Origin of the sequence: Planktothrix serta PCC 8927 (assembly GCF_900010725.2) — a bacterium.
GTDB lineage: Bacteria > Cyanobacteriota > Cyanobacteriia > Cyanobacteriales > Microcoleaceae > Planktothrix > Planktothrix serta.
Window position 1 is genome coordinate 10,295 of the sequence record NZ_LR734886.1, and the last position, 57,671, is coordinate 67,965.

Annotated in this window: 51 protein-coding genes, 1 tRNA gene and 1 pseudogene (1 of these 53 cut by a window edge); 41 read left to right on the top strand and 12 right to left on the bottom strand. The window is 39.2% G+C overall.

Annotated elements, in window-relative coordinates; translation table 11 throughout:
• The first annotated feature begins 305 nt into the window (after nucleotides 1-305).
• From PL8927_RS26050 to PL8927_RS26070, 5 genes are all read left to right on the top strand, one after another.
• Complete coding sequence (locus tag PL8927_RS26050; RefSeq protein ID WP_083626784.1) at nucleotides 306-2,405, top strand: single-stranded-DNA-specific exonuclease RecJ; 2,100 nt, start codon at nucleotides 306-308, stop codon at nucleotides 2,403-2,405.
• 282 nt (nucleotides 2,406-2,687) lie between these two features.
• Complete coding sequence (locus tag PL8927_RS26055; RefSeq protein ID WP_083626786.1) at nucleotides 2,688-3,185, top strand: hypothetical protein; 498 nt, start codon at nucleotides 2,688-2,690, stop codon at nucleotides 3,183-3,185.
• A 153-nt stretch (nucleotides 3,186-3,338) separates the two neighbouring features.
• Nucleotides 3,339-3,623, top strand: a complete 285-nt coding sequence (locus PL8927_RS26060) for a UPF0175 family protein (protein ID WP_083626788.1) — start codon at nucleotides 3,339-3,341, stop codon at nucleotides 3,621-3,623.
• Nucleotides 3,624-4,115, top strand: a complete 492-nt coding sequence (locus PL8927_RS26065) for a DUF3368 domain-containing protein (RefSeq protein ID WP_083626791.1) — start codon at nucleotides 3,624-3,626, stop codon at nucleotides 4,113-4,115. It abuts the gene before it with no gap.
• A gap of 113 nt (nucleotides 4,116-4,228) precedes the next feature.
• The gene (locus PL8927_RS26070; protein ID WP_083626794.1) at nucleotides 4,229-4,564 is read left to right on the top strand and encodes a DUF433 domain-containing protein; all 336 of its coding nucleotides are present in this window, start codon (nucleotides 4,229-4,231) and stop codon (nucleotides 4,562-4,564) included.
• A 68-nt stretch (nucleotides 4,565-4,632) separates the two neighbouring features.
• On the opposite strand, the gene PL8927_RS26075 is transcribed toward PL8927_RS26070, so the two are convergent.
• The 3 genes from PL8927_RS26075 to PL8927_RS26085 form a co-directional block, all read right to left on the bottom strand.
• The gene (locus PL8927_RS26075) at nucleotides 4,633-5,988 is read right to left on the bottom strand and encodes a DUF3370 domain-containing protein (protein WP_083626886.1); all 1,356 of its coding nucleotides are present in this window, start codon (nucleotides 5,986-5,988) and stop codon (nucleotides 4,633-4,635) included.
• A 123-nt stretch (nucleotides 5,989-6,111) separates the two neighbouring features.
• A tRNA-Asn gene (locus PL8927_RS26080) sits at nucleotides 6,112-6,183 on the bottom strand.
• Nucleotides 6,184-6,305: 122 nt separating this feature from the next.
• The gene (locus PL8927_RS26085; protein ID WP_083626887.1) at nucleotides 6,306-6,854 is read right to left on the bottom strand and encodes an NYN domain-containing protein; all 549 of its coding nucleotides are present in this window, start codon (nucleotides 6,852-6,854) and stop codon (nucleotides 6,306-6,308) included.
• Between the two features lie 175 nt (nucleotides 6,855-7,029).
• Here PL8927_RS26085 and PL8927_RS26090 point away from each other — a divergent pair, with 175 nt between their 5' ends.
• The 9 genes from PL8927_RS26090 (at nucleotide 7,030) to PL8927_RS26130 (ending at nucleotide 14,892) form a co-directional block, all read left to right on the top strand.
• Entirely contained in the window at nucleotides 7,030-7,881 is an 852-nt protein-coding gene (locus PL8927_RS26090) for an alpha/beta fold hydrolase (RefSeq protein WP_083626797.1), read from the top strand.
• A gap of 77 nt (nucleotides 7,882-7,958) precedes the next feature.
• A complete protein-coding gene (locus PL8927_RS26095) occupies nucleotides 7,959-9,275 on the top strand; it encodes a folate/biopterin family MFS transporter (protein ID WP_083626799.1) in 1,317 nt (438 codons plus the stop codon).
• Nucleotides 9,276-9,531: 256 nt separating this feature from the next.
• Nucleotides 9,532-10,560, top strand: a complete 1,029-nt coding sequence (locus PL8927_RS26100) for a glycosyltransferase family 2 protein (protein ID WP_083626801.1) — start codon at nucleotides 9,532-9,534, stop codon at nucleotides 10,558-10,560.
• Nucleotides 10,561-10,564: 4 nt separating this feature from the next.
• Nucleotides 10,565-11,353: an ABC transporter permease gene (locus PL8927_RS26105; protein WP_083626803.1), complete on the top strand. Its 789-nt coding sequence runs from the start codon at nucleotides 10,565-10,567 to the stop codon at nucleotides 11,351-11,353.
• Between the two features lie 111 nt (nucleotides 11,354-11,464).
• Complete coding sequence (gene gloA / locus PL8927_RS26110; protein ID WP_083626805.1) at nucleotides 11,465-11,905, top strand: lactoylglutathione lyase; 441 nt, start codon at nucleotides 11,465-11,467, stop codon at nucleotides 11,903-11,905.
• A 125-nt stretch (nucleotides 11,906-12,030) separates the two neighbouring features.
• On the top strand, nucleotides 12,031-13,128 hold the full coding sequence (locus PL8927_RS26115; protein WP_083626807.1) for a patatin-like phospholipase family protein: 1,098 nt from the start codon (nucleotides 12,031-12,033) through the stop codon (nucleotides 13,126-13,128).
• 18 nt (nucleotides 13,129-13,146) lie between these two features.
• Nucleotides 13,147-13,545 carry a heavy metal-responsive transcriptional regulator gene (locus PL8927_RS26120; protein ID WP_083626809.1) on the top strand — a complete coding sequence of 133 codons (399 nt, stop codon included), beginning with the start codon at nucleotides 13,147-13,149 and terminating at the stop codon, nucleotides 13,543-13,545.
• Nucleotides 13,546-13,639: 94 nt separating this feature from the next.
• A complete protein-coding gene (locus tag PL8927_RS26125) occupies nucleotides 13,640-13,882 on the top strand; it encodes a thioredoxin family protein (RefSeq protein ID WP_083626811.1) in 243 nt (80 codons plus the stop codon).
• Nucleotides 13,883-13,899: 17 nt separating this feature from the next.
• Nucleotides 13,900-14,892: a permease gene (locus PL8927_RS26130; protein ID WP_083626813.1), complete on the top strand. Its 993-nt coding sequence runs from the start codon at nucleotides 13,900-13,902 to the stop codon at nucleotides 14,890-14,892.
• A 232-nt stretch (nucleotides 14,893-15,124) separates the two neighbouring features.
• Here the strand turns inward: PL8927_RS26130 and cspE are convergent, their stop codons facing one another.
• The gene (cspE, locus tag PL8927_RS26135) at nucleotides 15,125-15,334 is read right to left on the bottom strand and encodes a transcription antiterminator/RNA stability regulator CspE (protein WP_083626815.1); all 210 of its coding nucleotides are present in this window, start codon (nucleotides 15,332-15,334) and stop codon (nucleotides 15,125-15,127) included.
• Between the two features lie 411 nt (nucleotides 15,335-15,745).
• Nucleotides 15,746-16,855 (bottom strand): AAA family ATPase, encoded by a 1,110-nt coding sequence (locus PL8927_RS26145; RefSeq protein ID WP_083626817.1) that lies wholly within the window; start codon nucleotides 16,853-16,855, stop codon nucleotides 15,746-15,748.
• Between the two features lie 220 nt (nucleotides 16,856-17,075).
• Between PL8927_RS26145 and clpB the strand changes: the two genes are divergently transcribed.
• The 3 genes from clpB (at nucleotide 17,076) to hpsE (PL8927_RS26160) (ending at nucleotide 22,022) form a co-directional block, all read left to right on the top strand.
• Nucleotides 17,076-19,928: an ATP-dependent chaperone ClpB gene (gene clpB, locus PL8927_RS26150; RefSeq protein ID WP_083626819.1), complete on the top strand. Its 2,853-nt coding sequence runs from the start codon at nucleotides 17,076-17,078 to the stop codon at nucleotides 19,926-19,928.
• Nucleotides 19,929-20,066: 138 nt separating this feature from the next.
• Entirely contained in the window at nucleotides 20,067-21,050 is a 984-nt protein-coding gene (gene hpsE, locus PL8927_RS26155; protein ID WP_083626821.1) for a hormogonium polysaccharide biosynthesis glycosyltransferase HpsE, read from the top strand.
• A 33-nt stretch (nucleotides 21,051-21,083) separates the two neighbouring features.
• Nucleotides 21,084-22,022: a hormogonium polysaccharide biosynthesis glycosyltransferase HpsE gene (gene hpsE, locus PL8927_RS26160; RefSeq protein ID WP_083626823.1), complete on the top strand. Its 939-nt coding sequence runs from the start codon at nucleotides 21,084-21,086 to the stop codon at nucleotides 22,020-22,022.
• 13 nt (nucleotides 22,023-22,035) lie between these two features.
• Here hpsE (PL8927_RS26160) and PL8927_RS26165 read toward each other — a convergent pair whose 3' ends face one another.
• Nucleotides 22,036-22,983 (bottom strand): glycosyltransferase, encoded by a 948-nt coding sequence (locus PL8927_RS26165; protein WP_083626825.1) that lies wholly within the window; start codon nucleotides 22,981-22,983, stop codon nucleotides 22,036-22,038.
• Between the two features lie 276 nt (nucleotides 22,984-23,259).
• On the opposite strand from PL8927_RS26165, the gene PL8927_RS26170 reads away from it, so the two are divergent.
• On the top strand, nucleotides 23,260-24,369 hold the full coding sequence (locus PL8927_RS26170) for a glycosyltransferase family 4 protein (protein WP_083626827.1): 1,110 nt from the start codon (nucleotides 23,260-23,262) through the stop codon (nucleotides 24,367-24,369).
• Here the strand turns inward: PL8927_RS26170 and PL8927_RS26175 are convergent.
• A complete protein-coding gene (locus PL8927_RS26175) occupies nucleotides 24,342-25,589 on the bottom strand; it encodes a glycosyltransferase family 4 protein (RefSeq protein ID WP_083626829.1) in 1,248 nt (415 codons plus the stop codon). The two genes, PL8927_RS26170 and PL8927_RS26175, sit on opposite strands and share 28 nt — an antisense overlap.
• An 88-nt stretch (nucleotides 25,590-25,677) precedes the next feature.
• Between PL8927_RS26175 and PL8927_RS26180 the strand changes: the two genes are divergently transcribed.
• From PL8927_RS26180 to PL8927_RS26230, 11 genes are all read left to right on the top strand, one after another.
• Complete coding sequence (locus PL8927_RS26180) at nucleotides 25,678-26,577, top strand: sulfotransferase family protein (RefSeq protein ID WP_083626832.1); 900 nt, start codon at nucleotides 25,678-25,680, stop codon at nucleotides 26,575-26,577.
• Nucleotides 26,578-26,582: 5 nt separating this feature from the next.
• A complete protein-coding gene (locus PL8927_RS26185) occupies nucleotides 26,583-27,341 on the top strand; it encodes a sulfotransferase (protein WP_231506153.1) in 759 nt (252 codons plus the stop codon).
• A 128-nt stretch (nucleotides 27,342-27,469) separates the two neighbouring features.
• Entirely contained in the window at nucleotides 27,470-29,449 is a 1,980-nt protein-coding gene (gene htpG / locus PL8927_RS26190) for a molecular chaperone HtpG (protein ID WP_083626834.1), read from the top strand.
• A 562-nt stretch (nucleotides 29,450-30,011) separates the two neighbouring features.
• The gene (gene rpmB, locus PL8927_RS26195; RefSeq protein ID WP_083626837.1) at nucleotides 30,012-30,248 is read left to right on the top strand and encodes a 50S ribosomal protein L28; all 237 of its coding nucleotides are present in this window, start codon (nucleotides 30,012-30,014) and stop codon (nucleotides 30,246-30,248) included.
• A 490-nt stretch (nucleotides 30,249-30,738) separates the two neighbouring features.
• Entirely contained in the window at nucleotides 30,739-35,715 is a 4,977-nt protein-coding gene (gene hpsA / locus PL8927_RS26200) for a hormogonium polysaccharide biosynthesis protein HpsA (RefSeq protein WP_156093344.1), read from the top strand.
• Nucleotides 35,716-35,732: 17 nt separating this feature from the next.
• The gene (hpsB, locus tag PL8927_RS26205) at nucleotides 35,733-36,395 is read left to right on the top strand and encodes a hormogonium polysaccharide secretion pseudopilin HpsB (RefSeq protein ID WP_083626841.1); all 663 of its coding nucleotides are present in this window, start codon (nucleotides 35,733-35,735) and stop codon (nucleotides 36,393-36,395) included.
• 73 nt (nucleotides 36,396-36,468) lie between these two features.
• A complete protein-coding gene (gene hpsC, locus PL8927_RS26210) occupies nucleotides 36,469-37,551 on the top strand; it encodes a hormogonium polysaccharide secretion pseudopilin HpsC (RefSeq protein ID WP_083626843.1) in 1,083 nt (360 codons plus the stop codon).
• 69 nt (nucleotides 37,552-37,620) lie between these two features.
• A complete protein-coding gene (locus PL8927_RS26215) occupies nucleotides 37,621-38,247 on the top strand; it encodes a pilus assembly FimT family protein (RefSeq protein ID WP_083626845.1) in 627 nt (208 codons plus the stop codon).
• Nucleotides 38,248-38,451: 204 nt separating this feature from the next.
• Nucleotides 38,452-39,111: a pilus assembly FimT family protein gene (locus tag PL8927_RS26220; protein WP_156093345.1), complete on the top strand. Its 660-nt coding sequence runs from the start codon at nucleotides 38,452-38,454 to the stop codon at nucleotides 39,109-39,111.
• A 65-nt stretch (nucleotides 39,112-39,176) separates the two neighbouring features.
• Nucleotides 39,177-39,401, top strand: coding sequence for a type II toxin-antitoxin system HicA family toxin (locus tag PL8927_RS26225; protein WP_083626848.1), 225 nt, complete (start codon nucleotides 39,177-39,179; stop codon nucleotides 39,399-39,401).
• A complete protein-coding gene (locus tag PL8927_RS26230; RefSeq protein ID WP_083626849.1) occupies nucleotides 39,398-39,604 on the top strand; it encodes a type II toxin-antitoxin system HicB family antitoxin in 207 nt (68 codons plus the stop codon). The genes PL8927_RS26225 and PL8927_RS26230 overlap by 4 nt, the downstream gene beginning before the upstream one ends.
• Before the next feature lie 111 nt (nucleotides 39,605-39,715).
• Here the strand turns inward: PL8927_RS26230 and PL8927_RS26235 are convergent, their stop codons facing one another.
• Entirely contained in the window at nucleotides 39,716-40,024 is a 309-nt protein-coding gene (locus PL8927_RS26235) for a nucleotidyltransferase family protein (RefSeq protein ID WP_331281864.1), read from the bottom strand.
• Nucleotides 40,025-40,183: 159 nt separating this feature from the next.
• Between PL8927_RS26235 and eno the strand changes: the two genes are divergently transcribed.
• Together eno and PL8927_RS26245 are read left to right on the top strand one after the other, a co-directional pair.
• Entirely contained in the window at nucleotides 40,184-41,473 is a 1,290-nt protein-coding gene (gene eno, locus PL8927_RS26240; protein ID WP_083626850.1) for a phosphopyruvate hydratase, read from the top strand.
• Between the two features lie 230 nt (nucleotides 41,474-41,703).
• Entirely contained in the window at nucleotides 41,704-43,443 is a 1,740-nt protein-coding gene (locus tag PL8927_RS26245) for a potassium channel family protein (protein ID WP_083626851.1), read from the top strand.
• Between the two features lie 102 nt (nucleotides 43,444-43,545).
• Here the strand turns inward: PL8927_RS26245 and rpsU are convergent, their stop codons facing one another.
• From rpsU to lipB, 3 genes are all read right to left on the bottom strand, one after another.
• A complete protein-coding gene (rpsU, locus tag PL8927_RS26250) occupies nucleotides 43,546-43,761 on the bottom strand; it encodes a 30S ribosomal protein S21 (RefSeq protein ID WP_026788585.1) in 216 nt (71 codons plus the stop codon).
• Between the two features lie 136 nt (nucleotides 43,762-43,897).
• Entirely contained in the window at nucleotides 43,898-44,209 is a 312-nt protein-coding gene (locus PL8927_RS26255; protein ID WP_083626852.1) for an RNA recognition motif domain-containing protein, read from the bottom strand.
• Between the two features lie 196 nt (nucleotides 44,210-44,405).
• Nucleotides 44,406-45,077 (bottom strand): lipoyl(octanoyl) transferase LipB, encoded by a 672-nt coding sequence (lipB, locus tag PL8927_RS26260; RefSeq protein ID WP_083626853.1) that lies wholly within the window; start codon nucleotides 45,075-45,077, stop codon nucleotides 44,406-44,408.
• A gap of 259 nt (nucleotides 45,078-45,336) precedes the next feature.
• On the opposite strand from lipB, the gene hpf reads away from it, so the two are divergent.
• The 4 genes and pseudogenes from hpf to PL8927_RS26285 all read left to right on the top strand — a co-directional run bounded on the left by hpf (nucleotide 45,337) and on the right by PL8927_RS26285 (nucleotide 49,354).
• Entirely contained in the window at nucleotides 45,337-45,984 is a 648-nt protein-coding gene (gene hpf, locus PL8927_RS26265; RefSeq protein ID WP_083626855.1) for a ribosome hibernation-promoting factor, HPF/YfiA family, read from the top strand.
• Between the two features lie 195 nt (nucleotides 45,985-46,179).
• Nucleotides 46,180-46,302: pseudogene (locus PL8927_RS26270) on the top strand (RNA-guided endonuclease TnpB family protein); the annotation flags it as partial.
• A gap of 322 nt (nucleotides 46,303-46,624) precedes the next feature.
• Nucleotides 46,625-47,668, top strand: coding sequence for a GGDEF domain-containing response regulator (locus PL8927_RS26280; protein WP_083626859.1), 1,044 nt, complete (start codon nucleotides 46,625-46,627; stop codon nucleotides 47,666-47,668).
• A 75-nt stretch (nucleotides 47,669-47,743) separates the two neighbouring features.
• Entirely contained in the window at nucleotides 47,744-49,354 is a 1,611-nt protein-coding gene (locus tag PL8927_RS26285; RefSeq protein ID WP_231506154.1) for a mechanosensitive ion channel family protein, read from the top strand.
• Here PL8927_RS26285 and PL8927_RS26290 read toward each other — a convergent pair.
• Nucleotides 49,351-50,064 (bottom strand): DUF4079 domain-containing protein, encoded by a 714-nt coding sequence (locus tag PL8927_RS26290; protein WP_083626863.1) that lies wholly within the window; start codon nucleotides 50,062-50,064, stop codon nucleotides 49,351-49,353. The two genes, PL8927_RS26285 and PL8927_RS26290, sit on opposite strands and share 4 nt — an antisense overlap.
• 141 nt (nucleotides 50,065-50,205) lie before the next feature.
• On the opposite strand from PL8927_RS26290, the gene PL8927_RS26295 reads away from it, so the two are divergent.
• The 6 genes from PL8927_RS26295 to PL8927_RS26320 all read left to right on the top strand — a co-directional run.
• Complete coding sequence (locus PL8927_RS26295) at nucleotides 50,206-51,516, top strand: FAD-binding oxidoreductase (RefSeq protein WP_083626865.1); 1,311 nt, start codon at nucleotides 50,206-50,208, stop codon at nucleotides 51,514-51,516.
• A 32-nt stretch (nucleotides 51,517-51,548) separates the two neighbouring features.
• Entirely contained in the window at nucleotides 51,549-52,949 is a 1,401-nt protein-coding gene (locus PL8927_RS26300) for a (Fe-S)-binding protein (protein ID WP_083626868.1), read from the top strand.
• A gap of 258 nt (nucleotides 52,950-53,207) precedes the next feature.
• On the top strand, nucleotides 53,208-54,248 hold the full coding sequence (locus tag PL8927_RS26305) for a WG repeat-containing protein (protein WP_083626870.1): 1,041 nt from the start codon (nucleotides 53,208-53,210) through the stop codon (nucleotides 54,246-54,248).
• Nucleotides 54,205-54,405 carry a hypothetical protein gene (locus PL8927_RS26310; RefSeq protein ID WP_083626872.1) on the top strand — a complete coding sequence of 67 codons (201 nt, stop codon included), beginning with the start codon at nucleotides 54,205-54,207 and terminating at the stop codon, nucleotides 54,403-54,405. Before PL8927_RS26305 ends, PL8927_RS26310 begins: the two co-directional genes overlap by 44 nt.
• A 41-nt stretch (nucleotides 54,406-54,446) precedes the next feature.
• Entirely contained in the window at nucleotides 54,447-56,027 is a 1,581-nt protein-coding gene (locus PL8927_RS26315; protein ID WP_083626874.1) for a glycosyltransferase family 39 protein, read from the top strand.
• 224 nt (nucleotides 56,028-56,251) lie between these two features.
• Nucleotides 56,252-57,671, top strand: the 5' portion of a protein-coding gene (locus tag PL8927_RS26320; RefSeq protein WP_083626876.1) for an EAL domain-containing protein. The gene runs 287 nt beyond the window's last position; the window shows 1,420 of its 1,707 coding nt (coding positions 1-1,420); it begins with the start codon at nucleotides 56,252-56,254; its stop codon lies off the right edge, out of view.

Genomic DNA, 57,671 nt, shown 5'->3' on the forward strand with positions numbered 1-57,671 from the left:
AAGGGGGACTTGAATCTCCTGTTTCCCCCTTGTTAAGATCAGAAAATTATTCTAATATGAAATCCTTTAATGTTTGCTACAAATACTTGATCGGGTGGGTAATAACTTTTTTCTATTCCCTCCTATTCCCTATTCCCTATTCCCTATTCCCTATTCCCTATTCCCTGTTCCCTGTTCCCTGTTCCCTGTTCCCTTGCCATCTGTAGCACTAATTTAAGGATTTCATATAATATTAATCATGATTTTGATAAAAATATTCCCCTTTTGAGTACAATTAAACTATTATCGATTAATCCTAATTCACTGTGCAACCTTCTCCCCCAGAGTCTTTTAATTCTCCCCGACTTCCGAATCAACGGTGGTATATTTTTCCCCAACAACCCGACCTGGCGCAACAATTAGCGGATGAGACGGGAATTATCCCTTTAGTGACTCAAGTTTTAATCAATCGAGGAATTGAAACCCCGGAACAGATAGAAGCATTTTTAACCCCTGAATCGCAAATTTTACCTTCTCCTTTGGAGGAATTTCAGGATTTATTAAAAAGTGTAGAATTGTTAGAAACTGCTATTAATCAAGGGGATAAAATCGCAATTTGTGGGGATTATGATGCGGATGGAATGACGAGTACCGCTTTATTAATGCGATCGCTTTCTCTATTAGGAGCTAATGTTAATTATGCCATCCCTAGCCGCATGACTGAAGGTTATGGGATTAATACCCGTATTGTTGAAGAATTCCATCAGGAAGACGTTAAAATTATCCTCACCGTTGACAATGGAATTGCTGCCTATCAACCCATTGTTAGAGCCAAAGAATTAGACTTAATCGTTATTATTACGGATCACCATGATCTTCCCGAAAAATTACCCCCAGCCGATGCTATTCTCAATCCTAAATTATTACCTGCATTCTCTCTCTATCGAGGATTAGCCGGGGTGGGAGTGGCTTATGTTTTAGCGATTTGTTTAGCTCAAAAAATAGGTAAAGTTCAAGGATTAGTCAATCCTTTGTTAGAATTATTTACATTAGGAACGATTGCCGATTTAGCACCCTTAAATGGCGTTAACCGACGATGGGTTAAACGGGGTTTAAAGTTATTACCTTATTCTCAAATAACCGGAATTCAAGCGTTAATTCAAGTGGCGGGAGTCTCCACCGGATATCAAGTTAAATCAGAAGAACAGCCAGAAAATCCTATCATTCCTCCGGCTTCTAAAACCCTAAAACCTGATGATATTGGCTTTCGTTTAGGGCCGAGAATTAATGCCATTGGACGGTTAGCAGACCCTCAAATAGTGATAGAATTATTAACAACAGACAATATGGGAATTGCTTTAGAAAGGGCAATGCAATGTGAACAAATTAATCAAAAACGGCAACAGTTATGTGAAGAAATTGAACAAGAAGCGATCGCTTGGGTAGAAGAACAACAAATTGATTTTAAACAAGAACGGGTGTTAGTCGTTGTACAACCTGAATGGCATCATGGCGTGATTGGAATTGTCGCCTCTCGATTAGTTGAAAGATATGGCGTTCCCGTGTTTGTTGGAACTTACGAACAGGAAGAAGATGCAACGCAATCTCCCCAAATGATTCGAGGTTCAGCCAGGGGAATTTTAGAATTTGATGTGTTTAAAGCCTTAGAATATTGTCACGATTTACTACATAAATTTGGAGGACATAAAGCCGCCGGAGGGTTTTCTTTCCCTGCGGAAAATTTAGATCAATTTCGACTACAGTTAAGTGAATTTGCCCATCAATGTTTAGAAGTAGAACATCTCAAACCCTTAATTAAAATTGATGCTCTAGCAAATTTAAGTGAAATTAATTTTAATCTCTATGATCAAATGCAGCAATTGCATCCCTGCGGAATAGAAAATAACGCCCCGACCTTTTGGACTCCGAATGTGAGAATTGTGCAACAACGAGTTGTCGGAAAAGGTCATATTAAACTGACCTTAACTCAAGATAAATTTTCCCATACTCAACTCACAGCTTTACCTACAATTAATGCAATGGCTTGGCGTTGGGGGGACTATTACCCCCTACCTCAATGTTTAGATATTGCCTATCATTTAAAAGAAAATACTTGGAACGGTCAAACCAATATTGAGTTAGAATTAGTTGGGGCAAGATTACCCGAATCTCCCGAAAATTATCAACCTCAATTGACAAAAAGTGCGGAATTTTATTATAATAATAAACAATATTATTGCAGTTTATCTGCTATTGGTGAAACCCAAGAATTGAGAATTAAGAATCAGAAAGGAGAAGTATTAGCCATCCAAAAAGGTCAACGCTTTGGACTGTTAGGAAAAAGTCGTCAAGATGCTCAAACCGTTGATGTGTCTCAACCTGTTTTTTATGATTTAATTCAAGCGGCAGTTAGAGCGTTAGAATGATATAAAGGAGGCAAGAGGGAATGGGCAATGAGAAAGATATATAGTAAGAAACGAAAAAAGTGTAGGGGTGAAGTCACTTCACTCCTAAAGGGGAATCTCGATAATTGGAAACTATAATCATTGCAATAAGCTGTTAAGCATCTAAATAGGGGATTCGGAAATAGGGAAACCCTTGTAGTACCAGCGAGGACGCTGGCTAGGATATAAAGTTTAAATGCGGAACAGCTTACCCCTGATGAAAAAACATTATAATAGTAAAAATAATTAATTTTAGTTTTTGCAATGGATAAAATAACAAAATCTAATATAGCTAATGTCATTAAAAATAATGATGTTAATGAGGAAGGTATTTTTGACGCACTTACTAATTTTATTTTAGATTATTTTAGTAATTATGGTACAGAAATAAAAGAAGAACCTGCAACAATTAAAATTTTTCTAAGAGTTGATGGTACTTGGTGTTTTAAAAAAAATATCATATCTAAAACTTTTCACCAAGAAGGAATAATCTATGAAATACCTACAATATCTCAGATGATTGAAGACTTCGATTTGAGTAGATTGTGGACATACTATGACCAAGAGAAAATTTTATTTGCTATCGGATTTTACTACATTGAATTTTTAGATAAAATAATAGCAGAAGCCTTAAATCGTGAAAAAGTAGACTGTTCAGAATCTTACAGGGAATTAGAAAAATTATCAGATATAGATTTATATATATCTGATAATTATTGGGATTGTTGGGATGAATGGGCATGGAGAGATGAAATTTATTAGTTAAAGCCAATGTTTATTTATTAATAGGGGTAAAGACAAAGTTCTCAAGGTTTTTTTGACTAATATAAAGGTGCTAGAGTCGGATATTAGGGCGATTTTAGGGGATGGAGTTTAAGGACTAAAATAAAAATATAGAGTTAGGAGATTTTAGTAATGGCTTTGACAATTTTAGATGAGCAGTTAGAAAGTATTCAACTTTCGGATGAAGTTCGACAAAAGGCTTTACAAAAAGCGAAGGAAGGTTATGTGATGACATTATTAGAGGTAGGAGAAATCAGCAGTGGACGGGCGGGTAAAATTCTGGGTGTTTCTCGTTTAGAGGTAGTAGAAATGATGAAAAAATGGGGTATTTCTCTTTTTGATGATTCCCAGACTTTGGAGGAATTACGTCAAGAAGTTGAACAAGCAGAGTTAATTTTAAATCAGTCTATTTCTTAAATGATTATTATTTCTGATACTACCCCAATTAGCGAGTTAGCAAAGGTGAATCATCTTGATTTGTTGCCGAAACTTTTTGGTAAAGTTATGATTCCCCAGGGTGTATTTGATGAATTACAAGTAGGTCAACATCCAGCCGCAAAAATTGTACAAAATTTGTCTTGGTTAGAGATTGTAAAAGTAGATAATCAGCAATTGGTTAACGAGTTACAACAGTCGTTTAAGTTGGATTTAGGAGAGTCGGAAGCTATTGCTTTAGCGGAGGAGATTGGGGCTTCTCAGTTGTTAATTGATGAAAAGGCGGCGCGGAAAGTTGCTATGGGTCGAAAGTTACCTTTAATTGGGACTGTGGGGGTTTTATTATTGGCAAAGCGTCGGGGTCTGTTGGATAGTGTTAAGGATGTTTTAGATGAGATGCAAGCACAGGGAATGAGAATTTCAGATCGGCTTTATTTGCAGGTTTTAATTTTAGCACAAGAAAAGGAGATTTGAGGCTAATCCATTAGTTAGTAATTAAGATATCCCTGGTATCTGGTTATTAGCTCTCCATATAGGACTATAAAAGTCTGCTACTATTGAGATATTGAACGAACTTAATTGTACTCATGACACTGACAATTCTGGCTGATGTTGCTCCTCTGCAAGCCAATAAAGACGGCGTAATCCTCGTTGGGAAAACCCGTGTAACGTTAGATACTGTAGTAGCAGCTTTTAATCAGGGGGCAACCGCAGAGGAAATTGTTTATCGATATCCATCATTGAAACTAGGCGATGTGTATGGCACTATTGCCTTTTATCTGAATCATCAACCAGAAGTAGAAACCTACCTAAAGCAGCGACGGCAGCAATCTGAAGAGATTCGAGCAATGAATCAAGCACGATTTGATCCACAGGGTTTGCGCGATCGCCTGCTTGCCCGTAAAGCAGAAAATGAGATGTGAAGAGTATTTTCTTTAACTTTTAGTAATAGCTTTAACAATTTTAGATGAGCAGTTAAAAAATATTAGATTTATTTTAACGGTAATGTTTGCACCGTCAAAACTTGAGGAGCAGACGCATCTGGGGGATAGAGAAAATCAACTTTAATAGGTCTAGTTTCTTTGGGTTTTAAGATTAATTTCACTAACGGTTCTCCTTGTTGACCCCGTTTTTGAACTAAATGAAAATAACGAGTTTGGGATTTTCCTTGATCATTATTATAACTAAATCTAACTGTTCCTCGGAAAAAAACTTGAGGTGCAGGAGGGTCAAAAAATCTTAATCCGGGTTGGGATAATTTTTCTTCTTTGATGGGAGTTTGTAAGGTTAAAACAACCGTTTGGGGTTGATTTGTGGGGTTATGAAGGGGTAAATTTAAGTTATATTCTATGCCATAATTGCCGTGAGCTTGATAAGCAGTATCGGGATATCGAACCACTAACGGAGCACTTTGAATTTGATTTGTTCCTAACTGTCCTCTGGGTAAAGTTGAAATCGGATAAGAAAAAGCTTCTCCGGGTTTAGGAATGGTTAAAATAGAACCATTAGTATCAACAATATTACCATTCCAACGAGAACCTAATGCAACTCCGGCGACTCGTCCATAAATGATTTGTTGAGGATTTGTATTCGGGGGGGTGGGAGTGCGATCGCGCGGTGTTACTAATGTTCCTAATTTTAATAATTGTTCCCAGTCTGTTAATGTTGGTGCGATTTCTGTTCTATTTTGTTGCACTGTTGCATATTTGGCTAAACTGGCAATATAAACGTCTCCATCACTTTCTAAACGCATTAAGGTAGACCGACCATTTAAGGGAGGTTCTAAATTTTTAACGGGAATAGGTGCATTTAATAATAGACGACTACTTTGGGGCGGAATAATAATTTTTTCAACAAATTCAGGTTGTCGTTTTCCCCTTAAAATATCATTCATCACCCGACTTCCTGGCCCTGCATAAATAGCCCCATTAGGATTATCTAAAACAGCATCTAGGGGAATAAAAGGCGCATCGGGTTGACTTAAATAACTGGCAGCTTGTAAAATAGAAATAGTAACGGGTTTGTTCCCTGGATTATAAGCTAATATTCCTAAATAAAGGGTTCTTAAATCGTTTTCTTGAGGAGGTTTAGCAACATGGTGGGCAAAAATATCAAATTTGCCTTTAAAGGGAAAATTTAAGTGCGCTTCCGGTTGTTTTTTATCGGTTTTTGGAAAGGTTGACAGTAAAATTCCTTCGTTTAAAATTAGTTCAGGACTATTACTATTAAAAACTGGTATTTGATCTAATTGTCCGGGTAACGGTCGCACCTCTTGAGGTTGTACAATTTCACGCGCCGGAGGGGCGGCTTGGGCGAATAAAGTTAAACTGAGAAATAGGGGTAATATCATCCTGGTGATTAGAATAGACAGAACAATATCCTACGTTTCTCAATAGAAATGCAGGATATAGGTTCAAAGTATCAGATCAGGTTAGAATATGATCTGATCTTCTAAGATTATTTTGTTAAACTCCTCGGGTGGGATTCGAACCTACGACCAATCGGTTAACAGCCGACCGCTCTACCACTGAGCTACCGAGGAACGTTGTGTCTCTCTTTTAGCCACAGTTACTTATAGTAGCGCCAAACCCTAGAATTTCGCAAGCCTTTTTGAAAAAATTTTTTTGAAGTTTGATTTTAAACGCTGAAAAGCCTTTATGGAGACTATTTTAAGCCCATTCTCAACCGAGCGAGACGGTTTTGAGATTCTGCATCCAAAGAACTGGCTAAGAAACGACTAGAAGATTGCTTCCGGGGTTGATGACGGCGTTGGCGACATCGGGTTGTGGCTTCCACCACTTCGGCTAATTGTTCGGCGGACAGGCACTCAGCCCCATACCCCGTGACCGTCAACTGTTGAGCGCGGTCTGAGGTGGCTACAATTAATCGACGTCGGGACAACCGTAATTGACGTCCCAAAGACGCACAGAGTTTTTCAATATAAGTATCTGCGGTTTGCCCAAAACCGGTATAATGAATCGACACATTGCGGGTAATGGTTTCACTGAAACTGGGAGTATTTTGATAGTGGGCGTCAAACACAATGCGAGCGTCCAACCCTTCAAAGGCACTGTAGTCTACTAAAGTTTCAATCAAGTGCCTACGGGCTTCTTCCATCCCGTCACCATCGCGTTTCTGTCGCAATAGAGGCCATATTCCAATAATGTTATAGCCATCTACAAATAAGACAGCTTTAGCGAGGGAACTACTCATGGTTCGATTTTGAAATAAACTTGTATGGGTTGGACGACAAATCAGAAACCGCCCAGAATCCATTTTTTCTTTACATAATATCACAGAACTATAGAGTTAACGGTTAACTGTTCCTTGTTCCCGGTTAAGCGGATTACTAATTAATGCCAAGTACATTTCAGGATACGATAGGATTATGGCTACTATCGATATCCAGGGAGTCAAACACACTTACGAATTGACGTCGCCCACCTCATCGGGTGACGTGCTCGTTTTTATTCACGGTTGGTTATTGAGTCGTCATTATTGGCAACCCGTCATCGACCTGTTATCCCCCCAATATCAATGTTTATCTTATGATTTACGGGGATTTGGGGATTCTCAAATGTTGGCGGGACATCCATTACGACTCGCGGTTTATACCCCCATTTCCTACGCTGAAGATTTAGCGATTTTATTGGACACCCTAAACCTAAACCATGCTTGGTTAGTGGGTCATTCTCTGGGGGGAACTATTGCCCTTTTAGGTGCGGACAAACTTCCCAAAGAAGTAAAAGGCGTGATTTGTGTTAACGCGGGCGGGGGAATTTACTTAAAAGAGGAATTTGAAAAATTTCGTTCCGTGGGAGAAAAAATTGTTAAGTTTCGCCCGCGATGGCTGTGTTATTTACCCCTATTGGATTTAATCTTTACGCGCGCTCAAGTGGCTTGTCCAATTCAACAACGCTGGGGACGACAACGGTTAATCGATTTTGTCATCGCCCATCCTGAAGCTGCATTAGGAGCATTATTAGATTCCACCACTGAAGCGGAAGTGCATCGTTTACCGCAGGTGGTCTCTCGACTGCAACAACCCGTTTATTTTCTGGCGGGACTGCAAGATGTAATTATGGAACCGCAATATGTTCGCCATTTAGCTAGTTTTCATTGGCTATTTCGTCAAGGGGATAACAATGTAATTGAAATCCCGAATTGTGGACATTTAGCAATGGTGGAACAAACTCATGCCGTAGTCGATCACATCAAAAGCATTCTGACTCAGTATTAGACCCTTTTCCCATACCTCCACTTGGGGTCAACAGGCTATCATAGATAGATTCACATTGCTTAATATTTCTTTACCAAATCCTGATGACTTCAAGCAGCATCGACAACTTCAAGCAATTTTTTAAGAAAACAATATTTTTTGACAATGAGCTAACCTCAGAACTGATCGCCATTTTGTTGGTGTACCTTGTTCAGGGAATTTTAGGACTCGCTCGTTTAGGGGTGAGTTTTTTCCTCAAGGATGAATTGGCGATGAGTCCGGCCGAGGTATCGGTTTTACTGGGAATTGTGGCTATTCCTTGGGTAGTAAAACCTTTATTCGGGTTCATTTCCGATGGCTTACCCATTTTTGGCTATCGTCGGCGTCCTTATTTAATCCTATCGGGACTATTGGGGACGTTATCCTGGGTGGCGCTAGGGACAATTGTTCACACTCCTTGGGCTGCTACGGCGGTAATTGCATTGAGTTCCCTTTCCGTTGCTGTGAGCGATGTGATTGTAGATTCTTTAGTTGTAGAACGGGCGCGTCATGAATCTATTAGTAATATTGGTTCACTACAATCAGTTTGTTGGGGAGCATCGGCTTTCGGGGGATTAATTACAGCCTATTTCAGTGGTTTTTTATTAGAAAAATTTTCCCCACAAACGATATTTTTAATTACAGCAACATTTCCCTTAATTGTATCCTTAGTGGGGGGATTAATTGCCGAAGAATTTCAGAATCAATACTCTAATTGGCAAACCGTCAAACAGCAAATTAAAAACCTCCGTCAAGCCATAACCCAAAAATCAATCTGGTTGCCTACAGCCTTTGTTTTTGTTTGGCAAGCCACACCAACGGCTGATGCTGCCTTTTTCTTTTTTACCACCAATGAATTAGGATTTCAACCGGAATTTTTAGGGCGAGTTCGTTTAGTAACGAGCATGGCATCCTTAATCGGAGTTTGGCTGTTTCAACGATTTTTTAAGTCTCTTCCATTTCGGACAATCTTTTTTTGGTCAACGATTATTTCAACGGTGTTGGGAATGACCATGTTGCTATTAGTAACCCACACTAACCGTACCCTCGGTATTGATGATCATTGGTTTAGTTTAGGGGATAGTTTGATTTTAGCAGTTATGGGGCAAATTGCCTATATGCCTGTGTTAGTTTTAGCCGCCCGTTTATGTCCGCCGGGGGTAGAAGCTACATTATTTGCCTTATTAATGTCAGTTTCTAATTTAGCGGGATTAATTTCTTATGAATTAGGGGCTTTACTAACCCATTGGTTTGGGATTACTGAAAAAAACTTTAATCAATTATGGTTACTGGTAATTGTCACGAATCTTAGCACTTTATTCCCACTGCCTTTAATTCATTGGTTACCCAATAGTAGTGCAGAAAGTGAACCCTAAAAATATCATGTTATTGGATTAACAGGTTATATTCAATCCTATGTATTCTGCTAAAAATTCACTTTTTGCTATCCTTGGGATCAAAGGGGTCAAAAAAGATTAGAACATTTACAGGAAAAATAGAACAAGCATATTGCTGATCCTTTCGGTGAAGAATAAATTAAAATTGATCTTTCACCCGGCAGTCAACAGATACGGGTCTTCTGTGTTAGGCTGATAAAAACGGAATCAGCAAACTCTTAAGCGAGGGAATCCGATGAAGTTTAGCATCGTCATTACAACCTATAACCGACTTGCTTTACTAAAACGGGCAATTGATTCTGCATTGAATCAAACCGTGTCCTGTGAAGTTGTGGTTGCTGACGATTGTTCTTCCGATGAAACAGAAGAGTATGTTCGCGCTTTATCTGCTTCCTTAGTTCAACAAGGAGATGATCGTTTAGTTTATTATCGAAATCAGTCTAACCAAGGTCATTCTATGACGATGAATGCCGGGGTTGCGGCTGCTTCAGGAGATTGGATTAAACCAGTCGATGATGATGATTATTTAGCGGTGAATTGCATTGAAGAAATGATCAAAGCAATCACAACTTATCAAACCAAAGTTAATCAAAATTCATCCTTACAGGCGGTGATTTGTTCCTGTCAATCGGCTCAAGTAGATCCTAATGGCTTAGAATTAAGTCGAACTCGCATCAGTGGCCCTGGCACAGTTTATTATATCCCCCAGGAAGATATTCACTATGGAATGTTATTAGAACAAGTGCCCTTTGGAACCCCCATTCAAGTTGCTTATCGTAGAGATGCGTTTCTCAATTCTGGGGGATGGGATTCGAGTTTAGATATTAATTGTGATGATATTGATTCTTGGATTAAAATTGCTCAATTTGGAGATGCAATTTTTATTAATCAATGTTTAGCTTATCGAACGATTTGGCCGGGAGCTTATAATCAAAAAATATCTCTGGAAAAACGACTAGATGCTAATATTTTAATTAAGGAAAAAATTTATCACCGGGTTCATCAAAAACATCATATCCGACTTCCTAACCTCGAACATATCCGTGATTATCTGAAATTGCATTGGAGTATTGTGGCTCTCAAAAAAGCTAAACTTCGGAATGCTTGTTATTTTTGCTCAACATCGGTGTTTTCTCTTCAAGGTTGGAAATTATTACTATCCTCTATTTTAAATCGAAAACAACCTGCTTCAAAATTAAAACAAATATTCAGGGAAAATAAAGAAGCAGAAGTTTTAGTCAAGAAAAATATTTTAATTGAATAATTCTATGAGACATATTTTTAAAATCGCTCAAACTTTAATAGTGACATACTATGCTTACATGGTAGAATATCGAGCCGAATTATTTTTGTGGGCTTTATCCGGTTCTTTACCATTTATTTTAATGGGAATTTGGATTAAAGCCTCCCAAACAGGTAATATTGAACTGAGTGATATTGAATTTGCTCGATATTTTTTGGCCGCATTTGTTGTTCGACAAGCTAATGTGGTTTGGGTGATTTGGGAATTTGAAAAAGAAGTTATTCAAGGAAAACTTTCCCCGCGATTATTACAACCTATTGATCCAGTTTGGCATCATTTTCTCAGCCATATTGCCGAACGATTTGCCCGTCTTCCCTTTATTATAGGGCTAATTATTTTATTTTTTTCCCTCTATCCTCAATCATTTTGGATACCCAGTTTAGGACAATTTTTATTGTTTTTGTTAACATTAATTCTAGCTTTTATGCTGCGATTTATTATTCAATATACCTTTGCTCTATTTTCCTTCTGGACAGAACGAGCCAGTGCCATTGAACAAATTTGGTATTTACCCTATCTATTTTTATCAGGAATTATTGCACCGTTAGACGTGTTTCCTCCCTTGATTCGGGAAATAACATTATGGACACCCTTTCCCTACCTGGTTTATTTTCCCGCTTCTATTATTGTAGGATTTCCCATTGATATATTTCGCAGTCTATTAACAATGTTCTTTTGGGGAACTATATTTTTTATTGCTAACCGTTGGTTATGGAAACAAGGATTAAAACAATATTCAGGAATGGGAGCCTAGTAGTGAGTCCTTCAGGACTCTCTTAGCCCTAAAGGGCTTACTACAATTTAATTGTTCTTGTATTAAGATCAATAAAGCTATTTTCAATCAATTATTAGGAACATACCAACGATGAGACTCCTTCACACAATGTTACGAGTAGGAAACCTAGACCGATCTCTAAAATTTTACTGCGATATTTTAGGAATGAAACTGCTGCGTCAAAAAGACTATCCAGGGGGTGAATTTACCTTAGCATTTGTGGGGTATGGCGATGAATCCGATCATAGCGTCATTGAGTTAACCTATAACTGGGGTGTCGAACACTATGAAATCGGTACAGGTTATGGTCATATTGCCCTTGGTGTCGATGATATTTACCAGACTTGTGAACAAATTAGAGCCGCAGGTGGTAAAATTACCCGTGAACCTGGCCCCATGAAACACGGAAGCACTGTGATTGCATTTGTTGAAGATCCAGATAGTTATAAAATTGAGTTAATTCAGTTAGGAACTCAAGGATCAAATTCGGACAAAGAAACACCTGTTACTGCGTCTACAGCATCTTCATAAAACCCCATCCTATCCCTCCCCTTCATCATAGGAGGGGAAATCAATAAGATATACTGGTTTTGATCAAATTAAACTTCTCCAGCCTTGAACCCATTAGTCCGAAAACCTTTAGAAGAAATCCTATTATGAAGCCCAAAATTGCGATCGCTTGTCAGGGAGGAGGAAGCCAAACCGCTTTCACGGCGGGTGTCTTTAAAGCTTTATTTGAAAACAAGATTCAGGATTATTTTAATATTGTCAGCTTAAGTGGAACCTCTGGAGGTGCCATCTGTGCATTCCTGATCTGGTATGCCCTGAAAAAAGGGGATGATATTATTTGGAAACGACTGATCGACTTTTGGGAAGATAATACAGCCCAAACTTCTCAAGAAAAGTTTTTCAATGACTTTGCGATTAAAACTTTGGAATGGGTCAGTAAAGGGAAAATTCCTCAGTACAATTTAAGTCCTTATTCCCCCATCGTTAAAGCTTGGTTTTCCTTTTCGACCCAAGGTTTACGGAGTCGATTTACCAATTTTGAGGAATTACTAGGAGCCCATATTGATTTCTCAGAATTAGCGACTTGGGGTATGCAACCTGAACCGCCAATCTTACTGATCGGCGCTTGTAATATCCTCACAGGCCGATTACATAAATTCAACTCCTATCAAGAAGCTATTAAACTCGAACATATCTTGGCTTCTGCTTGCATACCTAACCTTTTCCCTGCCGTTTCTATTGAAGAAATGGCTTATTGGGACGGACTTTTTTCTGATAATCCACCGATTGATTCTTTGATTAAAAGCAATTTTGTCGGAATTGCCAATCTTCCCCAGGAAATTTGGGTAATTAAAATTAATCCCACAACCCGCGATAAAATCCCCACAGCCCCCGATGATATTGCCGATCGCCGTAATGAATTAGAGGGAAATCTCTCTTTATTTCAGAGCCTCGGTGAAATTGAAAATCTCAATAATCTCTTTTTAATGGGAGCATTTAACGAGGAATTTCTCGCCCAAATTGATGTGAAAGAACCGATGAAAATTCCTAAATCTTTTCCTGATGATCCCGACCGGGATTACCATATCCCCATGATTGAAATGTCTGAAGATTTAGCCAAAATATTGAATTATGAAAGTAAATTAGATCGCTCTCCAGAAATGATTAATCGGTTGATTCAAGACGGGGAAAAACAAGGTAAAAAATTTATTGAAACCCGATTAAAACAGATGGGTTTGAAGTAACAATAGGGAGCGAGTTTAATGTTCCAAGTCGGTGAAGTTTCCCGTCGTTTGGGACTTAATCCCCAAACGTTATACTTTTACGAGCGGATTAAATTAATTCCCTCTCCCCAACGCACGGTTGCAGGGTATCGGCTTTATACCCAGGAAGATATAGAGCGGATTGTTTTTATTACTCGCGCTAAATCTTTGGGGTTAAGTTTAGAAGAAATTAAAGATATTTTAGTGTTAAAAGATGGGGGAGAACTCACCTGTCAAGCGGTCTATGACCGACTCAGCCAAAAAATTCAAGATATTCAAGAAAATATCCACAAATTGCAGACCCTCCACGATGAGTTATTGCCATTATTAGAACAATGTCATCGCAATTTTGACCATCCTGATCCGACTCATCAATGTATCGTTCTGGAAAAAGATTGAAAAAATTTCTAAAAACCCTTGACCTTATACTCATGTATAGGGATTATTCTAGGACTTAACCCCCTAACCCTCTATAAAGAAAAGGAGTTAAGTCATGAATACGATCAAGATTGAAGTCTTAGGAACAGGTTGTAAAAAATGTCAGCAGTTAGAAGCCAATACTCAGGAAGCGCTCGCCTCCCTCAATCTCAATGCAGACGTGCTGCATATTACTGACCCCATCGAAATTGCTAAACGTGGGGTAATGTCTACCCCCGCATTAGTCGTGAATGGCAAAGTTGTGAGTAAAGGAAAAGTGCTCACTCCCGCAGAGATTCAACCGCTACTATCAGTTTAAAAATCGAAGGATAAATTATGTTCGATCCCTTTTATCTTTTTGACTGGTTGGCTACCCAGATTGTGACGCAACTGTTGGGTTTATCAATAGAATCTCATCTGGGAGCCAGCTTACATTTTTTCCTCTATGATGTCCCTAAAATATTAACCTTGCTAATAGTAATTAGCTTTATCGTTGGGACATTTCAAAGCTTTTTAGAACCGGAGAAAGTGCGAAAACTTTTAGAAGGTAAACGGACATTAGGGGGGAATATATTGGCGGCTACGGTTGGGATTATTACGCCCTTTTGTTCCTGTTCTGCGGTTCCTTTATTTATTGGATTTTTGGAGGCTGGTGTTCCTCTCGGCGTGACATTTTCCTATCTGATTTCCGCACCCATGGTTAATGAAGTGGCTGTGATTTTGCTGTGGGGATTATTTGGGTTGAAGGTAACACTATTATATATTGGTTTTGGGGTAGGATTAGCGATCGCAGCCGGATATATTATCGGAGAACTCAAATTAGAAAAATGGGTTGAACCTTTTGTTTGGGAACTCCAGAAATCCCGACAAGAATTATATTCAGAGGATCACCTTGAGTCAGAAACCTTAACCTGGAAACAACGCTTTCAACAGGGATGGTTTCAGTCGAGCCAAATTGTCCAATCTGTTTGGGTTTATGTTGTCGTAGGAATTGCGATTGGTGCGATCATTCATGGCTATCTTCCCACGAATTTAATCACTCAAATAGCCGGGGTTAATAATCCCTTCGCGGTTCCCGTTGCTGTGATTTTAGGTGTACCTCTCTATGCCAATATTGCCGGGGTAATGCCAATTACAGAAGCATTGGTTAATAAAGGAATGCCCCTCGGAACAGTCTTAGCATTTACAATGGCTGTAACAGCCCTTTCCTTTCCTGAAATAGTCATTCTCAGAAAGGTTCTTCGTCCTCAACTTTTAGCTGTTTTTATTAGTTTGATGACGCTGGGAATTATCAGTATTGGTTATTTATTCAATGCTCTGTTTGTTTGACACTCCCACCCCTACGCTACGCTAAAGGGGTGGGATTCTCGTATCTAGTCCAGGTAAAACAAAATCACAATAATCGGCATCGCCCAGCAGCCAGACACAACGATGATGGAACACACGGAGGTCATCAACGTCGGTCTGCTTAAAGTTTTTGGGTTAGCTACTATCGGGGCGATCGCTCTATAAGATCAGTGATCACACCGGGGAATTATCTAGGAAAAGCCGCGATCAAGTCTTAGATGATAGTCACATTCACTGCCGAGGGGCCTTTCTGACCCTGTTGGATATCGAATTCCACACGCTGGCCTTCAGCTAGAGTTTTAAAGCCAGTGCTTTGAATCGCCGAGAAATGTACGAAGATATCTTTAGAGCCATCGGCTGGGGTAATGAAACCAAAGCCTTTTGACTCGTTGAACCATTTGATCTGACCGGAAATTTTAGTCATGTTTTAACCTTTGGGAAAACAATATGAACCTCAAACCATTATTCTATAAGAGTTTGATTTGAATTTTTGGATATGTCTATTAGTTTAGCTTACTCAAGGATCAAATTCCCAGAAAGAACAGGCTATTATTGTAGGAGGGTCTTAATTTAAACCAATCCTAACCTTTCTTTTAGTAGAGTTAGGGAAGAAGATCTATAAAAATCAAATCCTTTAAGGGTTTATATTCTTCCTGTAAATAGAAAAGGTTTGACTAATAAAATCATCCGATCCAACTCAGTTTTATTGTGTTTAAGAAGATCATGCCCCCACAATTCATTTGTATTGTTGGCGCAATCTCTTGCTAGAGTTTCTCCGATCCCTTCAAAAGTATTATGGGTGACTCTCCTTAGCCGCTCTGGAGCCGATTAATCCTCATATTTCGATATCCCCAGAAATCAAGGTATTAATTAAGTCCCCTGTAAAAGTTATATCACTGAGCAATCTAATTAAAGTTGGCTCTAAATGGCTTTTGCGATCCAGTAAAAAGGTATTTTCATCCGAAAATTTTCGGATTGCTTCTACATTATGAGAAGTCACTAAAATTTGTCCATTATTGTTAAATGAGCGTCGTAATGATATGATAAAATGCCCAACTTCTGATAAAGAAAGATAGTTATCAGGCTCGTCCCAGAAGCAAAAAAGGGGGCCATAGAATTTATTAGCCGCTAAAACGAAAGCACAAATGAAAAAGCATTTTTCGCCATCAGATAAGTCTTGAAAATCAATGCTCAGATTCGCATTATTGGCTTCAAATCGGACAATCATGCTTTTTGAATCTTTGCCAATTTGTTCATTCAAAAAATCCTGAATGTCAGGAATAACTTCTCGGAGATATTTGTCAACTTGTGTGTAAGCTGCTGGATAGCGACTCAGTAATCCAGAAAACCACTCTCCAAAGTTTGAACCGTCTCGGTTTGGCTCCAAGGTTTCACCGTCGGAATCTCCTGTCATTAGGCTGGGAATGGGAGCTAAAATAATCATTCTAGCCAGCCAAGTTTTGAAAATCCGAAGGGGATCTGTCTCTGATTGCTCTTGAATAATAGGAAGGGCAACTAAATGCCAATCTACTAGAAATTGAGCCTCAGAATTTTGCCCACTGGTGTGAAGGGTTACTTGAGCCTGAGTTCGAGAATAAATTGGCTGTCCTGTAACTAATAGTTGTTCTTCAAAAACTCGAAGTTCTTTAAAATTTTCTGGTAACTCAAAAGCTAAAATATATTGATATAATTTTTCGTGCAGTAATACTTCTATTTCCAAGCGAATTGGCACATCAGAGCGACCACGAGCGAAATCCTTGGGTTTAACTAGATCACGAACTCTATTCGTCCCTCGACCAATAGATTGAAAGATTTGTAATACATCAGAAATTGTTGATTTCCCCACTCCATTTTTACCAATTAATAAAGCCGATGACATATCCTTTAAGCTCAGTTCAAAATTTTCTAAGCATCTAAAGTTATGGATATATAGCCTTTGGATCATTTTAAAATTACTCCACCGGATCTACTAAAGTTTTGAGGCTATGGACGTGATCGCCCTTTCTGCATCGATCCTACATCAATTAACGGATTGCACCCAAATATAGTTAAAATGAGGTCAGTAATTGGGTTGTCGGTCAACAGTCAACAGTCAACAGTCAACAGTCAACAGTCAACAGTTAACAGTCAACCGCCAACATTACCCTTTATTGATAAGCTCAACGATGCAACCAACCGATCCAAGTAAATTTACAGATAAAGCCTGGGAAGCCGTTGTTAAGTCCCAGGATGTAGCGCGTCGTTTTCAAAATCAGAATTTAGAAGTCGAACACCTAATCACCGCCCTGCTTGAACAAAATGGACTCGCCACCAGTCTCCTGAGTCGGGCGGGAGTGGATACGGATATTTTAGGCCAACAGTTAGACGCCTTTACCAAACGTCAACCCAAAGTCGGACGCATTGAACATTTATATTTAGGACAAAGCCTCGACATCCTATTAGATAAGGCGGAAGAATCTCGTCAAGCCCTACAAGATGGATTTATCTCTGTAGAACATTTAATCCTGGCTTTCTCCGAAGATGATCGCATTGGCCGTAAACTCTTAGCCGGAGAACAACCGACCGCCCAACGCCCCGGACGTCCCGGCTATGACCGCCCCGGACGTTCTCCTTCAATTCGTCCGAAATTGGAAGAAGCGATTAAAGCCATTCGGGGAAGTTCTAAAGTTGAAACCCAAAGCCCGGAAACCAGTTATGAAGCGCTAAAAAAATATGGAAAAGATTTAACAGAATTAGCTAAAGCAGGAAAACTAGATCCCGTTATTGGACGAGATGAAGAAGTGCGTCGGGTGGTGAGTTGTTTATCAAGAAGAACTAAAAATAATCCGGTTTTAATTGGTGAACCCGGAGTCGGAAAAACGGCGATCGCAGAAGGTTTAGCTCAACGAATTGTTAACGGCGATGTGCCAGAATCATTAAAAAATCGTCAGTTAATTTCCTTGGATATGGGAAGTTTAATTGCTGGGGCAAAATATCGGGGAGAATTTGAAGAAAGATTGCGATCGGTATTAAGAGAAGTTACCCATTCTGAAGGACAAATTGTATTATTTATTGATGAATTACATACCGTTGTGGGTGCAGGTTCGGGGGGCGGTTCATCGGGAATGGATGCCAGTAATTTATTAAAACCGATGTTAGCACGGGGAGAATTACGTTGTATTGGCGCTTCAACCGTTGATGAATATCGTAAACATATTGAAAAAGATCCGGCCTTAGAACGACGGTTTCAACAAATTTATGTTGATCAACCTTCTCCTGAAGATACTATATCAATTTTAAGAGGATTAAAAGACCGTTATGAGCGCCATCATGGGGTGAAAATTACCGATAGTGCGTTAGTGGCGGCGGCCATGTTATCGAGTCGGTATATTAGCGATCGCTTTTTACCCGATAAAGCCATTGATGTTGTCGATGAAGCGGCAGCCCAATTGAAGATGGAAATTACTTCTAAACCCGTTGAATTAGAACAAATTGATCGGCGGGTGATGCAGTTAGAAATGGAGAAATTATCGATAGAAGGGGAAAGTTTAGGGAATGGAGAAGTTAACCGCCGAAATGATGGGGGGGTTGCTATTCGTTTAGAACGAATTAAAGAAGAAATTGAGACATTAAAAACTAAACAGGAAAAACTAGCTTCCCAATGGCAAGGGGAAAAACAACTGTTAGATAGTATTAATAAACTTAAGGAAGAAGAAGAAGAATTGCGAGTCCAAATTGAACAGGCAGAACGAGCTTATGATCTGAATAAAGCAGCACAATTAAAATATGGTCAATTAGAAATTTTACATCAAGAACGGGAAGCGAAAGAAGCGGAATTAGTCAAGTTACAATCTCAGGGTTCTTCGATGTTGCGGGAGGAGGTCACAGAAGCCGATATCGCCGCCATTATTGCTAAATGGACTGGTATACCTGTTAACCGTTTATTGGAGTCAGAACGGCAGAAATTACTGCGCTTAGAGAGTCATTTACATCAACGGGTAATCGGACAACAGGAAGCGGTGGCGGCCGTTTCTGCGGCAATTAGACGGGCCAGAGCGGGAATGAAAGATCCCGGTCGTCCCATTGGATCTTTCCTGTTTATGGGGCCAACGGGGGTGGGGAAAACCGAGTTAGCGAAGGCGTTAGCGGAGTTTTTATTTGATAGTGAGGAGTCTATTATTCGGATTGATATGTCTGAATATATGGAAAAACACGCCGTTTCTCGGTTAGTGGGGGCGCCTCCGGGGTATGTGGGTTATGACGAAGGCGGTCAACTGTCGGAAGCGGTGCGACGTCATCCCTATTCGGTGATTTTATTTGATGAAGTTGAAAAAGCTCATCCTGATGTGTTTAATATTTTATTACAGGTATTAGATGATGGCAGAATTACGGACTCTCAAGGGAGGGCTGTTGATTTTAGAAATACAGTAATTGTGATGACGAGTAATATTGGGGGGGAACATATTTTAGATGTGGCGGGGGATGAATCTCGTTATGAGGAAATGGTGAAGCGGGTAATGACGGCATTGCGATCGCATTTTCGCCCAGAATTTTTAAATCGGGTGGATGATACGATTCTATTCCATTCCTTAAGTAAAGGGGAACTGCGATATATTGTGGCGATTCAAGTTAAACGGATTCAACGGTTATTATCGGATCAGAAAATATCGATTGAATTATCTCCGGCTACGTTAGACTATTTAGCGGATATTGGTTATGATCCTGTGTATGGGGCTAGACCGTTAAAACGGGCAATTCAGAGGGAATTAGAAAACAATATTGCGAATTTATTGTTAGAGCAAGAATTCATCACGGGAGATACAATTTATGTGGAAAAAGGGGAAGAGAAGTTAGTATTTAATCATCAACCTTTAATCCCCCAGAAGAAAGAAGAACCGTTAGTCATGAATGTTCAACCTATGCGAAAAAAAACAAAAGCTGATCCGTTAGAAATGGATGTTCAACCTGTGATTTTAAGCACGTCTAAAAGTCCAGAGGGGGATGATATTATTACGGTTGAACCTGTCAAAGATGAATAACTGTAGGATGGGCTACGCCCATCTGATCTGCTTTAATTCTGCTCAAACAATAGCAACATTTCCTTTTAAAGATTCGATAGATAGAATTGTGATGGGCGTAGCTCATCCTATTAATCACTTTTCAGGTTTGTAAATCCTATGGTTGATCTCACTGTGGCTATTCCCACCTATAATGGGGCGACCCGTTTACCTGCGGTTTTAGAAAAATTGCGATCGCAAACCGGAACAGAACAGATCGACTGGGAAATTTTTATTATTGATAATAATAGCAACGATAATACCGCAGAACTGGTTAAAAGTTACCTACAAAATTGGTCATATTTTGTACCTTTGAAATATTATTTTGAACCGCAACAGGGGGTTGCTTTTGCCCGAAAACGAGCGGTAAAAGAGTCTCAAGCCCCTCTCATTGCCTTTTTAGATGATGATAATTTACCCGCTTTAGATTGGGTAGAAAAAGCCTGTCAATTTGCTCTAAATCATCCGCAAGCGGGAGCTTATGCTAGTCAAGTAGAGGGAAATTATGAAATCGAACCCCCCGAAAACTTTGAACGAATTTCAGGCTTTTTTGGCATTACAAAACGAGGAGATCAGCCTTATCGTTATGAACCCAAACACAAGTTATTACCTCCGGCTTTAGCGTTAGTGGTTCGTAAACAAGCTTGGTGTGAAAGTATTCCCCAGGAAACGTTTTTAACCGGCCCGGTAGGAAATATTCGGTTAGCGAGTGAAGATATTGAAGCAATGCTTTATATTCAACAAAAGGGATGGGAAATTTGGTATAGTCCGGCTTTAAAAACTTATCATCAAATTCCTGCCTATCGTTTAGAACGGGATTATTTAATCAATGTAGCTCAGAATACAGGGTTAGCGCGGCATCATATTCGGATGTTAAGGTTCAAACCTTGGCAACGGCCATTATTATTTCCCTTGGGGTTAGCCAATGATATTAGAAAAGCGATCGCTTACTATCTGAAACATCGAAAAGAATTAAAAATTGATGTAGTTGCAGCTTGTGAAATGGAATTTTTAAAAAGTAGTGTAATCAGCCCTTTTTATTTGTGGAAAACATCTTATCTGAAAAAATTCGATAGGGGTTTAGAAACCCAAGCCAACATCTAGGATAAAAAATGATAACCGATTTAGGATTAATATATGATCGATTTTACAGTTGTTATTCCCACCTATAATGGTGCAAGTCGTGTTTCCGATGTTTTAGAAAAATTGCGATCGCAAACCGGAACAGAAAATATCAATTGGGAAATTATTGTTGTTGATAATAATAGTAGTGATCAAACGGCTGATCTGGTTCAGAATATGATCGCATCTTGGCAGGAAGTTTTCCCGCTAAAGTATGTTTTTGAAGCAAAACAGGGAATTGCATTTGCCCGACAACGCGGAGTAGAAGAAAGTCAAGGAGAGTTGATTGGTTTTCTGGATGATGATAATTTTCCCGATAAAAATTGGGTGTTAGAAGCATATTTATTTGGTCAAGAACATCCTAAAGCCGGAAGTTATGGGGGACAAATTCATGGCATTTATGAAGTAGAACCTCCTCAAAATTTTAAACGAATTGAACATTTATTATTAGCCATTCGAGAAAGTGGTGATCAGCCGTTTTTATTTTGTCCAGAACAGTTAAAACTTCCTTCTGGTGCTGGTTTAGTTGTACGAAAAAAAGCTTGGTTGGATCATGTTCCTACTAAATTGCTCAATACAGGACGAGGGGGAAATGATTATGAAATTTCCTTAAATTTATATAAGGGAGGTTGGGAAATTTGGTATAACCCTAAAATGCACCTTGATCACTATATTCCTTCTGAGCGTCTCGACAAAAATTATTTATTATCTCTGGCTTCTTTATACGGTTTAAAATCCTGTCAATTTAGAATGTTAATCACGCCTACCTGGAAAAAACCCATGATCTTTTTAAAAGTTATATTGGGGGGGATTAAACGCTCTCTTCAATATAAAATTGATCATAAAAATAATATTAAAATTGATATTGTTGCTGCTTGTGAATTAGAATTTTTTAGAGCGAGTGCTATCAGTCCTTTTTACTTTTTACAAAAAGCTATCTTCAAAAAACATTAATCTTCTCTCTCTATTAAAAAATATTTTTCAATAGGGATAAGGTTCTTTGAGCGATTGACGGGGGAAATATAGCAATAATTAAACTTTTAACAAAAATGACCAGACAAAATCGCCATTGTTGTAAAGCTGCGGAATCATAGCGAATATAATTGCATAAAAATCCGAGGGTAGCACGACCCTTTTCTGGGGATGGATATCCTTGTAAAGCTCGATATATTAAATATTTATAAATTCTAGCTAAACTTTGTTTTTTTAAATGCTGTAAGGTGGGAGGAGCTTGCAAAAAAGCTTTTTCAATCACGGCTACACATTGTTTTTCTTGTCTAATCACTTGAGATGAAATAGAATTAGTAGACATTCGATAAAATACCTGAACCACAGGAACTAATACAAAATGATAACGAGCCGCTAAACGAATATATAAATCTCGATCTTGTCCACCTAATAGAGATTCATCGAATCCTCCAACCTCTGCAAAAGCTTCCCGACGAATTAAAGGATTAGAACCATTTTCTAAAAAATTTTGAATTAATAACTCAGGATAAACATCCCCATTAAAAGTTGGATGTTTACCAGATTGTAAAAAATTTCCTGACTCATCAATATAATCTGTCCAGCTATAAGCTACAGCAGCTTGAGGATGGTTTTGTAAAGCTTGATATTGAGATTCTAATTTATCAGGAGTCCAGAGATCATCCGCATCCAATAAAGCAATATATTCACCCGTAGCAACAGCAAGTCCTCGATTTCGACTGGTGGAAGCACCAGAATTAGGATAGGAAAAAACTTGAATTCGAGGATCATGAATATTAGAAACAATATCTAAAGTAGAATCTGTTGAACCATCATTAATTACAATAATTTCAAAATCTTCAAAGGTTTGATTTAAAATAGAATCAATCGTTTGCTGAATCGTTTTTTCTGCATTATAGGCTGGGATCACTACAGAGATTATCGCCATATTAAAAATAAACTTTCTAGACTAATTTTTAATATAATTATATATCAAAATCATATTAACTAATCAAGGATTATTAGTCGTTATTTGTAAAACTTAATAAAATTTCACTAAAAAACAGACATATCTATGTTAAGTTGACACCATATAGATCAAAATTTAGATTAAAGCATCAAACTTAAGGTATAAATTCTGGCTTTCAAACTCAACTTTTATTTAGATTTTACAAGTTTTCTGATTTTATCCCATCAAAATAATTTCTATTGTAGATCTGAAATTATGAATTCCCAGTACATCCCACCTTCTCCCAAAATTAAAGTTTTAATGCTACCGGATTTTCGTCAGGATAATCCCTATCAATCCTTGCTTTCTCAAGGGTTAGCGCAAGAACAAATTCAGGTTGAGTTTTGGGCTTACTATTTGAATTTTTTTCCGATTTTAAGAGGGGTTTTAAAACATAAACTCGGTTCTGTTGATATTGTTCATCTTCACTGGTTAGAATTTTATATAAAAGCATCTTCAAAAGGAGCTAAATTTTGGGCTTGTGTTAAATTTTTATTGGATATTATTTTAATTCGGATATTAGGCCTTAAAATTGTTTGGACTGTTCATAACCAAACGGCTCATGATGCTCAGTTTCCTGAACTAGAATATTGGACAAGACAGATTTTATCTCGGTTAGTTAATGGGATGATTTTTCATAGTTATTCAAGCTTAAAATTAGTGGCAAAAGATTATAAATTTAATCACAAAAAAGCCATTGTCATTCCTCATGGACATTATCGAGATGTTTATGGTGCTAGTCTGAATTCAATCGAGTCTCGACAACAGTTAGGATTGCCCTTAACCGGTCATATTTATATGAATATTGGTTATCTCAAACCCTATAAAAGAATAGAAAAATTAATTGATATATGGAAAAATAATCACAATTATTTTGCAAATGATAGCTTAGTTATTGTTGGTAAACCCGTTGATAAATCCTACTGTTTAAAATTAAAAGAGTTATCTAAAAATATACCTGGATTGTTTCTAATTCCAGAGTTTGTTCACCCTAATAATATTCCCGTTTTCTTGAGTGCTGCGGATGTGATTGTGTTTCCTTTTGAAAAAATTTTAACATCAGGGAGTTTGATTTTAGCCATGTCCTATAACAAACCCATTATTGCACCCGACCTAGGCGGAATAGCCGAAACCCTGGGTGTCGCTAGTCAACTCCTATACGACCCCCAGGATGAACAAGACTTACTCAAAACATTACAAAAAAGTACCGTTATTGATTTGCAGGCTTTAAGTGTATTAGTTAAACAAGAGTGCGATGCTTTAGATTGGGGATTAATTGCTGAAGAAACAGCAGAATTTTATGAATTTATTTTGAATAAATTTTGAATTAAGGGTTGAATTCGATTCGCAACAGCATCCCAGGAATAGTGAGTTTTAACTAGATTGTAAGCGTTATCAACGCATTGTTGATAAAGGGAAGGATTTGACCAAAGTTGATCAACAGCATCAACCATTCCCTCTACTTCATTTTCAATGAATAAATGTTTTTTATTCTCAATATCGAGTCCTTCAGCACCTTTTGTGGTACTAACAACAGGACGATCGGCGGCGAAAGCTTCTAAGATTTTTAGGCGAGTTCCTCCCCCTTTAAATAGAGGTGTAATCACGATAGTAGCGGCGGCTAAATAGGGTTTAACATCCTCAACTAACCCTGTCCATAAAATTCCGGGTTCTTGTTGTGTTGCATTTTTTAAAGCTGGGGGGGGATTTTTGCCCACAAGAATTAATAAAGTATTAGGATAAAGCTGCTTAATTTCAGGATAAAATTTTTGGGTGAGAAACTCTGCCGCTTCAACATTGGGAGGATAACCAAATGTCCCAATAAAAATCAACGTATGGGGATTAGATTTTCCCTCGAAAGCCGAAATACATTCACCTCGGCGCACAATATCATAGTCAGTCACATTGATTCCATTCGGAACAACATAAGGATTTAAGTTTTTTCCATATCGTTGTTTAAGTTTTTCAGCATCGGATTGACTACAGACCCAAATTTGATCGGCTTTATACGCCATTTTTTTTTCCATAAATTGTAGATGAAACTTTTCTAATTTCATCTTGGTTTTTAGCCTTAATCCCATCATTTGCTGAATTTTCTGCTCAAATAAATCTACTTCTACATTATGTTCATCAAAAATAATCTGACAGGGATAACGCTGAACAATCGGAAGATAACGACATAACCATAAATGCTCAAAAATTACAATTGTGGGTTGCCATTCTTTGAGAATTTGCTTTAAAATATCAACAGCAGGTTGGGTATAAAAAAAATCAATATAAGCATATCTCCAGGGTGTTAACCCAGATAATCGATTTTGTAATCGTTCTTTCAATGGCCGTTTTTGAGCCAAATCGTAGTGATACCAATTTTGTATTCCGGGTAAAGTTTTCTGGGGGGGTTGTCCTTTAAAAATAGAAAAAACAGCCACATTCCCATATTGCCGCATTAGGTTCATATTCTGCCAATTTCGTAGGGGCGCACCCGATCTTGGAGGATAGGGTAAATCTAGGGTAATAAATAACGTCCGTACTGAAGTATTTAGCATTAAGTTTAACCTTCGTTGATGACAATTGACCTAAAGAAATTGTATAATAGAAATTAACCCAAAGCTATCGGTTTAGGTCTTACTTTCCTTGAAACATTCTTACCCGCGATTATTTCTGGTTGGCTGTCCCCGTTCAGGAACAACGCTATTACAAAGTTTATTAGCAGCCCATTCCCAAATTGCATCTTTTCCTGAATCTCATTTTTTTCGTTATTTGTTAAGAAATCGTTCAAGTTGGCGGACAAAATTAAGAATTCCGTCCCCTTTATCTCGAAAACGATTTAACCAATTTTTAGCCGAAACAGGTCATCCCGAATTAGAACGATATTTACCTAAAACAGCCGTGTTTACCTTTCAGTATGTGAAGGGATTTATTCGAGTTTTAGATGAATTAACCCTACAGCAAGGAAAAACTTTATGGCTAGAAAAAACTCCTGGAAATTTATATTATATTAATTATATTGAAAAACGAGTTGCTGGGGCTAAATTTATTCATTTAGTTCGCAATGGAGCCGATGTTGTCAGTTCTCTTTATGATGTTACTCATCAATATCCTAATGACTGGAAAGGGGCTTGGGATTTAGACCGTTGTATTCGACAATGGGTTAAAGATGTTCGTTTGACGACCCAACATTTACATAAACCTAATCATATTTTAGTTCAATATGAACAACTGATCGAAAATCAACCCTTGATTTTAGCTCAACTTTGTGATTTTATTGGCGTAGAATATGAACCCGCAATGCTGCAAGATTATCAAAAAGTGGCTGAAAAACTAACATTAGCTTTTGAATCTTGGAAGGTTTCAGTACAACAGGGAATTTATAATCCCTCTGATCAAAAATTTCATCAACTGTTTAATGAAGAACAAAAACAATATATTCTTCAAGAACTCTCGGAAGCTAATTTAGAATTTAGCAATAAATTATCTAAATATAGCAAGGAACAGGGAACGGGGAACAGGGAACAGAAAGAAAAAGAATTATGAATCTCGTGAATAAAAAAAACATTTTTTCTAATTTTAAAACCTATGGGAAGTATCTCTGGAATCGTCCATTATTACCCGAAAAACGATTTGTTATTTTTGGTCGAGGTCGTTCAGGAAGTACCTTATTAGTCAGTTTATTAAATACCCATAGTCAGATTTACTGTGATGGAGAAATTTTGCATGATTGGGTATCCTTTCCTCGTTTACAGATTAATGTTTGTGCTTCTCGTTGTCAACGTCCTGTTTATGGGTTCAAATTATTGAGCTATCAGATGAGAGATATTCAACCGATTATCAATTCCACTCAATTTTTAACTAATTTATATCAACATGGCTACCAAATTATTTATCTTCGTCGTCGAAATCTCCTGACTCATGCTTTTTCTAATATTAACGCCAGACAACAAAAATTTCATCATCAATCCAGTCAAGGAACAATTCAAAATCATAAAATTTATGTTGATTATCAAACCTTAATAAACTGGATTGAACACAGTGAACAATTAGAACAGTATGAACATAAAATCATTCAAAATTTACCTTGTTTATCCTTAATTTATGAAGATCATTTATTAACTCCAGAGTCACAGCAAAAAACAGCCGATCAAATTTTTAATTGGCTAGACCTTCCCCCAGAATCAGTAACGACTAACTTCGTTAAACTCATGCCTTCTGATTTATCCAAACGCATTGTAAACTATGAGGAATTAGTCACAAAACTGCAACAAACGCGATATGCAAGATTCCTTGAAAACCCGAATTAATGGGACTCCCTAGCCTTAACGTAGGGAAAACCGAATCAAAGCTGTAGGGGGATTACGTTTATTGAGGTTAGGCGATCGCACACAATCATAAACAACAACCATAATTTTATAGATAACCTCACATACCTATGACTGTACTTGAACAGGGAACGATTACCATCCATACCGAGAATATCTTCCCGATTATCAAAAAATCCCTCTACACCGACCATGAAGTCTTCCTGCGGGAACTCGTTTCCAACGCCGTTGACGCCATTGCTAAACTCAATATGGTGTCCCGGTCTGGGGAATACTCCGGGGATATTGGCGAACCCGAAATCACCATCACCGTTGATAAAGACAACAAAACCCTCTCCATCACCGATAATGGCATCGGGATGACCGCCGACGAGGTGAAAAAATACATTAACCAAGTCGCCTTTTCCAGCGCCGAAGAATTCATCGAAAAATATAAAGCCAGCAGCAACGATGCCATTATTGGCCACTTTGGCTTAGGCTTCTACTCCTCCTTCATGGTCGCCCGTCAAGTCGAAATTGATACCCTTTCCTACAAAGAAGGTGCCCAAGCTGTTCACTGGACGTGCGATGGTTCTCCGATATTTCAACTCGAAGACTCTGGCCGTATTCAACGGGGAACAACCATCACCCTAACTTTGATGGATGAGGAAATCGAATATACTGAACCCTCCCGCATCCGTCAATTAATTAAAACCTATTGTGATTTTATGCCCGTCCCGATTAAATTGGACGGCGAAACCATCAACCGCCAAAAAGCACCTTGGCGGGAATCTCCTAATAATTTAACCCAAGAAGATTATTTAGAACTTTATCGCTATCTCTATCCTTTCCAAGAAGAACCCCTGTTATGGGTGCATCTGAATACCGACTATCCTTTTATTGTGAATGGGATTCTCTATTTTCCCAAACTCAAACCCGATGTTGATGTTACCCAAGGGAATATTAAACTGTTCTGTAATCAAGTCTTTGTCAGTGACCACTGCGAAGATATTATCCCCAAATTCTTGATGCCTTTACGGGGGGTTATTGATAGTACCGATATTCCCCTGAATATTTCCCGCAGCGCCCTACAAACCAACCGCACTGTCCGTAAAATTGCCGACTATGTGGCGAAAAAAGTCGCAGACCGTCTCAAAGAATTATATCGGGATAATCGCAAAGAATATATTCGCTGTTGGCAAGATATCGGTACTTTTGTCAAGTTCGGTTCCCTCAACGATGATAAGTTTAAAAAGCAAGTTGAGGATATTCTAATTTACCGGACAACCTACACCCCTGAACCTGTTAATAACGAAGAAAAAGCTGTTGAGGTGCAGGTACAAACGGAAGAAGGAGATGTTTGGCAGGAGGTAGCTTCCCAAACCCCTGAAAATACCGATGAAAAAGGTCGTTATTACAGCACTTTAAGCGAGTATCTCGAACGCAACCAAAAACGCCATGAAAATCGGGTATTTTATTGTACCGATGAAACAACTCAAGCCACCTATATCCAGTTACACACTAGCCAAGGGTTAGAAGTGTTGTTCTTGGATTCCTTTATTGATAGTCATTTTATTAGTTTCCTAGAACGGGAACATACCGAGGTTAAATTCTCGCGGGTCGATGCGGAACTCGATGACAATTTAATTGATCAAGATAACAATAGCGAAATTGTTGATCCTAAAACTAATAAAACCCGCAGTGAACTAATTAAAGACCTGTTTACCGCAGCCTTGAACAAGCCAAAATTAACGATTCGTACTGAATCCTTGAAATCGGAAAATACACCGCCAGCAATGGTATTATTACCCGAATTTATGCGACGGTTACAGGATATGACAGCCTTAATACAGCAACAAAAGGCGGAATTTCCCGAAGAACATATTCTGTTAATTAATACCGCCCATCCGTTGATTCAGAATTTAGTTAATTTGAGTCAAGGAGTAATTATTCAAGAGGGCGGCGAGTCTCCTTCGGCGGAGTTAGCGAATATGATTTGTCATCATGTCTATGATTTAGCGTTAATTGCTCAAAAAGGCTTTGATGCTGAGGGAATGAAGGACTTTGTAGAACGTTCTAACCACGTCTTAACCCGGTTAACCACCCATTAAGATGACAGTAAAAACCCTGATCGCATTTGAGTAATAATCAACAATTAAACCGTAGGGGCGGGTTCCGAGACCCGCTTTAATAATCAGTAATTATCTCCCTAAACCCGCCCTCTATTCTTAGGCGATCGCATTTAAGAGGGGCGGGTTTAGTTAGATTATTGCTCAGAATTGAAGATAATTACAGAACCCGCCCCTACATTTTGTTGTGGAAAAAAATCAACAATTAAACCGTAGGGGCGGGTTCCGAGACGAGCTTTAATGATTAGTAATTATCTCCCTAAACCCGCCCTCTATTCTCAGGCGATCGCATTTTAGAGGGGCGGGTTTAGTTAGATTCTTGATCAGAAATGAAGATAATTACAGAACCCACCCCTACATTTTGTTGTGGAAAAAATGCGATCGCATTTTAGATCCGACTTTGAAAACACCCTGCTGGGGGGTTAGGGGGGATCTAAAACTCAAGGTAAAATCAAAGGACTTTTCAGCCGACGAGTTGATAGGGACGAAAACTCTGTATAATAAAGGTTTGGACTTTTGAGAAAATACTAAACTGGAGTTAACCATGTCTCGGATTTGTCAGTTAACGGGAAAGAAAGCCAACAACGGGATGGCTGTGTCTCACTCCCACCGTCGTACCCACAAGTTACAAGAAGCGAATTTACAGTGGAAACGGATTTGGTGGCCCCAAGGTAAACGCTGGGTTAGATTGAAACTTTCTACAAAAGCAATTAAAACCATTGATAGCAAAGGCTTACAAGCAATGGCGAAGAAAGCCGGAATTGATTTGAATAAATTTTAAATGTGGGCGAATAACAGCCATGATTTTCTTAACCCCCCTACAATATAGGGGGGCTATTTTTTGCCGGATCTTAATTTTTGGCTTCTGCGATCGCTTTTCAGAAAAATTTGGGCATTCTAGGAGTAGAGGAGAGTCCCTAAACTGTATCCCTTACAGTGGGGGGTGTGATAGTAAACACAATAAAGCGGTGATGTGTCACAGCCCAGAACAGGGCTAAAAAGGTTATTTAATAAAAGGGTCAGCATCTCAAGAACGTGTAAAATTGAACTCTAAAAAACCCGTATTTTTACCAGGGCCAGTTTAGGGGGAGGAATGCTACAACTAAAGGTAGGGAGTTTTTTCCTACTTAATAAATTTTTATCAGTTCACAATTTTACTTAAATTGGGTTCGGGGTCAAACGCCTCGACACTCTCAGGCAACTGTTAAATTTTAAATCGATTATTCATTAGCCAGCACAACCATTCAAATAAAAAGGTTAGGTAGGCATCTATGTCACAACGTCACAACAACAAACTCGATCACGGATTTCGCGGATTTCGCGGATTTGTTTTCTTTTATCATCTGATTCTGTCTCTATTGCGTTCGATCCGAATGGTTTTCCAACGGCTCACACGGGAGACGATGCGATCGCTTTTGCGAGTTTGGATGAGGATAAATCGTCATGACCGTTATGGTCGGGCGGGGTTTGTGTTGCCAACGGTGGTGATGGTGATTTTAGTGGTCGTATTACTCAGTATAACGATCATGTTGCGGTCAATGGATCGAGCACAAAATGCTCAGTTTGTCAGGGCGAGTAAAGCAGCGTTACAAGCTGCTACACCCGCAGTTGATCGGGCTAACGCAAAGATTAAAGAGTTATTATTGAATGAAACTGATAAGGATATTTCGGAAGAAGCGTTATATAAAAAGTTAACTTCTTTACAAACTACTAATAACGATAAATATACATTTGGAGATGAACAGGTTCTTCAGGTTAAATTTGACCTTGATAATAACGGTACTATTCAACCTAATGGTAGTGCTACCGTAACCGACCCAGACCAAAAAGGTTTGCTCGTCACTCCAGACGAAGATTTTGACGATAACGAACAAATTAACACTGCCTGGAGATTTCCAGTAGATACTGATAACAATGGTAAATATGACAGTTTCATTTTATATGGAATCTTTTTTAGAAAGGGTAATGCGGATTACAGCACAAAAAGAAGTTATTTAGATGCCAGAGCAGAACCGATAACATTAGGTAAAAGTGATCCCAAATGTGATTTTGCTAAAGGTAAAGGCGGAATTCAAAAACCATTTTTTGTCTATACTGTGACTGTGCCGATCAAAAATTTAGGTACTCTTGATCCGGCTAAATATCAAACTTATAATGGAACACCGAGCTATTCAGCCTTAGAATATCAACAAGACTGGACGCAATATTTTCTCAGTGCTGTAGAGTATGAGAACGACTTGGAACTGGCTCCTGCTCCTGAATTTAACTTTAATGGGGGCTTATCAACACAAGGAAACTTAATCATTTCACCTTCTGCTGATACTCCTCAGCCTTTAAGAATTTATCAAGTTAGTGCTAAAGCTTCCTGTTATTACAATGAAGATTTAGCAAAACTGAAGGTTTCAGGAAATGTTATTAATGGTAATGTTGATAAAACTCTGCGAAAAGATGTTACTATCCACCAAATAAACGGTACTAATGATGTAATAGCGGGCACAATTTCTACTACCAATGAATCCTTAAATGAAGGAGATGCTGGAGTCACGAAAGGATTAACTAATGATGGGGCGTACCGAGAAAGATTAATTGCTTTAGTTAAATGGCAAACCCAAAGTGCTGAAACGCAAGATCCAACCTCTGTTAATGTGGAAGTAAATCGGCGGATGGCAGAAGATCCGAATTTGACCCGTTTAGATGTTCGGGAAGAGGAACTGAATAAATATTTTAAAGCTCGGCTGCGGAAAGTTCCCTTTGCAGAAGTTGGAATTACAGATGATCCCTTAGCAGGTTATGGCTTACCTCCTAACGGAGTAAACCCTTTAGTTGTAGACGCAGGAGATAAGGAAACCCTACGTCCCCCCGATGCCTGGACTCTAATTAGTGACAACGTGACAAAGGTTAAACTCAAACTGAATCAGCTTGAAGCCACAAACCCAACGAATAAGGCAAAAGGCACAGAAACCTATTTAGGGGATCGAGTTTTAGCCGGAAATAACTTACCTTCTCTGATGTTGAATGCTGTTAAAAAATGGGTACCTGCTGAAGAAACGCGCGGTACTACTGATACCTGGAAAGATGATAATAGCCCTCGAACTCGCACCACCCAGAGTAAACAAATTGCATCGGCGGGAGATTTGAAGCGGGATGGCTATTGGGAAAAAACTGCTGCGAAAAAACCTCTTTCAATTTTTGATGGTGTTGGTGGTTTAAGAGTAGTCACAGGTGCAGGAATTTATGATCGAACTAATTCCTTCTTACCTCCTCCTAGCTGGAATGGATCACCAACCTACAACGATCCAGTCACAACAGCCACAGAAACGTTCCCCATTGTTTGGCCAGATACAATGCCCATGTCTCCGGGTGTAGGTTCACAGGTTTATGACAACACGGGCTTATATAATGCCGATGGTTCTCCGAAGACTCCCTTTACTCCATCGTCTGCACTTTGGGTTCCTTTCACTGCTGCAAAATCCCAAGGGGATCTGCGGATGCGGGCAACGGCTGTTTATCATTATGCTAACAATGCGTTTAACCCTCCAACGGACTTAACACAAACACCCATTGCTTGTGTTAGCAGTTACTACGATCCAACTAATGTGTTAACGGCTGCAAATACAGCAGCAGCGATTTCCGGTGAAGATAATGTGCCTAAATCAAATAACGGTAAAGTTTATGGCCCCCCAACCACAGCACGACCAGGAGCCGCAACCTACGATACCACAACGAAACTATTTTCAGGAACAACTCTTTTAGGAGAACTCGCCAAACAAGCTAATTATGTTTTTCCTGATGGTCGTTTTGTGAATGAACCCCTACGGAATGCGTTGAAGAAAGCTGATGCTAACCGAACTTTATCAGAACAATCTGCCGTAGATACCGCTATGTGCGCCCTGGGCATTATGGGAAGTCCCCTGGTTAGTCTGGGAACAGCGCCGACGAGTTTACCCGATAATGCGATTAAGGAAGTCGCTTTTCTGAACGCCAGAGAAATCAAGGCAGTGGATAAAGATGATCCAGCAACAACAGTTGATGAAACCTTCACCCTCAGTAGTCCGTTGGAAGATGATGATCAAGCGGCCAATTTAGACACAAAATATCAACTCCCCTTAGAAGACCGCTTTCCTTTGGAAATTCGGGCGACTCAGATTGATTTAAACCTGTTGCGAACCAATACCATTGCATACTCCGAAACACCCGTATTACAATACCTGGAAACTGGCAACAAGGACTATATGCTGCCCTTTAGTGGCGTTATCTACGCTACACGGGATGATGCTTTACCCGATCGCAGTCATCGTGAGTCTACGACTACGAATGGCGAAATTGACGAAGACCTAGCCAGAGAACTCAGTCCAACGGATTATAAACTCGATCCTACCCGTCGGCCTAATGGTATTTTGCTGGTTAATGGTGAAAAATTGGGACGGAAAACCGACTATGCAACCTCAGAAGAAGTTCGCCGAGAAAAAGGCTTAACCTTAGTTTCTAACTTACCTGTTTATATTCAAGGCAACTTCAATCTCCATACCCAAGGAGAATTTACAGATGATACACCCAATACCACAGACTGGGCGGGTTTTTACGGTCGTACAGGGTTAAATCCTAACTTTGCTTGTCGTAAAGGCGATCCATCCCGTCAACAAGATGGTTTTAAATGTGATACCGGAGATGATTGGCGTCAGGCAAATATTCTAGCGGATGCAGTTACTTTATTATCAAATAATTTCCAATTTGGCTATCGGAATCAAGGAGATTTTGATCTAAGAAATAATGCCGGGAATACGGTTGTTGGTTATGCTGTTCCCATTCCTCAGAAAGAAAAAGACTTAGGTATTGACTTAAATGGAAATGGTCAATTAGAAGATGTTGCAACAACACCAGAGGCGGAAATCACAGCTAAAGGGGCACGAATGCTCAATGGTTTCAATCCCTATAACAACTTTGTTACTAATGGGTTAAGTAGTGGTGCCCTAGGAGCACAAACCGATGCTGACTACATCAAAAATACTACTACACCACCCAATAGTTCCTATTTCAATAACTATGTCACTCCCATTCAGCGACGAGTAAAATTTTCAGAATATGTGATGGAGATGTGTCGGAAGTTACCTGTTTCTACCTGTGGCCCTGATGATTGGATTATTGGGACTACTGCCATGCCGGGACTAAAGGTTAGTGATCCTGATTTAATAGACACATTAGAAGACACTGATCTTTTATCGGGAACAACAGTTTTACCGCCAAAACGAGCCGAGGATCAACGCTATCCACGTCGTGTTGCCTTTCTGCGGGACAATAACGGTAAGTTGACATTAACACCAGACAACAAACCAGTCCCATTAGGAATTGGCACTGGTAATATAGTTCAATGCTACACCTATGGTAATGATAATACTGGCGTTACCCAATGTAAGAAGTTTCCTTCTGAAAAGCCACTTGAAAAAGATAATGCCCTATTGTTCAGAACAACGACGAATACTGACCCTGCTGGCACAACAACAGGTTGGACTTATAGTAAAGATAATCCTCTCTGGTATCAAAACAAAGCCTATGCAGGTACTGAGCGCATTGATCATCCTCGATTAGTGCCTGTATTGCAAATTCAAGCACCGACACAAACTACAGGTTTTTTACCCGCCAGTCCTGGTAATGCCAATACAACTCGATGGTTTCCTTTAGCAACAGATACGACTTATAACTTAGTTGTTGCTGCGGGAGACGTTCCTTCCCGTCCTGGAGATGCCACCGATACCACCAAGGGAGAAACCAACGGAGGTCTGCAAAATATTGTCCGTGTCATCGAAAACTGGCGTGAACCTCAAAGAACAATCACGATTTCAGGATCATTTGTCCAACTCGGACGCAGTGCCTATGCTACAGCACCCTATCAAAGCCTTCTGTTGAATAGCCTACCTAACAAATTTTTTGATCCTGATAACACTAGCAGTAATACCAACAAGTACGCAACGGGTAGTGGTTCTGGTCGAATTCCCTATTTCATTGCTCCTGAAAGAGACTGGGGATATGATGTAGGTCTTTTATCCCAGGTTTACCCCGAACCCGATTTATTTACTAAAAACTTTGGAACCCTCGACGGTGAACCGAATGAATACTTCCGAGAAATTGGTCGAGATGATCCTTGGGTGACGGCTCTATTGTGTGGAATACCCACAGACAAAGGAATACCCACAACCGAAGGAACAGCAAATCGTCCCGCAGGTGTTGACTGTTCAAAATATGGAGGCTAATTAACCCGGAGAATACTATGATTAAACCCCAATCTTTCTATATTGTTCGTCGATCTTCCGAAGCTGGTTACACCATCCTTGAAGGGGTGATGGCGATTGTTGTAGCATCGGTGATGTTGGCATTAGTTGGCCCTGTGATTGCCTTTTCTGTTGGAACTCGTGTACAGGCTAAACGGGTAGAGTTATCGGCGCAAGCGGGAAAAAGCTATATTGATGCCGTTAAGTCGGGTGTTATTGAGGCTCCCACTCCAACAGACACTCTATTACAGGATGTCGCAGTCCCAGCCACAGGAGCCTTAACCTGCATTGCTGGCCAATTATGTACTGATCCTGATCCCACAAGTCTTGATTATCAACTCTATTGTGTTGATTTTGATGGCAGTGGGACTTGTACAACAAACAGTGTTACGGACATGATTGTTCAAGGGGCAGCTTATCATCCCACAGCTACAGATCCAAAATTGGGTTACAGTTTGGGCGTAAGAATTTATAGAGCCAATTCCTTCGCTGCGGGTATCACCCTTAACACACCTATCAAATCTGATAGTCTTGTAACTAATGCTCTTGGCGATCGCACATTACCTTTAGCTCAAATGACCACAGAAGTTTCACCAGAGGGAACATCATTTAATGATCTGAAGAATCGATTGGACACACCATCAGCACCATCAGCACCCTAACAATAGCTTTAGTTATTGTTAGTTGATTTTGCAATTTGATAATTAATTACAACTTTAAAAATAAGGAGCGATTATGCTCAGTTTATTTCAGTTCATACTAAAAGTTAAGCCGAAAAAAAGCAGAATTAAAACCCAAGAAGCCATCAGTGGAATGACGATGATTGAGCTTCTAGTGGGTACTGTTATTGCTTTTCTGATTATTACTCCATTGATGGGCTTTGTTATCGGTCTATTGAATGATGATAGTCGAGAATCTGCTAAAGCTACGACCGAACAGGAACTACAATCAGCGCTTGATTTCATTGCAGAAGATTTAAGTCAAGCTATTTATATTTATGGTAACGACGATCCTGATACTGTTGAGGTAGAGGGAGTGGAGGCTATAAAAACTCAGCTTCCTGCTACCGGAGACCCAATTTTAGTATTTTGGAAACGACAGATCATGAGGGAATCAATTCCCACAGTTTCTACAGCAAAACCTAACGCTTGTACTGCGTCAACCCCATCAACCGAATCTAATTGTAATGATAGTTATGTACTCTCGTTAGTCGCTTACTACTTAACAGATGGTAACGGTGGTGTGTGCAAACCTCCTGAGACAGACCCAACTCCTGACACAAACTGTCAAATTGTTAGATATCAAGTCCATGATGGATTAAAAAATCCTTATGCGGGAAATGTTCTCTATCCCGATGCAGATGTCAAAGACTCCCAGAAAAAGAGAGCCGCATTTAATAGTCTGTTTGATTTTTCCTTTAGTACACCGACTGTTAGCGTGACCACTGGTGCAGAGAAATTTGCGAATGGTGATCCAGCAACACCACCCCTACCTTTAGTGAATTATATTGATGCAACAGTAGCAAGTGCCGCTAATGAATTAGAACTGGGTGCAAACCAATGTCGCCAAGCTTTAGGGATTAAAGATAAAGATAAAACACCCGCAGAAGCTACATTAAAGATTTCTACAATTACAAATAGCTTTTATGCTTGCGTAGACTCAAGAGCCGATAAAAAAGTCGTACAAATTAACCTGCGGGGTAATGCTTTACGGCGAATTCAAGAACAAGATACGGCATATCAACCTCAGAGAAGTTCATATTTTCCGACAGCAAGTGTTACCGTTAGAGGGATTGGCGGCCCAGCACCCACTAATTAAATTAACTCAAAAATAGAGTCCTTTAAATTTTTAAAACTGTTCGGAAAACCATAAAAAAAGGTCAATACTATGTTTAATTCTTTGATCAAAACAATATATTTTTCAAGAACTCCACTGATTAAACAAAATCAGTCAAATAAGGGATTTTCTTTAATTGAGTTACTGGTCGTTATTCTGATGATTGGTATTTTAAGTGCGATCGCAGTTCCGGGTTGGGTGGCTTTTATCAATAACCAGAGTCTACGGGATACCCAAGGAAAAATTTATAGAGCCATGCAAGCCGCCCAAAGTAAAGCCAAAGCAGATAGAACAGCATGGCAAGTTAGTGTCAAAGAAGAAAATAATTCAGATGGTAAGAAAGTGGTACAATGGGCTACTCATACGGCAGGTTCAACACCTTCTGTTTGGGAAGATGGGGCAGAAAGAGTTGAGATTGATCCTAATAAAACAAAGTTATTATTAGATACTAATAATAATAATAACCTGATGATTATATTTAATAATAAAGGTTGTCCTGTTGAAAATTCAACAGAAGAATGTACACAAACTAATTTAGATACACCTGAAGATGATCCTCAACGGCTAACATTATCTCATAAAGATTTAGGTCAAAATAGAAGAAAATGTATTCTTATCGAGGGATTATTAGGTTCTATAAAAACCGCAGAGAATGATCAGTGTAAAGACGGGCCTTAAAAAATTTCTGCGGTGATGAATAGCAGATTTTGCGATCGCATCCCTTAACTCCGTAATCTCACTAATTGATTAACCTTTCAACGTCCAAAATAATAATAAAAAATCCGTAAATTTCACCTAGTCAGAGCCTCTGATTTTTCCGAAACTGGTAGTTAAGTTCGTTCAAAAAACCTAACTATTGCAGTTGAAATCGGGTGCATTTTAATGACTAATCCAGAAAAAGAGACCTGCGATCGCTCATTCCCGTCCTCTAATGGCGGATTTACCCTCCTGGAAAACCTAATCATCGTTTTCATGATTGGAATTCTCAGCGCTATTGGAGTCCCCAGTTGGTTAGCATTTATTAACCATTATCGCCTCACCACCAGCACAGAACAACTGCAATGGGCTTTCAAAATGGCTCAAAGCAACGCCAAACGCGATAAAACTGCATGGCAAGTCAGCATTCAAGAAACCCCAAAAAGCATTAAAATAGCCCTTCATTCCGCCAAGGTTTCTCCTGTTCAACTTCCAGACAGCACTTGGAAAACCTTAGAACCCGGTATTATTATTGATGATAAACAACCCAACCCCAAAGGTAAACTCGAAACCACCCTCCGCAAAATTAACCCCACCACCAACAAAGTTACAACCAAAGATACAGAAGACACAATGTACCGCGCTCTGTTCAACTACAAAGGTTGTCCCGTCTACTTCCCCAACGATGAATGCACCCAAACCAGTTTACAAGCGCTCGGACGGATTGCTTTGTACCATCCCCACCTCGGAAAAACTAGACGCTGTGTAATTATTTCTACGGTTTTGGGCGTGACCCGTATTGGAGAAGAACACACAAAACCCAATGATGATCGGTATTGTTATTAAAATTCACCATATTATTAGTCCGCCCAGGTCAAAATTGCCGTACCCAAATGCGTTAAGGTTGTAATATGCCAAAAAAGATAAGAGAATTAAAACAGATGTTGCAAAAGGCAGGATTTACACTCTTACCTAAGCGGGGGAAAGGAAGTCATTCCTACTGGGTTCATCCCCATATACCAAATCCTATAGTCCTTTCTGGTAAAGATAGTAAAGATGCCAAACCTTATCAAGAAAAAGATGTCATAGCAGCAGTCAAAGAATTAGAACAGCTAGAAGAAGGGAATGAATCATGAAGTATAGCATTTTAATTCAATGGTCTGAGGAAGATAGTTCCTATGTTGCAAGTTTACCTGAATGGGGTAAGTACGCGCGAACACACGGTAAAACCTATGAAGAAGCCCTTGAGAACGCCAAGGAAGTTTTAGAGGATTTGGTGTACGCCTATAATCAAGTCAATAAACCTTTACCAAGTCCACAGATACTACAGTTAGCCTAGAAAATTAAGCGGATCTTTCCTATAACAGCCATGTTATAACTCATGTTTTGAGTGAAACTCTTAATCTCATCAATGGCATCCAGAATATCCTGAAGTCTGTGTTTTAAATTCCTAGATGGCACGAATTACATCCTTAAAAACAGAATCTTGTAGATAAGATTTAACAGAATCAGGGGTTCCTAAATCAACAGAACAGCCTAAAATACTTTCCAAATATCGTTGTAGACGGATAAATGTAAATAAGCCCACAGGCTTGTCAAATTCCACTAACAAATCCACATCACTATCCAGTCTGGCTTCATTTCGGGCAACGGAGCCAAAAATAAATAGAGACTTCACCCCAAAACCCTTTAAAGATTCATGGTAAGTTGTCAAAATTGCGATCGCTTCATCCCGCTTCATATTCTGAATTTTGGCCATTAGCTCAATAACCTGATTCTATCAGCCAACCGTCAACCGCCAACCCAAACCTTAAAATGTTCCAACAGTTGCAGCCCGATACACTGAGAACCTGGTAACTTTTCTCTAGTGTCAAAAATCTCAATCACGAGACACCATCTGTAATCACAAAGGATAAATATGTCAGAAACCGCGATTAACGCTATTATTGCCCGTGAAATCCTAGACTCTCGCGGACGCCCCACCCTCGAAGCCGAAGTCTACCTCGATAACGGCGCCTATGGACACGCTCAGGTTCCCAGTGGAGCATCCACCGGAAGCTTTGAAGCCCATGAACTCCGAGATGGGGATAAAAGCCGTTATGGAGGTAAAGGGGTTCTGACGGCCGTTAAAAACGCTAACGAAATTATCGCCCCAGCCCTCAACGGAGTTAGTGCCCTGGAACAAACCGTCATCGACCAAATTATGCTTGATCTCGATGGCACTCCCAACAAAAGCAACCTGGGAGCCAACGCCATTCTCGGTGTCTCCCTAGCCGTTGCTAAAGCCGCCGCCGAAAGCGTGGGTTTACCCCTCTATCGTTACCTGGGTGGGCCCATTGCCAACCTTCTCCCCGTCCCCTTAATGAACGTGATCAACGGAGGCTCCCACGCTGCCAATAACGTTGATATTCAAGAGTTTATGATCGTTCCTATCGCCGCCCCCACCTTCAAAGAAGCCCTGCGTTGGGGGGCGGAAGTGTTTGCATCCCTGAGTGGTGTCCTAAAAGAAAAAGGACTCCTCGGTGGGGTTGGGGATGAAGGCGGTTTTGCCCCTAATTTGGGTTCAAACCAAGAAGCTCTGGATATTCTAATTCAAGCCATTGAAATGGCGGGCTATAAACCCGGTGAACAGGTCGCCCTCGCCCTCGATGTCGCCTCCAGTGAATTCTACAAAGACGGAACTTACACCTACGACGGTCAACCCCACAGTCCCGCCCAACTGATTGACTACCTGAGTGACCTGATTGGCAAATATCCGATTATTTCGATCGAAGATGGTCTACAGGAAGATGACTGGGATAACTGGAAATCCCTCACCGAGAAAATAGGCAGTAAAGTGCAATTAGTGGGAGATGACTTATTTGTCACGAACCCAACTCGTTTGAGAACAGGAATTGAGCAGAAAATCGGGAATTCTATTCTGGTGAAACTCAATCAAATTGGTTCCCTCTCCGAAACCTTAGAAACCGTTGACCTGGCAACCCGCAATGGTTATACTTCTGTAATTAGTCACCGTTCTGGGGAAACTGAAGACACCACAATTTCAGACCTGGCCGTTGCTACCCGGGCGGGACAAATTAAAACAGGTTCTCTGTGTCGGAGTGAACGCATCGCCAAATATAACCGTTTGTTACGCATTGAAGACGAACTCGGCGCTCAAGCTGTTTATGCTGGAGCCGTTGGTCTAGGCCCCCGGTTCTCGAAATAACTCAAACGTCAATAATAAAACAGTCCAGTTTTGGGCTGTTTTATTCTGATAAAAATCTATTCTTGATGCTCAACATATTTTTTTTACCGAAGATAAAGCTTGATAGCTTTTTTCTGTGGGAGTTCGTGTTGTTAGATACAGTCTGAGGGTGATAAGACCGTTCATAATTTCCTGCAATAGCTAAACCTTGGGAACGTTGGCTTGAGATCGCCTTATGAATCGGAATACCTATGAAACCTCGAATCATCGTTTGTAGCTTAGGTCGCACAGGATATCAGATTTTTAGACTGTTGAAACAACAAGGGGCGATTGTTGTGGGGATGAGTGACCGACCGATTCCCCAAGAAGGGTCTGATGTCGTAGTTGGAAATTTACGATCGGCCTCAACTTTATTAGCAGCCGGAGTGAAAACGGCTCATGCTTTAATTTTAGCAGGAAATGATGAAGCCATCAATTTAGCGATTTTAATGCAGGCGCGAATTTTAAATCCTCAGATTCGGATTATTAATCGTTTATTTAATACTAATTTGGGAACACGGCTGAATCAAACGTTACCCGATCACAGTACGATGAGTGTTTCGGCTTTAGCCGCGCCTGTATTTGCCTTTGCTGCTTTGGGAAATCAAGCGATTGGACAATTAGAATTATTTAATCAAATTTGGCCGATTCATGAAGAATTGATTGATGAAGATCATTCTTGGTTGGGAAAAAGTTTGAGGGAATTATGGGCTGAACCTGATCGAATGTTAATTTATTATTTGCCATTTAAAGATAAAATAGATTTAGTCTCTGGGGTGATGGCAGATCAACAACTACAAGTCGGCGATCGCTTAATTGTTGCCCTTAAACCCCAAACTCGTCAGACTCAAAAAGATCTCAAATATCGAGTGTTTAAATTTAAACGCGGTCTACAAAAATTTAAACACTATGCCAAGTCGGCTCTGATTGTCAGTTTAATTTTATTTTTAACCATATTAGGTGCAGCTTTAACTTATATTGTCGCTGATCCCAGTTATTCTTTTGTGGATTCTCTCTATTTTTCGGTAGGAATGATTACCGGAGCCGGAGGGAATGAACAGGTTGTTGAACATTCTCCTGATGCGATTAAAGTATTTACGGTGATGATGATGTTAATTGGCACTGGAGTTGTGGGAATTAGTTATGCGTTATTAAATGATTTTATTTTAGGCACTCGGTTGAAAGATTATGTGAACGCCACCAGAGTTCCTGAACGCAATCATTATATTATTTGTGGGTTAGGAGAATTGGGGTTAAATATTGCTCAACATTTATATCAACGAGGTTATGAAGTCGTAGTAATTGAACGTGATCCTAACAGCCGATTTATCAGTACCGCCAAAGGCTTAAAAATTCCGGTTTTTGAAGGAGATGCCAGTTTAGCCAATACCTTGAAAAGCGTGAATGTTGAAGCCGCAGAAGCGTTATTAGCGGTTACAAATGATGATACGGGAAATTTAGAAATTGCTTTAAGTGCTAGGGGGTTAGCACCTCGTTTACGAGTGATCACTCGTACCCATGATTCCCATTTCGCGTTAATGGTACAACAGGTTTTTGATTTTGAAGCGGTTTTAAATACGACAGAGATCGCGGCTCCAGCTTTCGCAGCGGCAGCATTAGGAGGACGAATTTTAGGCAGTGGGATCACGGCTGATAGTCTTTGGGTAGCGTTAGGAACCTTGATTACTCCTAACCATCCCTTTTGTGGAAAACGAGTCCAAGAGGTCGCCCGAAAAGCGGATTTTGTTCCTTTATATATTGAAACAGCCTATCAAACGATTCACAGTTGGGAACTGTTGAATTTTCTGCTCCAACCGGGGGATATTTTATATTTAACCATGCCCGCCCATCACATTGAGCAACTATGGCACTCTCTCCCCCCAGAACGAATCTCCTGGGAGGATAATCATGTCCTCAGCCGAGAGTCGAGCGTAGGGCCAGGTAAAAATTAAGGAGTAGAGGATTAGGGACAGTAAACCGTTAGTCGTAAACCGAATCTGACAGATGACGGATGAGGAATGACTAACTGCTCACTGTATAGTCCGTTTTCTCCTTTAGGGTTCACTATTTTGAAATTGTTGTCTACGGTTACGAAGGCGACGACGTTCTTTATGGCGAGCTACCTCTTTCCGCTTGCGTTTTTGTCCGGGGGTTTCAAAATGACGATTTTTTTTCAGATCGGCAAAAATCCCAGCTTGTGAAACTTTTCGCTTAAAGCGGCGTAGAGCGGACTCTAATTGTTCAGTTTCACCGAGAACGACTTGGCTCATTCCATATTCTCCCACTTGAATAATTGATTGGGTTGGACAAGCTGCCCTAATGTCACCGACAGTATCGGGACAGGGTTGAAATTCCCTGTCCGGTCAGAAGAAGACTTCAGAGCAGGTTAATCGGGATTAAAACTGTTTACTGACGACCACCGCGATAGTTAGAATTACCGCCTCCGCCCCAGCCACCCCGGGAGGGTTTGCGCTCCTCGCGGGGACGAGCTTTATTCACTTTGAGAACACGATCCATCCATTCCGCACCATCTAACTCTTGGATAGCTTTGGTTTCTTCAGCATCTGTGTCCATTTCTACAAAACCGAAACCCCGTTTGCGTTGGGTTTCCCGGTCAATAGGAAGTTGAACGTTTTTAACAGTACCATATTCAGCAAAGACTTCTTTGAGATCGTCTTCTGTGACGCTGTAAGATAGATTGCCAACGTAAATAGTCATTACTTACCTCTTAAAATCGAGTGGTGTGCAGAGATTGGAATTCGGAGGTAAGCGAGTAGGACTTACACTTAACAGAAAAATTTTTCCTGATTCCAGCATAAACTGGGCTACCGATACCTAATCCAGTTTATATTATAGCATGATCTTTAACTATTAACGGTCAAGTTAAATTGATCTGTCAACCTCAACAGAATTGTTAATTGATCATTAATTCTACTTCAGGAGGAATCAACTCCAGTCCAAAGACCTGAGCAAAGGTTTCGGCCACCTGGGGACGCACTTGTTCTAAGGTAATACCGGGAATAAATTGGGCTAAACTGCCGACGGGTCGATGGGCAATGCCACAGGGAATAATAGCGTCAAAGCCCCTCAAGTCGGGGCAGACATTCAAGGCAAAACCGTGCATCGTAATCCAACGACTAACTTTAATACCTACGGCTGCCACCTTGATGCCGTTAATCCAAACGCCTGTTAAACCGGGAATGCGCTCTCCGGGGAGTCCATAAATTGCCAAAACTTGAATTAACACTTCCTCTAACTGCCGTAAATACCAATGTAAATCGGGGGTGTAGCGTTTGAGGTTTAAAATCGGATACCCGACTAACTGCCCTGGACAGTGGTAAGTGACTTCCCCACCGCGTTCCACCCGATGCAGTTCAACCGGACTTTGGAGGGGATCAAACTTGAGAAATTGTAGATCAGCCCCTTGTCCCAAGGTATAGACAGGGGGATGTTCCAAGAGCATCAACAGATCATCGAGATCGGGGTTGAGCTTTCGGTCTTGAACCAAGGATTGCTGCCAGTTCCAAGCTAAGGTATAGGGAACTGAACCGAAGTAATAAATTTGACAAGGAAGACCCACGGCCACCGTTAAGAAAAAGATGTAAACATTATAGATAGATTAACCCATTCCTGTTAATATAATAAGTAACAATACTTAAATAGAGACGAAGGAGAAACTAAAAAGGTACAAGAGATCCCCAAAAAGATCAAGAGGTTTTTGACAAAACTTAACCTAAAAAAGTCAAGAATTGTCACAGGATAAAAAGATTTTAAACGGGTGAAGTTTGGTATCGGGTTAGTGTTAAGGTGAGATTATGCCCATATTATGAGCGGGAGGGCGCTTTATGAAGCTTGTTATCCAGGGTAAGAATTTGGAAGTTACGAGTGCAATTCACGAATATGTACATCAGAAGATCACCAAAGCTGTCAGTCATTTTGAACAGTTGACGACAGAGGTTGATGTGCATTTGTCGGTTGCTCGGAACCCTCGGATAAATCCAAAACAAACCGCAGAAGTGACAATTTATGCCAACGGAACTGTGATTCGCGCTCAAGAAAGTAGTGAAAATCTTTACGCCAGCATTGATCTAGTCGCCGACAAAATTGCTCGCCAACTGCGGAAGTATAAAGAAAAACGTCAGGATAAGACTCAAAATCTGCCCAAAGCGGGTGATGTGGTGATTGAGCATCCCGTCGTTGAAGATTTGATCGGAGATCGTGCTCCTGAACTACCCCAAGAGGTGATTCGTACAAAATATTTTGCGATGCCTCTGATAACCATTGATGAGGCGTTAGAACAGCTTCAATTGATTGATCATGATTTCTATATGTTCCGCAATGCCGAGACAGAAGAAATCAATGTCATCTACAAGCGTTCTAATCATCGTGGTTATGGTGTGATTCAACCCCGCCACGGAGAAGCCGGAAGCAACGGTAAATCCGCTCAGGGTAACACGGAGGTTTTGATTTCGCCCAAAGCTGCTCAAGTTTAGGGGGATTGGGGGTTTGAGTGACCACCAAACCCCCGATAATCCATGTAGAGGTCATGTAGAAGTGGTGGAAAGGTTGTTTAGAGGTGAATCTCTATTCTGGTATTTAGATCAATCAACAACATTTTTATTAAATTTAACTGACGAGGGGGTTTGGGGGAGCGATAAGTCCCACACTGAATTTCACGCTCACCAAAAAAAGATCTGGCAGTTAAGAATCTGGTCAGAAACCCTAAATTAGCTAAAGCAATTAGTGATTGTGGTTGGGGAATGTTGGGCACAATGCTCAAGTACAAAGCCGAAAAAGAAGGGAAAACTTATGATGTCAGTCGTCAGAAAAAACTTCTGTTTCTTCTGATGCTATCCCCGTTGATGCTAGAAGCCCACACTTACTCGTAGAGAAGTGTGGGTAGTTCNGTCAGTTCAGCTTTAAAAACTCAACTGGCTATGTTACCCCATCCATTAATTCAACAATTACACCAGGCTGCTACTCAATGTAGCGATGATTTAGTTTTGAAATTAATTGATCAAATTCCGGGAGAATTTCTGGATTTGATTCAAGTCCTTAAAGAATGGGTGCTGAATTTTAGATTTGATTTAATTATTGATTTAACTCATCCAATTCAATCTGTTTCCTCAAGCAATGAATAACGAGCAAAACCCCTTAAATCCCTGTGATATATTAATTATTGATGATTATCCTGATAATCTGCGAGTTTTAACGGCAATTTTAGCTGAACAAGGCTATCGGGTCAGAAAAGCAATTAATGGTAAACTAGCCTTAGCCACCATTGAAACTCAAGTACCGGATTTAATCTTGTTAGATATTCAACTCCCCGATATTAATGGTTATGAACTCTGTCGCCAGATTAAATCAAATCCTCGAACCTATGCTGTACCTATTTTAATGATTAGTGTTCAGGATAAAGCTGAAGATATTGTCAGAGCCTTTACAGAAGGAGCCGTAGATTATATTAAAAAACCTTTCCAACCTGAAGAAGTGATTATTCGAGTTAAAACTCAACTCATGATTAGACACCTTTATAGTCAATTAGAAGATCAAAACCAGACACTTTTTGAAAAAAATAATCAACTTCAATTAGAAGTTGAGCAACGGTTACAAACGGAAGAGGCTTTAAAACAAGCTAATTTTAAATTACAAAAATTAGCATTTATTGACAGCTTAACAGCGTTAGGAAATCGTCGTTATTTTGATGAACAGTTACCTCGAACTTGGCGACAGATGGCTAGAAACAAACAATTTCTGTCCTTAATTATTTGTGATTTAGACTATTTTAAAACCTATAATGATACTTATGGTCATCCTGCGGGAGATCTTTGTCTTAAACAAGTCGCTCATGCGATTCATCGTGCCGTTAAACGTCCTGGGGATTTGGTTTTCCGTTATGGCGGAGAAGAATTTGTGATTATTTTACCTGAAACTCCCCTGGATGGTGCAATACAAGTTGCTAAAAATATACAGCTTGAAGTTGAACAACTTCATCTCCTACACACTCATTTTTCTATCTATCAAAAAATCACCTTAAGTTTTGGAATTTCCTGTCAATCTCCTGCTCCCAATACCTCACCCACCGCTTTAATTATTCAAGCTGATCAAGCACTTTATGATGCTAAAACCCAGGGACGAAATACTTATGCTGTCTATTCCGCTCCCAGTCCTCTCTAATCGCTTAATATTCTAATTGTGAAACCTTTAAAAAAACTTCAATTCAAGTTAGGAATAAACTTCGGCAAAATAGTTTTGCTAGTTTTAATTGGCTGCTTCTATTTGTTGGAATTTTCAGCCTCAGCACAGGAGCAATTTCAACCCTTATTTCAATCTAATATTGCTGCGGTAACTTTAGATGGACGAGCTATTTTTAAAGTCAGTGGAGCCGAAAATTTGACGGCTCAAGAACGAGCAGAAATGATTAGTACCAAATTACAACAGGCGGCAACATCAACACAATCCATAGAAGTTCAAGTTAAACCGATTAATCAACAACCCACCCTTTGGGTGAATAATTCTTATTTGCTCACCGTGACTCAGGAAGATACACAAAATCAAAATATTCCTGAAGATCAAGCTCAAATTTGGCGTTCTGAAATTCAAGAAGCCGTGAATATATCACGAAAAGAACGCAGTATTGATTTTCTGAAAAAAACAGCGATTAAAGCTTTTTTAGTGCTGTCTCTGGGTATTTTATTACATTGGGGATTAGGTCGGTTTTGGCGTTATTATCTCCGTCATTTATTTCGGTTTTTTTTACCCTCCTCTCCTGGATCTAATCAAGCAGATCTGTCTCATAATTTAGAATTATTTTTAACTTTAACATTGGCAGGGATAAGATTAGGCTTATGGACGGCTATAGTTCTTTATATTACGAATCAATTTCCGTTTACCAGAATTTTAAGTTATCGATTAACAGGAACCTTAATTTCCACCTTAACTTCTAAATTAATTACGATTAATAAAGCCTCCTATTCTATTCCCGATTTATTGATTTTAGTAGGTTTAGTTTGGGGATTAATTGTTTTTGCTAAAGTTATAACAGACCTTTTACAATCTCGTGTCTTAAACGCCACCCGAATTAGTCGAGGTGCTCAAGAAGTTGTTTCAGTTATTTTTAGATATGCGTTTATTTCCCTAGGAACAATTGTTTTATTACAAGTTTGGGGTTTAGATTTAAGTTCTTTAACGATTTTAGCCAGTGCGTTAGGAGTGGGAATTGGATTTGGATTTAAAGATATTGCTAAAAATTTTGGCAGTGGTTTAGTCTTATTATTTGAACGTCCGATTCAAGTCGGAGATTTTGTAGAAGTTGGTAATTATATGGGAACTGTAGAACGAGTTGGCGCTCGCAGTACGGTGATTAAAACTTTAGATCAAGTCTCTATTATTGTACCGAATTCTCGTTTTTTAGAATCGGAATTAATTAATTGGCATCATGATAATCCTATTTCTGGTTTACGCTTATCTATTGGGGTTGCTTATGGGTCTAGTGTGGAGATTGTTAAAGAGTTATTATTATCGGCAGCAAAAGCTAATTCTGAAGTTTTATCGATTCCCGCTTCTCAAGTTTTATTTAAAGGGTTTGGGGACAATTCATTAAATTTTGAATTAAGAGTTTGGACAAATAAACCGAGTCGTCAATTTTTAATTAAAAGTGATCTCTATTTTAAAATAGAAGCTCTTTTTAGACAATATAAAATAGAGATTCCCTTTCCTCAACGAGATGTCAATATTCGGGGAAGCGTCCCTTTAGAATTATCTCCTGAATTGCAAAGTGTTATCCAACAAATTGCTCAAAATCAAAATAACGGATACCCCCAAAATTTAGATGCTTCTGGGGGTCAGAATTCTAACCCTTAACCTTGAGGAGGTTGAGGACAAGTTTTCTGATTCCAATCACATTGATAGAGATGTTGTTGTTGCCAACTTAAAGGAATTTCCAGTAAATCTCTTGTCCCGGTCATCCCTTGACCCAGAAACAATAATAAAGCGATACAATTTAAAACCGTATGGGCAATTCTCCAGCGATTAGACTTATAAATATCAGGCACAATGGCTAAGGAAAAAATCATTAATAATGCTGCCGCTACTCCATAATAGTAATGAGAAAATTGCCACTCATAACCCCGTCTAAAAACACCCTCTTGGCATCCTAAAACTACAATCCCCATTCCCGTTAAAGTAGCAAAAATTCCTCGCCACAGGGGTTGATTAGGTTTGGATTTATAGAGTAAAATTAGGGAAGCGATCGTAAATCCAAACATGAACACAATAAAAATAGCTAAAGACATTTTTTCAGGAGATAAAGCCTTAAAAACCCCTTTAAAATAAATCGAATAAGCTAAGGCAATTAAGGTAATTCCTACCACTGAACCCGTTAACCAGCGACCAATTTTTAAATGTTCTTGTCCGACATTCGGCGGAATTTTAACCTTATTCTCTGGATTAGAACGGTGTAGACGGCGTTGACGAGTTTGCCATGCCATATAAACGGAAATCCCAATTAAGGGAAACACAAAAACCACCGCCAATACAGGATGAATTAATGCGATAATATCATTAAATACCATAACTTTCTCCTAAAAATAATGACTGCTGACTATTTGAAGCTTGTTTTCCCTTCTGGCGTTATCTGTTCCCTATTTCCCTATTTTCTGTTATAGAATAGTTATAACTTAATTTTTGCTAAAATCAATCTATTCGTTTTTTGAATGAACGTGATTTCTACCAACGACCATAAAAACCGACAGGAATTAGAGAAAATCGTAGGGGAAGGCAATGTCCAACCTTGGGACGAAATCGAATCCGTGCGACAACAACAGATAATTCAATCCCTGACCCCAGGAACAACAATTCAAGGAATTATTTATCCTCAAACTCAAGAAGAATTGGCTCAGGTTATTGCTTATACTCATCAACAACAATTGAGTGTTTTACCCTGTGGTTTCTGTAGCAAAATTGATTGGGGAGGACTGATTAAAAACGTCGATTTCGCCGTGAGTACCGAACGGATGAATCAACTAATTGAACACGCCGTTGGAGATTTAACAATTACCGTAGAAGCGGGAATGAAATTCTCCCAAATGCAAGCAATTTTAGCCCAGGAAAATCAAGTTGTAGGATTCGATCCCACCTATCCAGAACTAGCAACAATCGGCGGAATTATTGCCACAGGAGACACAAATTTTCTTCGACAACGTTATCGCAGTATCCGCGATCTGATTTTGGGGATTTCCATTGTTCGTTATGATGGAAAAATCGCCAAAGCTGGCGGTCGAGTGGTTAAGAATGTGGCGGGTTATGACTTAATGAAATTATTCACAGGTTCCTATGGAACTTTAGGAATTATTAGTCAAATTACCTTACGAGTTTATCCCCAAGCGGAATTTTCGGGAACTGTAATTCTCACCGGAGAACCGGAAGCAATTGCACAAGCGAATCAAACGTTATTATCCTCGGCATTAACCCCAGTTTCTGTAGATTTAATCTCGACAAATCTATCAAAATTATTAGGATTTGGAGATAAAATTAGTTTAGTTGTTCAGTTTCAAAGTATTCCAGAAAGTGTGCAACAACAGAGTCAACGCTTAATGGAAGTGGGAGAAACATTAGGGTTAAAAGCAATTTATTTTGACTTTGATCAGGCGAATTTATGGCAACAATTAAAACAGCAAATTTGGCAATCTCAATCTAACGCTTCTATTCTTTGTAAAATCGGAGTTACCCCCACTTCTGCGGTCAAAACCTTAATGCAGTGTCAAACCCTCGGCGTTATTCATGCTGGGGTTGGTTTAGGGGTGTTACGGTTTGAAAGCGTTTCTCCAGAAACTTTGTTAAACTTAAGAAATTGGTGTCAATCTCAAGGGGGATTTTTATCGATTTTAAAAGCACCTGTAGAGCTAAAACAACAGTTAGAGGTTTGGGGATATTCAGGAAATGCTTTAAATCTAATGCGTCAAATCAAAAAACAATTTGACCCTCAAAATCAATTGAGTCCTAATCGATTTGTTGGTGGAATTTAATTCATAAATTGTTAAAGGAGAAGGCTGTTAAAATGCAAACATCAGAACCCGTTATTGAATCTCAAACTATTCCCGCAAAACAGAGTAATTTTTTAGGGCAAAATCCCCATTTAAACCCTGCTGAAATTCCGGGTTTTGACTCAACAAATCCCCCCGACCCCAATTTTATTAGCACCTGTGTTCACTGCGGATTTTGTTTATCAACTTGTCCCAGTTATCGGGTTTTAGGAACAGAAATGGACTCTCCCAGGGGACGGATTTATTTAATGGATGCCATTTCTAAAAATGATGCTTCTCTAGGGGAAACAACCGCCCAACATTTTGATAGTTGTTTAGGATGTTTAGCTTGTGTCACAACTTGTCCGTCCGGCGTTAAATATGATCAATTAATTGCCGCTACTCGTCCACAAGTGGAAAGAAATGTACCTCGAAGTTTATCTGACCGTTTAATTCGAGGATTAATTTTTAATTTGTTTCCCTATCCTAAGCGTTTAAGAGCGTTTTTAATTCCGCTTTTTATCTATCAGAAATTAGGAGTGCAAGAAATAGTTAGAAAAACGGGTTTATTACCCAAAATTTCTCCTCGTTTAGCAGCAATGGAATCAATTTTACCTGAAATTACTGCGGATGCGTTTCGAGAGGAGTTTCCGGTAATTATTCCCGCTAAAGGGGAAAAACGTTATCGAGTTGGCATGATTTTAGGCTGTGTACAACGGTTATTTTTTAATCCCGTTAATGAAGCAACGGTGAGAGTTTTAACTGCGAATGGCTGTGAAGTTGTAATTCCGAGAAATCAAGAGTGTTGTGGGGCGTTACCCGAACACCAAGGACAAACTGAACAGTCTTATACGTTAATTAAACAAATGATTGATCGATTTTCAGGGACTCGTTTGGATGCTATTATTATTAATGCGGCGGGCTGTGGTCATACCTTAAAAGAATATGGACACATCTTAAAAGATGATTCTCAATATCGAGAACAAGCTGAAGAATTTGCAGCAAAAGTTAAAGATGTTCAGGAATTTTTAGCAGAAATTGGTTTAAAAACACCTCTATTTCCTTTAACAGAAACTGGAGAATTAACCCTAGTTTATCAAGATGCTTGTCATTTATTACATGGACAAAAAATTAGTTCTCAACCTCGTGAACTTCTGCAACAAATTCCAGGGGTAAAATTACGAGAACCTTTAGATGCTTCTTTATGTTGTGGAAGTGCAGGGGTTTATAATTTATTACAACCGGAAATTGCAGAAGAATTAGGACAGCAAAAAGTCGATAATTTAATCAATACTGGGGCGGAATTAATTGCTTCTGCTAATCCGGGTTGTTCTTTGCAAATTAAAAAACATTTACAATTGCAAGGCAAAAATATTCCTTTAATGCACCCGATGGAATTACTGGATTATTCAATTCGAGGAATTAAAATTAAATAAATTTCTGTGTAGGGGGACGGCGCGCCCATTAGTGTCAACTTAACGCTAAAAGTAGACGATCAAACCCGAATTCTCAATGATCCCCCCTAACCCCCCTTAACAAGGGGGGGACAGGAGATCCAAGTCCCCCTTTTTAAGGGGGATTTAGGGGGATCTGATCTTTTAATCACGGGTTTTCGGCTTAAGTTGACACCCATGGGCGCGCCTCTCCCCTACGATGAATTGGATTTTGAGATATTTATACAACTGATTTAAACTATGAATCGAATTATTTCAGCTTGTTTAGGAATTTTGGGAATAGCAACTCTGATTGATTTTCATCTATTTACAAAGGTTTTAGCCTCTCCTCACTCAATCCCCTCAGTTCCCCATTTTACCCTAACTCAACAACAAAATTCAACCTTTCTTTATCCCTTTATTCAAAATAAAAAATGGGGATATATTAACCAAGCGGGACAAGTTATTATTGAACCTCTATTTGAATCAACTTTGGGATTTTCAGAAGGACTAGCCCCCGTTAAAATTAAATCTAAAAAAGGTTATATTGATTTAAAAGGAAATCTGGTAATTCCGGCTAAGTTTGATGTGGCTTGGGGGTTTTCAGAAGGATTGGCGGCAGTTAAAATCAATGATAAATGGGGATATATTGATCAAACTGGAAAATTTTTGATTCCCCCGCAGTTTAATTTTGCTTGGGGTTTTTCTTCTCAACTCGCTGCGGTACAAAAAGAGCAGAAAATGGGCTATATTAACCCTAAAGGAGAATGGGTTATTACTCCTCAATTTGATAATACTTCAGAATTTAAAGAAGGATTAGCCGCCGTTAATATTAAGGGAAAAGTTGGCTATATTAATCCCACAGGAAAATTAATAATTCCACCTGAATTTGATTTAAGTTGGCGGTTTTCTGAAGGGTTAGCGATGGTTTTAGTTAAAAATAAAATGGGATATATTAATCAAACTGGAAAAATAGTTATTTCACCAGAATTTGATTATGCTTGGGATTTTTCTCAAGGGTTAGCGGTGGCTAGAAAAGGCAAAAAGTGGGGTTATATTGATCAGAAGGGAAATTTTGCGATTCCCTTACAATATGAAGAAACTGCTAATTTTTCTGAAGGGTTAGCAGCCGTTAAAATTAAACAAAAATGGGGATATATTGATCAAAAAGGGTCGATTAAAATCCCGCCTCAGTTTGATAGTGCGAATGAATTTAAACAGGGATTAGCGGCGGTTAGAATTCAAGACCAATGGGGATATGTTAATTCAGCAGGTGCATGGGTTTGGCAACCCACAAAATAAAGTTATTGTAGTCTATGATACCCTGATAAACTTTGATAATAAAGTATTAGTGATGATTCAATGGGTGTGGAGTTATTTCACCAATCAAGGAGGCGCTCGTTTGATTACCAATGAAGGGTTATCGGGAAATAAAATAACATATACTGAGCAAATTTAAGCTAAACTGAACAATACATTCCATGTCCTTGTGTAAACAATATGACATTTAATCCCCAAACTTCACCTTTAGGCAGTCTTCCTATCCATAAAATACGCTCTTGGCTGCCGATTACTCTAATTCTGCTTCTGGCAACAATATTATATCTGTATCAACTGGGAACAGAACCCCTATGGCAAGATGAATATTATAGTGTACGGGATGCTGAAGATTTTAATATTCTCAATCCTGGTGTGCGTCCCCTCTATTTTATCTTGTTACAATTTTGGATGAATTTTGGTAAAAGTGATGCCTGGTTACGGGGGTTATCCGTCATTTTTGGCATTGGTAATGTGTTTCTGACTTATCAAATTGGTCGTCGCACAGCCGGAGAAATTATTGGGATTATCTCCGCTTTTTTACTAACCCTTTCACCCATCTTTATTTTTCATGCTCAAGAAGTTAGAATGTATAGTATGAGTACATTTCTAGCTCTCCTTGGTACGCTAATTTTGATTGAAGCGTTAGAACATTTAAACATCAAGTGGCTAATTTTATGGGCAATAGCCAGGGTATTAACAACATTAACCAGTCCCCTCAATATTCTGATATTATTTCCTGACTTAGTGATTATTGCTTGGAGATATCGAAATCAACGACGGGTGTTATTATCCATTGGAATTTGCCTATTTCTGACCGGACTTTTAATAATTCCTTCCTCCGTGGCGATTCTGAATGTAGCCCCTAAATTTTTTGGAGATTGGGTTGCTGATTTATCCCCGATTAATCTCAAAACTGTGCTTTCAACCCCGGAAGTTTTTACCGTTGATGCCCCCAGTTCTAGAGAATTAAGCAAGGGAATGGCAGTCTTTTTTAAACTCTATAGCATCCTGTTACTGGGTTTAATGACTGTTTCCCTCTATTACATCATCAAACATCGAATTCAACCCTTATTATGGATTGTGGCATGGGCTTTTTTACCCCCCCTTCCTATCCTGTTAATGTCCTACGCTTTTGCTAATATCTGGTTTCCTCGATATCTCTTGTTTGTAGCCCCTTATTTTTTCATCTTGTTAGCAATAGGATTTATCCAAATTTTTTATCGCTGGCGTTATCTTGCAGCCGTCATCGGGATTTACTATTTGATTGCTGTGGGTTGGGGTTTAACCCATTACTATACAACATCAGACCGAGTTAATTGGTCAGCCATTAGCCAAGTGATTACCAGCCAGGAAAAACCTGGGGATGTGATTATTTATTCTCGGACTCCTAGAAATGTTCAAAAACCCAATCCCTTATCTCGTTACTATCAAGGTCAAATACCCATCGAATTGCAAGTTAATGTATGTGCAGAAACCGTTGCCAAAAAACAACCCGTTTCAGACGCAAAAACTGTAAAAATTACACCCCTATCCAATCTATTATCAACTCATTCCCGATTTTGGGTACTTTGTGAAGCGTTTGATGAAAGAGTCTTTAATAACTTTGTTTCTAACCAGTTTAAAACTCAAGAACATCAAACCTTTAAAACGGGCTTTGAACCCTTACAACTCTTTCTATTAGTTCCTAAATCTTCGGAAACGCCCCCAAAAATTACCCCACAGACAGGGAATCCCAACCCTAACAGCCCAGAGAAAATCTAATCTTGCTTTCATCTTTTAATCAAGACGCGCCCAAGGGTTATGGTTTCCTTCACCGAGGGCGTGTCTCTCAGTCAAAAGAGCAGATTTCTATCGAATTCAATTCTATTGATTCCCCCTCGCCAATCAATTGTTTAATTTATTTAAAATTTAAACAATTAACCCACTATGAGTCATAATACTAAGGAGAAATTTGAACAAACTTGTACTCAAATTCACAAAATTTCATGAGTTTCACAATGCTCGATGAGATGATTAATCTTCAAAATTCGATTATTCCTGCTTGTGCGGTCGTTACACCCGATACACCTTTGTTACAGGCTCTGATGGCAATGAACGAGGCCAATAAAAAACAATGTTTACTTTCAGAGTCACCCCATCTGGCTGAAAACTCAGCCGTTTATTCTCAGTCCCCTGGATGTGTGTTGGTGATGGAAAATGAAGCATTAGTTGGGATTTTAACAGAACGGGATACGGTGAAATTAGCGGTTAAAGGGCAAAATCTGTCTCAAACAACGGTTAAACAGATTATGACTAAACCTGTGATTACCTTAAACCGTGAGGAATTTACGGATGTATTTGTGGCTTATAATATGATGCGCCGCTTTCAAATTCGCCACTTACCTATCCTGAATCAACAGAAAAAAGTTTTAGGTTTAGTCACCTTAAGTAGTTTGCGACAAGTTTTAAATCATCATCATTTTTTGAGGTTTCGCCAAGTTTCAGAAGTGATGACTCGTCAAGTAATGACGGTTTATCCCTTTACCCCAGTTCGAGAAGTTGCCCAAATTTTAGCTCAATATAATATTAGTTGTATTGTTGTTGTTGTTGAACAAGAAGGAATGTTATATCCAGTAGGAATTGTCACAGAACGAGATATTTTGCAACTGCAAGCTTTAGAATTAAATTTACAACATCTTACCGCCGAGGCTGTGATGAGTTCTCCTCTATTTTCGATTAAATCAACAGAACCTCTGTCTCTGGCCCAGCAAATTTTACAAAAACATAAAATTCGACGATTAGCCGTCGTGGGTGAACAAGGCGAATTACAGGGAATTATCACGGAAAGTAATTTAGTTCAGGTTTTAGACCCTTTAGAATTATATGGAATTTTAGAAATATTAGAACGAAAAGTTGTTCAATTAGAAGAATGTCGGATTATATTATTAACAAAACAAGATTTAGAATTAGCTAAAGCTTTAAAAAATAATGAATTTAAGCTTTATTATCAACCTCAAGTTGATTTAAAAACCGGGGAAATTGTCGGTGCAGAAGCATTAATTCGCTGGATATCGCCTGATAAGGGAAATATTTCACCTATCGAATTTATTCCGATTGCTGAAAATACAGGTTTGATTGTCCCCTTGGGTCAATGGGTATTAAAAACAGCTTGCACTCAAGCCGTTGACTGGAAATTGGCAGGACTTCCACCGCTTCAAATTGCTGTTAATATTTCGGCTCAACAGCTTGAACATGAGGATTTTGTTGCCGATATTATAGATATTTTAGCACAAACTGGGCTAGATCCTAAACAATTAAAATTAGAATTAACTGAAAGTGTGCTGGTTCGTAATATTAACTTAACGTTAGAAAAATTTAAACAATTACAGGAATTAGGAATTGAAATTGCTATTGATGATTTTGGAA

What these genes read in the sequence shown, in the direction of transcription:
- PL8927_RS26055 (WP_083626786.1), top strand. Translation starts at nt 2,688, where the DNA reads ATGGATAAAATAACAAAATCTAATATAGCTAATGTCATTAAAAATAAT.
- PL8927_RS26060 (WP_083626788.1), top strand. Translation starts at nt 3,339, where the DNA reads ATGGCTTTGACAATTTTAGATGAGCAGTTAGAAAGTATTCAACTTTCG.
- PL8927_RS26065 (WP_083626791.1), top strand. Translation starts at nt 3,624, where the DNA reads ATGATTATTATTTCTGATACTACCCCAATTAGCGAGTTAGCAAAGGTG.
- PL8927_RS26070 (WP_083626794.1), top strand. Translation starts at nt 4,229, where the DNA reads ATGACACTGACAATTCTGGCTGATGTTGCTCCTCTGCAAGCCAATAAA.
- PL8927_RS26085 (WP_083626887.1), bottom strand. Translation starts at nt 6,854, where the DNA reads ATGAGTAGTTCCCTCGCTAAAGCTGTCTTATTTGTAGATGGCTATAAC.
- PL8927_RS26090 (WP_083626797.1), top strand. Translation starts at nt 7,030, where the DNA reads ATGGCTACTATCGATATCCAGGGAGTCAAACACACTTACGAATTGACG.
- PL8927_RS26100 (WP_083626801.1), top strand. Translation starts at nt 9,532, where the DNA reads ATGAAGTTTAGCATCGTCATTACAACCTATAACCGACTTGCTTTACTA.
- PL8927_RS26105 (WP_083626803.1), top strand. Translation starts at nt 10,565, where the DNA reads ATGAGACATATTTTTAAAATCGCTCAAACTTTAATAGTGACATACTAT.
- gloA (WP_083626805.1), top strand. Translation starts at nt 11,465, where the DNA reads ATGAGACTCCTTCACACAATGTTACGAGTAGGAAACCTAGACCGATCT.
- PL8927_RS26115 (WP_083626807.1), top strand. Translation starts at nt 12,031, where the DNA reads ATGAAGCCCAAAATTGCGATCGCTTGTCAGGGAGGAGGAAGCCAAACC.
- PL8927_RS26120 (WP_083626809.1), top strand. Translation starts at nt 13,147, where the DNA reads ATGTTCCAAGTCGGTGAAGTTTCCCGTCGTTTGGGACTTAATCCCCAA.
- PL8927_RS26125 (WP_083626811.1), top strand. Translation starts at nt 13,640, where the DNA reads ATGAATACGATCAAGATTGAAGTCTTAGGAACAGGTTGTAAAAAATGT.
- PL8927_RS26130 (WP_083626813.1), top strand. Translation starts at nt 13,900, where the DNA reads ATGTTCGATCCCTTTTATCTTTTTGACTGGTTGGCTACCCAGATTGTG.
- cspE (WP_083626815.1), bottom strand. Translation starts at nt 15,334, where the DNA reads ATGACTAAAATTTCCGGTCAGATCAAATGGTTCAACGAGTCAAAAGGC.
- PL8927_RS26145 (WP_083626817.1), bottom strand. Translation starts at nt 16,855, where the DNA reads ATGATCCAAAGGCTATATATCCATAACTTTAGATGCTTAGAAAATTTT.
- clpB (WP_083626819.1), top strand. Translation starts at nt 17,076, where the DNA reads ATGCAACCAACCGATCCAAGTAAATTTACAGATAAAGCCTGGGAAGCC.
- hpsE (WP_083626821.1), top strand. Translation starts at nt 20,067, where the DNA reads ATGGTTGATCTCACTGTGGCTATTCCCACCTATAATGGGGCGACCCGT.
- hpsE (WP_083626823.1), top strand. Translation starts at nt 21,084, where the DNA reads ATGATCGATTTTACAGTTGTTATTCCCACCTATAATGGTGCAAGTCGT.
- PL8927_RS26165 (WP_083626825.1), bottom strand. Translation starts at nt 22,983, where the DNA reads ATGGCGATAATCTCTGTAGTGATCCCAGCCTATAATGCAGAAAAAACG.
- PL8927_RS26170 (WP_083626827.1), top strand. Translation starts at nt 23,260, where the DNA reads ATGAATTCCCAGTACATCCCACCTTCTCCCAAAATTAAAGTTTTAATG.
- PL8927_RS26175 (WP_083626829.1), bottom strand. Translation starts at nt 25,589, where the DNA reads ATGCTAAATACTTCAGTACGGACGTTATTTATTACCCTAGATTTACCC.
- htpG (WP_083626834.1), top strand. Translation starts at nt 27,470, where the DNA reads ATGACTGTACTTGAACAGGGAACGATTACCATCCATACCGAGAATATC.
- rpmB (WP_083626837.1), top strand. Translation starts at nt 30,012, where the DNA reads ATGTCTCGGATTTGTCAGTTAACGGGAAAGAAAGCCAACAACGGGATG.
- hpsA (WP_156093344.1), top strand. Translation starts at nt 30,739, where the DNA reads ATGTCACAACGTCACAACAACAAACTCGATCACGGATTTCGCGGATTT.
- hpsB (WP_083626841.1), top strand. Translation starts at nt 35,733, where the DNA reads ATGATTAAACCCCAATCTTTCTATATTGTTCGTCGATCTTCCGAAGCT.
- hpsC (WP_083626843.1), top strand. Translation starts at nt 36,469, where the DNA reads ATGCTCAGTTTATTTCAGTTCATACTAAAAGTTAAGCCGAAAAAAAGC.
- PL8927_RS26215 (WP_083626845.1), top strand. Translation starts at nt 37,621, where the DNA reads ATGTTTAATTCTTTGATCAAAACAATATATTTTTCAAGAACTCCACTG.
- PL8927_RS26220 (WP_156093345.1), top strand. Translation starts at nt 38,452, where the DNA reads ATGACTAATCCAGAAAAAGAGACCTGCGATCGCTCATTCCCGTCCTCT.
- PL8927_RS26225 (WP_083626848.1), top strand. Translation starts at nt 39,177, where the DNA reads ATGCCAAAAAAGATAAGAGAATTAAAACAGATGTTGCAAAAGGCAGGA.
- PL8927_RS26230 (WP_083626849.1), top strand. Translation starts at nt 39,398, where the DNA reads ATGAAGTATAGCATTTTAATTCAATGGTCTGAGGAAGATAGTTCCTAT.
- PL8927_RS26235 (WP_331281864.1), bottom strand. Translation starts at nt 40,024, where the DNA reads ATGGCCAAAATTCAGAATATGAAGCGGGATGAAGCGATCGCAATTTTG.
- eno (WP_083626850.1), top strand. Translation starts at nt 40,184, where the DNA reads ATGTCAGAAACCGCGATTAACGCTATTATTGCCCGTGAAATCCTAGAC.
- PL8927_RS26245 (WP_083626851.1), top strand. Translation starts at nt 41,704, where the DNA reads ATGAAACCTCGAATCATCGTTTGTAGCTTAGGTCGCACAGGATATCAG.
- rpsU (WP_026788585.1), bottom strand. Translation starts at nt 43,761, where the DNA reads ATGAGCCAAGTCGTTCTCGGTGAAACTGAACAATTAGAGTCCGCTCTA.
- PL8927_RS26255 (WP_083626852.1), bottom strand. Translation starts at nt 44,209, where the DNA reads ATGACTATTTACGTTGGCAATCTATCTTACAGCGTCACAGAAGACGAT.
- hpf (WP_083626855.1), top strand. Translation starts at nt 45,337, where the DNA reads ATGAAGCTTGTTATCCAGGGTAAGAATTTGGAAGTTACGAGTGCAATT.
- PL8927_RS26280 (WP_083626859.1), top strand. Translation starts at nt 46,625, where the DNA reads ATGAATAACGAGCAAAACCCCTTAAATCCCTGTGATATATTAATTATT.
- PL8927_RS26290 (WP_083626863.1), bottom strand. Translation starts at nt 50,064, where the DNA reads ATGGTATTTAATGATATTATCGCATTAATTCATCCTGTATTGGCGGTG.
- PL8927_RS26295 (WP_083626865.1), top strand. Translation starts at nt 50,206, where the DNA reads ATGAACGTGATTTCTACCAACGACCATAAAAACCGACAGGAATTAGAG.
- PL8927_RS26300 (WP_083626868.1), top strand. Translation starts at nt 51,549, where the DNA reads ATGCAAACATCAGAACCCGTTATTGAATCTCAAACTATTCCCGCAAAA.
- PL8927_RS26305 (WP_083626870.1), top strand. Translation starts at nt 53,208, where the DNA reads ATGAATCGAATTATTTCAGCTTGTTTAGGAATTTTGGGAATAGCAACT.
- PL8927_RS26310 (WP_083626872.1), top strand. Translation starts at nt 54,205, where the DNA reads ATGTTAATTCAGCAGGTGCATGGGTTTGGCAACCCACAAAATAAAGTT.
- PL8927_RS26315 (WP_083626874.1), top strand. Translation starts at nt 54,447, where the DNA reads ATGACATTTAATCCCCAAACTTCACCTTTAGGCAGTCTTCCTATCCAT.